This is a genomic window from Bacillus sp. 220_BSPC (genome assembly GCF_001054655.1).
In the GTDB taxonomy this organism is placed as follows: Bacteria; Bacillota; Bacilli; order Bacillales; family DSM-1321; genus Peribacillus; species Peribacillus frigoritolerans.
Map to the genome: position 1 here is coordinate 1 of NZ_JVPL01000179.1, position 55,923 is coordinate 55,923.

Sequence of the window (55,923 nt, forward strand, 5' to 3'; positions counted from 1 at the left end):
GTAGAATACAACCTTGCCAAGGTTGGGGTCGCGGGTTCGAATCCCGTCTTTCGCTCCAAAAAACGTTGGCGGCATAGCCAAGCGGTAAGGCAGAGGTCTGCAAAACCTTTACCACCGGTTCGATTCCGGTTGCCGCCTCCAACATACATGCCGGTGTGGCGGAATTGGCAGACGCGCACGACTCAAAATCGTGTTCCTCTGGAGTGCCGGTTCGACCCCGGCCACCGGTATCAATTATTTCGTTAGGTATATCATCAATTAACCGTGAATATACCGTCAAATCAACGTTTCTCACATTGTGGGAAACGTTTTTTTGTGTTTAAAATACGTTAGTTTTTAGTGTTTTCCTATTGTCTCTAATCGTGTGAATTAATCGTGCGAATAGGTTCGAAGGGAGGTTACATATGGCAAGACGTAAAAACAATCTTAATGACCGTGAATTATCAATCGTCCGAAAAAGTGAGAAGTCGTATGCAGAAACATTTAAAGAAGCGTTACAATTCTTTCTTGATGATTGCGATTTACGAAATTTAAGGCCGTTTACGATTAAGTATTATCAGAATGAGATACAAGCGTTTCTTAATCAGTTAGAAGAACAAGGGATAGATACGAGAGAGTTAAAGCCGTATAACGTTACGGAAGAACATATCCAAGAAAATGTAATCCGTTATATGCGTACTTACAAAGGGATTAAGATTGTTTCAATCAATACCCGATTACGCGGGCTACGTTCATTCTTCAACTTCCTATACAAGAAGAAACACATACCAAAGAATCCAATGGAGAACATCACTTTATTAAAGGATAGGAAACATGTTATTCCTACGTTCTCAAAAGAACAATTAAATACTTTGTTCAATCAACCAGATTTAACGACTTTTACGGGGGTACGTGACTATACGATAATGATGGTTTTCCTTGAAACTGGAATACGTGTAAATGAACTTGTAGGGCTTTCACTAGCTGATATTCAATGGGAAGATAGCTTGTTGAGGATAAGAAACGCTAAGACATATAGAGAACGCCTAGTGCCCATTCAAAATGAAATGAAGAAGCAATTAAGAAAGTATATCTCCATACGGGGACTTGTTGAATGTGATGATTTATTTGTAACGATTGACGGGACACCTTTGTTAAGAAGGTCAGTACAACAACGAATCGACATATACGGGGTGAAAGCCAAAATAAAAGACGTTCGTTGTAGTCCTCATACATTCCGCCATACGTTCGCAAAACTAAGCGTTCAACAAGGGGCTAATATATTCGAACTCCAGACCATTCTAGGACATACAAGTATGGAAATAGTTAAGACCTATGTAAACCTATTCGGAAATGACGTTAGAGAAAGACATAAGGATTTTTCACCTTTGAAGGTGTTAAAGAAAAGAAGATAAAAGAAAAAGCCACGCGGTGCAACGCGTGACCTTAAAAAAACCATATTAACTAAATACGGATAAACCGTTTAGCTACTTTACATATTATCGAAAAAAATTCGTGTATGCAAGGCTTATTAAGTAGTGCCTTTTTTAGCAGCTATGCAGGTTATCCCGTCGTGGATTGCCGACTAATACGACGTTAATCTAACCTTGAAAGGTCTAGGTAGAAGCCGTTGCAGATAAATTCTACTGTAGCCACATTAAAAGCTTTCCTTGTTTGCTTGTGGTTACTAGGTGAGAACGACCATTAACGGTTCGGTTGGTTGCTTGGTGTGTTACGGCACAGGTAGCAACAGACAAACGATAACATTCGGCACGTTGGACAAGCATAACGTGTAAAAAGTCTGTTGTGTATGAAAGTACAACGTTCAAACAAGGTGATACTGCGGAACCCTCAACAACTCGGTTCAATTCAGGACAATGAACGACTACTTGTTGTACTCATTAATTTTTTGAGTGCTTAACAAGGTAGTCATTCTTCTGACCAACGTTTCCTAATCAATCTGATTAATTCAGATTTAGGAAAAACATAGAGTCAACCATTTACTAAAAATTTCTAGTATAATAAGCAATATATCAGTTCAGTTGAATTAATAGGGGTAGGTGCTTATTATATGAGTGTTGACGTTTATAGTGAAATAGAATCTAAAATTAATTCTTTAAAGGAAATACTTAGAGATATTAATACAGAAGATTTAATAGGGTTTGTTGCTAATGATTTTGGTATTACAGTTAATATAAATGAAAATATTTCCGAAAGAACTCAATTGAATTCCCCTTTTAAACAGTACTTATATTTAATTGGGTTATTATTGTCTACACAAGATAATAGTATTTTGACAAAAAAGGAACCTCCATTAGAAATTATTAAAACAATTCTTAATGAAATTACTGATTGTTATGCTGAAATATTTCTTCCAAGGGACGGAGAAGGAATAGACAATGTAGATGACCATTGGTTAGAAGCTAGAAAAATAAGCATGCCAGTTTTTTTAAATTATTTTAATACCAATTCACTTACGTTTGAAGAACAAGCAGAGGATAGAATTAGAGTATGGTTTACTCCCTTCAATGAATATATTCAAGAACAAATAGGAATGAGTGTTGATGAACTTCTAAGAATATATACTTTCATTAGAGATAATTTGAAAAATAGATTTGATAACATACAAAAATTACAATATAAAGCAAAGGTAGAACGAGAACAGTTTTTTAAATATATGGAAAAGAAGAAAGTTTCTTTTGAACAAGCAAAGAAAGAACTTTACCTTCCAAATACTATTAAGTTAGGTGAGGAGATTCAACTAATCCACCAGGTTAAAGTAGAAGATTTAAGTTATGAGTTTGGAGAAGAAATAACCAAGAATTTTGTTAGCCTATTTTCAATGATACGACAAGATAGTAGTTTCTTTTATTATACTGAAAAAAATCCTTTTGAAACTTCCCCAATGTGGAGGAAGTCTGATAAATTATTATTTGTTCCTATGTGTGTACAAATTTTACACGCTATACAAATTCAACTTACTTCTTTACTAGAGAGTAGTGAATATAAAGAAAGATTCTATAAAAATAGAGATAAGAAGTCTGAAGAAAAAACATTAGAGATTTTCCAAGGTGTATTTAAGGATTCAGCTAATTACTATACTTCAGTTTTTGAAAACAACAAATCACAGAATGAACATGATTTGCTAATTGAATATGGAGATACAGTTTTTATAGTGGAAGTTAAGGCTTCTAAAGTGAAGGAACCCTTTAGAGACCCAGATAAAGCTTATAAAAGAATCAAAAGAGACTTTAGAAGTGATGGTGGTATCCAAAAAGGATATAATCAGGGATTAAATTTAAAGAATCTCATTCTATCAAAAAAAGAGACAATCTTATTCGATTCAAATGGTAATGAATTACTAAGGATAGAAAAAGACAAAATAAAAAAAGTGTTTATACTTGTAGTTACGGCAGAAGATTTTGGGATACTTTCCACGAATTTATCATACTTACTTGAAAAGCCAGAAGAAGAACCTTATCCGTGGGCTTGTAACTTATATGATTTAGAAACTGCTTTGGATGGAATCATATATAAAAAAGGTAGCATAAATTCATTTATTCAATACTTGCATGAAAGAGAAGAATTGCATAAGTATTTAGTTGCTTCAGATGAATTAGAGATACTTGGCTACTTCTTAGAAAATGGAAGTTTGCAATCTTTAAACGCTAGTGAAGAAAAGTTCTTTGGTTTTGACCCGGATTTTGCAACAGTATTTGATGAGATTTATTTTGAAAAGAAAGGTATAACTAGAAAGCACTATAATCCAGAATTAAGACAAAATGGGATTAATAAGAGTACTAGTAAAGCGAAAAGTAAAGGGGCAAAAAAGAAGAAGCGGAATCAATCTAGAGATAGTAAAAAGAAAAACAGAAAAAAATAAAATGGCATTACATAGGGCATCTGAAAAGGTGTCTTATTTTTATTGTCTCTTAACGCAAGGTCTCTAATTGGAGGAGTATGTAAAGAGATAATATTTAATAACGAAGGAAAAGAAAATGAAGATAAACCGCCTTTACCAGAACTATTAAAAGATGTACGTAATCACTTGAACCTTGCCCCGAGTAACCAAGAACCTCAAAAACCATTGAAAGAGGTAGTAAATTCAGCTAAAATAGTTGCGGATTTTTTGTTTCACACATACGAATATCAAAGAAAAATGGACAAGATAAAGAAAAGCAAATGAATTAGTGTAATACCGTAATTCGTAATTTGGTATATATTGACAATAGTCTTCAATCCCCTATTATAAAGAAGTGATTATTTTTTATTGAGGGGGATTTTATTATGGCTAATAAACATGAAATCAAAGTAACATTAGTAGATGTAAACAAAATAGCTAAAATGTTCGGTCATGAAAAAAATGAAATACACGAAACAATAAACGATATGGTTAAGAAAGGTCTATTTAAGCAAGTAGATAAAGACACCTATGATATATCTCCGTTATTAAAACTTCAATTACGAGTACAAGAAGCTATTAAACATGGAAATGGAAATATAGATATTAAAAAGATGTATTACGAAATTACTGGCATTCACGTTTTTTAATTTATTAATAAAAAGTCATAGAAAGTGTATTGTTAATCTTGTGGTTGATTAGGTTAACAAAAGTTGATTTATTAGGCTTTTTAGAACTAACCAATCACAAGACACTTTGCTAAGATAAAGGATAATTACAAATGGTATTAATTTCCTACAAGTGTTACTAAGGCTTGTCACAAAAACTTAACAATTGCTAGAACCGTTGGGGGACAAGGGATTCAGCCGTTTTTTAGAAATTGGATTAAAAAAACTTTCATGTCGCACTTGTATTTTGCCCTCTTACAATGCCTTATATATAGAGATATACGATAAACAAACTGTTTGAGTTATAATGGCGTTAGCCTCGGCGAAGCCGATAAGGTTTTAATGAATAAGTCTATTCTTTGTTTAAAGAATCAAAAAGAAGTATTACGCCTACGGCGTGTTACTCACTTCGTTCGTAACTAATTATTTACAAAGAGAATTAATCATTCTTTGTTTACAAATATTAAATACATGATACTAAGAATTCGGCGGGGATATGATTCCCGTCGTTTTCTTATATTTCCAATGAATATATTCCCCTATCCAAGTCCCTGCCCTGGGTTTGAGTAGGGGAGTTTATTTGTATATGGATTTATCAGTTAACAAAATTAAGCAGTTGCTTTCTTTTTTATTGCTTTTTGGTGTGTTTGTATATTTCGTCTTTTAAAATCTACTTTCTGACGCAAAGTAAACCCACGTTTCCTTAATTGGATTCGTGGTTTTTTTTGTTTATAAATGTCACAAATTGAGGTGGAAAACTCCAGCTAAAGAGTAGCAGCGGTTAATCATATTTTTGAACAAATTGTGAACTTTGATAATCGCACTTGTAAAAAGGGCTTCTACAATGCTAATAGGTAGGAACTTTTAATCCGATTAGTTCCTATTCTGCGACGTGTTTAATAATCTCTTTTCATGTTATATAGGCGGGGCGTTCGTTTGTCCCTCCTTCTTATTTTTAATCTAAAAGGTAACAAAATACCTTAACAAATACAAACAACTATAAAGGAGTTGAGGACATGCAGGAAGTTGAATTCAAATTGCGGGGCAAGGTTATTCGTATGGCTAGACAAATGAAAGACGTACGACCTAGAGATTTCGCAAAGACGGTAGACATTGAACCCGATTATCTTTGCAAGATTGAACGGGAACGACGAAGCCTATCAAGATGGAATGAAATTAGAATCCTACGAGGATTAAGACAATTAGGAGTAACCGACCAACAACTAGCAAGCATTCAGTTAATTGTAGAACACGACGAAGGGAAGTTTGATGAATGAGAAAAGACGCAAGATTAGACAAAAGACAAATTGCGATTCTAAAAGATTACTTCGGGCGTTCCTATGACGGCGAGACAATGGAGGACATCGCAAAGTCTCACGGTATCAGCCGAAAGACACTATACACATGGAAAGAAACAGACCACGGCAAGCACTTACATGATAAGTATTTATTAGACTTGTCTGCTAATAGTAAACCGAAGTATTTTCAAGTGTTAGATAGAGAAGCGTTAAAGGGTTCATATAAACATATGGAACTATATGCAAAGATTCACGGACTACTAGCACCGCAGAAACAAGAGATAACAACTAAGGACGAAAGCGAACTAAAAACGACAATCTCACAAGAAATGTTAGACGACATTAAAGAGAGACTAGGAAAGTCTACGACACATATCACGCGGGTTAAGTAATTGTTGGAAAAAAGGAGAGGTTCACACATGGGACTATTTAAAGGGGACGCAGTAAAACACGTTAACAAGGTATTGGACAAGGTAGAGAAACGACGCGAGAAGCTAACGGAACGGGTAGCAACCCTTCACGAAGAAGCAAGGCTAATGTATCAAGCCGTACAAGATGACTTTAACCAAGCTATCTTAGAGGACAAAGAACCTACTAAAAAACTATCTACCGACTTAGAGAAGGTTAGGGCAGAACTTAAACAAGCAGAGTTCCAACTAAGCCAACTAGACGGAGTTTTAAAAAGCGAACTAGAGAAGCAAAGGGATGCAATTGACCAAGAACGTAACGACTTCACTAAGGATAAGCGAGAGGACTTTAATAAGTTATTCGACGAAATGAACGAATTAAAAATAGCCTATCTTAACAAGATTATCGAGTACAAAGAGAAGAAAGCTAAGTACGATTCCGAGTATTGGAAAACGTTCCGAGAGGTAGAAAAACGCGTAGGGCTTAAAAATAAAGACCCTAGATACGACTTCCAGTTACATCTTAACCAACGTTATCAAATGGACGGGCATCATTATTCTCCACTAGTTTACATGGACGAAATAAGAGAAGCATTTGTAGACCGTAAAGTATCATCCGTAACAATGAAGAACAAGGATAAATTTAAGAAATAATTCACTCACCCACAATTAAAAAAAGACACTTCACGGCGGGGAACGGACGACAAACTTCCCCGTCTTTTTATTGTAAAAGATTATTCAAAAAGGAGATTGAAAACATGAACGTTGTAGAAGCATATGAACGCGGTAAAGAGATACGAAAGAAGCAGGACGACATTATAGCCTTATTCATTAAAAACATTCGAAGTGTAGAGGACATGGAAGCATTAGAAGAAGCAGAAAGAGAGTTTGAAGGGAATGCGTAAGGTAGTTATTTTTGTTCATGAAGAAACTAATAAAATCGTATCTAAATTATGTCATGGTTGTTCACAAATCAAATTGACCGAGGACTTCGACAAGGTAAGAACCACGCTAGAATATTCTTCTCTTTGTAAGGATTGTCGAGTAAATAAAGGCGTAGAAAAAGAATTAGTAGGGGGAAATAAATAATGGAACGAGTAATTTCAGATAACGTTAAGAAGGACAATTGTAGAGGACATATTAAACAAAATATTGATAGCATTAAAGATTTAAAGCGTTTGGAACTAGCTAAAGAACTAGTCGCTAGATTGTTCGAAGAAGAAATGCAGGAAATTATGATTGAAGATTTATTGAAAATGACTAAGGACAATGGAGGAATTAAATAATGGATAACAAATTACACATTAGCGAACTTCAAGAAAAGGCATTTAACGGGGATAAGGAAGCACTAGAAATGTATAACACGTATGTAAGTAGAGGACAAGCACCTGCTATTTCTATTAGCACTAAAAACACGTCACAACATAGTCAAGCGTTAATGGCGGAAGGGTATCGAGTAGAAGCAGAAAAAAGAGGTGATAGCTTGTTTGAATCTTCTTTTTCTAAGGAACTTACAGAAGAACAATTAATGAAGGCAGACCCAGTTACAAAAATGTCTTATGGGTATGTCCAACGAAATAAAGCTAAAGCAGAACATCAAGAAAAGGCAAAGAATAAGCAATCTTCATTTGATAAAGCAGAAGGAAACCATCAAGAAGCTACACAATCCAAATCATGGGCGGACTTGTTAGCACTATCGAAGAAATAAGGGGGATAAGGAATAATGAATGAACAATACTTAAAAGAATTACACGAAAGAGTTATACAAGGTGACTTTAAAGCAATGGAAGAATACGCGAAAATTATGGGACTATTAAAGCCGATTGAAAAGGAGGATAAGGAATGATTAAGAAAGCGAAAAGCCCAAAGGCTACAAGCAGGAGACAAAAGAAGGTAACGGGTAAAGCAGATAGCCTTCAAAAGCAACAAGAAGCAAGGAACAATCAATTCAAAAGGGCGACAAAATAAGTCGTCTTTTCTTTTGTAAAGGAGGGGCTAAACATGAAAGACTTTTATGTATTTATGAAAAAATTCCCCGTTCCCCCACATATTGAACTACTTGAACTTATGGAGGAAAACGGGGTAGATGTAGGACACCAAATGTATGATGAGTTAATGGGGCAAGTTCAATCGGCGGTAGTTACTTTGTTAGAAGAAAAGAAGAATCGCGGTTGGACACACCCTAACTATCATGTTCCGTTATCACGGGAAGAATACGCAGTAGATTTTTATATGGTTTTTCAAAGGGACGAGATACCCGAAGAATTTAACCACATTGTAGAGAAACTTAGATACAACCACTAAAGAGGACGGTGGTTAATTCCGCCTTTTCGTTTACATATGCCGTTACGCATTACGGCTAGGGGATATTTGTAATAGGGAATTGAATGATTTTTTTCATTTTTAGGGTGTGAACTTTTTATGTTCACGCCTTTTTTTATTTATCAAAACAAAAAGGGGATAGATTAAAATGAACAGAAAGCAGAAAGTAAAGAATGATTGTGCAAACTATAAAGATGGTATGTGCTTGATAAGGGACACGGAATGTCCTTTAGTATCTGGATTCACTTATAGAGGTTATGTAGTTCCAGAAGAAGATATACAATGTGACTATTTCAATACTTACGTAGACCCAAAGCAGGAGGCAGAAAAGAAGGAGGTTGTTAACTTCTCATATAAGCCGTGTAAACGCTGCGGGCAAATATTTAAGCCAGCTACGAGAGGTACAAGATATTGCAGGGATTTTTGTCGAGAACAAGCAAGGAAAGAATCATATAGAAAAGTGAATAGTAAAAGAGGTAAATAACCACAGTTTTAGAGGGTTAGAACCCTTGGTATATAAGGGCGGAAATCATTAAAAATGAAGAATGAATACTAAACTCTTCGGAGTAATTTAAAAGTGTGGTAAGACTAATTTAATACACGAACAAGTGACGGCTATTCCTTCGGGGATAGTCTTATTTTTTGTGTCTGAGAAACGCACTACAAGGCAATTAACTTAAAGCTGACGGGTAACCTATCGTAAAAGTGTCCTAGAATTGCCGTGTAGCGAACGTAAACAAACTGAGTTAATGACAATATACAAAGTACCTAAAACCCACCCAAGACGTAACACTATCAGAATATCCGTTTTGTTACATGTAAAGGTTAAACACTTGACACTAAAGGGGTTAAGCTATATTTGAGGGAGGAAACGACAAGTAACGTGGGACAAAATAAGTGCTTATTATTGTTTTGTTAATCCTTTACAAGGACATAAATAAAAACACCGACTTTATTTAAGCCCGTGTTTTCAATGTGTGCTAATATCTTTCTATTTAGAACCTGCCTTTTCATACTCCTTTACTTTCTTATAGAAAGTAGCCTTTTTCATTCCTAGTGTGTCCATGAAAGCAACGGCAGTTATTTTACCTTCTTTCCATTCCTTGTATAGTTTACTCCACTCTTTAGGGAGTTCTAAGGCAGGTCTTCCTAAATGTCTACCTTGTGCCTTGGCAACCGCGATACCTTCTTGTTGTCGTTGTCTAATTGTTAATCTTTCTTGTTCTGCTATAGAAGTGTAGACTTCGATAATGATGTTGTTAATCATGTCTATAACCCATTCTTGCCCTTCTGGAACGTCCTGCATAGTAGTAGGTAGGTCAATAATTTTAACTCTAATACCCTCGTTCTTGAAGTATTCTAAATACTTTTTAATCAGTTCTTTATTACGCCCTAATCGGTCAATAGACTTGATGTAAAGAGTGTCGCCATTCCTCATAGCTTTTAAGAGGTTTTGAAATCCTTCACGTTCCATGTCCTTACCACTTGCTTTATCACTGTATATGTATTTCTCATTAGTTACATAAGACTTCAACGCTTCTAATTGTCTAGCGAGATTCTGATGTTTATCACTTACACGAATATATCCAAAATCAATTCCCATTGCATATACCTACCATTTCGTTAATTGATAAGATAAATATATACCAAACGTACAATAAGGTCAATTGTTTTGTAGACGTTTATAAAGGTTGATTAATTTTAAAAATAGACGTTGTTTTGGGCGTTGTTATCCCCGTCTGTAATGGTGTACCTTTATGGACTTCACATACAAGTTGTAAATAAAGATAATACCCACAACGATAGGGCTTTATAAGGCTTTATATGAGTGATAAGTAAGAAAGTGATAGGAATACGGTTTTGATATTTTGTATGTAAAATCAGAATTGACGAGGGTACACCATGGGGGACGGGGGTAGTCCTGCCCTCCACCTAGCCTATCGAATATACGTACACCATTTTTAAAGTCGGGGGTGTTACATAAAAAGGAATCCCATATGTTTAAAATGAGAATTCCTTTACAAAAATTTTTTCTATTAATTTTAACCTTCGAATGTAACCCTTTTGTTATCGGTATTTTGGAGGGACACACTCGTTAATAAAATCAGTTTCATTGTATTCACTATGTGCTAGACGATTAGGACGAAAAGGGTTATACGTCCAAACTCTTATTTTATTATAAGGAATCCCACCAAAGTTTTCTTGGAAGTAGTTCCAGACGGCAAACCTTGAAGCGTTTGTACCTCTCTTAGAAGCCATAAAGTCAAAGGGACTTTTAAACGGATGAATGGCTTTCCCTTTATGTTTAATAGAGGTTAAATAGCACCCTCCTCCTTTTTTAACGGTAAATTCCCATATCTCTAATAAATATTGTTGGTTCTTTTGATTGAATTCATTTTTATAGTTCTCGAATTCCTTACAAATAAAATCTCTATTGTTTTTATCAAGTTTATTAAGTGGAAGAGATGGAAAATCCCCAATGTGTTCACTATGGTTAATTGGTTCTAAATATATCCCTTCATTATTCTCATTGTAATCCGTATTGATAATTGTTTGGATGGAACCTTCGTTATATTCGAGTGCTTCAATTCCGCTATACTTTAAGGCAGATAGTATTCCATCTTGAAAATGCTTCGCTAATAAACAAACCTTAGTAATGTTATACCCTTTATCCAACAGTAAAGAGTAATACTCCATAACTTGCCCAATATCCGAATAGTTAGCATTATTCTTTTTCATTTCTATAAGTATAAATTCGTTTTTATTTTTGATTTTAAATATAGCGTCACAACGTAATTTTTCGATTCTTTTTTCCTTTTCGAATGGTTCTAGTTGTTCGTCGATATTTAAAAGGCTAGGAAAACTAAAAATAACGTTTTGTATTACCTTTTCAGTAAATAAACTCATAGGAGAACACCCCATACCCTTATTTTTTAATTACTTCCATTGTATAATAGTGGAAGGAATAACAACTAGGGGGATTGTAATTGGATGTTGCTGAATTAAGGGAAAAGTACGATATCATTAATTGGTTAGATTATAATCCGTGGATTGTTCAATATTCAAAGTATTTACCGAATGTAATTGCAGCTAGTGTGAAAATTGTTGATGTGTACTATCAAATTTCTAATGCTAGAGTATCTCTTGATTACATGGATGTAGATAATTATGGACAACTTATTTCAAAAGATGATTACTTACATACACAATTCATTAAGTCAAAGTTTCTTTTTGATTCACTAGCATACTACAATTATAGTATTGACCTTTCATGGCAGGTTCTTTATTTCTTTTTTGGTGATAATGACTACGGAGTTCTACAAGATAAAAAGAAATATGAACAACTATCTAAAGAATGTAATGAATCAAATTTAAGATTACAATTATGGTTTCATAAGCAACATAAGCTATCAAAATACGTTTTTGAATTTTTCAACGACAAACAGACTAAAGAAATTAGAGAAGAATACAACTACCTAAAACATAGAGGTACTTTTTTTATTGATGGATTAGGTGAAAATGATGAATACCTACCGATAGGGCTAGATGGTTCAAGGTTAAGAATGATTAACCGTAAAGAAGTAAATTTAACTGACTGGAAAGAAAAGTTGATTGGCTTTGATAGAATGTTTCATGATTACTTTAACAACCTGATTAGATGGATTATGCCTAGAGATTATACTGAAAAAAATATGGGATTAGCTGAACAAATAGGGTTAATGTATAGATTGAAGGCATGGGAAAAAGAACAAGAATTATTAAGTTCGAGAAAAAATACCTAAGGGGGAAAAATTATGAGTAAACAATACGAAGTAACATTCCATTTAATTAACGGAGAAGTAGGGCATATAATAGAAGAAACTTCACTAATTCGGGCTAGAAACTCTATTAAAAACCAATTCGAAGATGATGGAGATAGCCCCGTATTAGCGTTAACAGACGATTTAGTTCTTGTTAAGGCAAACGTACAATACTTTATGGTAAAAGAATACGAAGGTTAATATTGATGAAAGGACGCTATCCAAAAAGGGTAACGTCCTCCTCCTCAGATTTATAATTAAGTAGTAAGAAGGGGAAGAAATATGAAAAACTTTCCAAATAAAAGAGATTTCTTTTATATAGTTGGGTTTCTTGTAATAGCTATCATATTTATTATTTCGGGACGTTTATCGGATAATACAAATGTTGTAGATTATGTTGGGTTTGCAGGAACAATTGTTTCGATACTCCTAGCGGTTATTGCCATTATTTATTCCTTTTATCAAAGCAGTACATATGAGAACTCAACACAAAAATTGGACATTACCGCAAGTAAGATTGAACAGATTACAAATGAATTATCAGAAGTAGCACATATTAGTGGGAACATCAAATCACTTAAAGAAACTGTTGATACCATCAATAATATTGTTAAGAACATTGAAGAAAATTTGTATGATGATATCAATAAAAAGCCTGAAGAAACTACATTTAATAAACATAACTTATCAAATGAAGATAAAAACATTGAAGGATTTCACCATAATAAACAGTTCTTTGAAAGTGTAGCAAATAATTTAACAGTTTTAGCTTCAATAGTAGTTGTTTGGATTCAAAAATCACATAAATTAGAAGTTAACTTCAATATTAAAGAATGTACCAGTTACTTTTTAGAAAGCGTTATGTTAGAAAAAGAAAAAAACAATACTCGATATATTGGGATGGAAAATGCCATAAATGGACTTTTAATAGCATATGAACATCTGGATTTCTTTGAATTGGATAAGGTAATTGATGGTGAGTTTGAAGTTCTACGTTTTAACGAAATTTTTTCAGAAGTGATTGATGAGGAAAAAACTGATATGAGTTTGCTTGAATTACATTTCATGGATATAGAAGAAATATTGGCAAGAAGGAAGAAGTAATCAATATTAATTTATTGATTACTTTTTTTAAGGCTGTTTTCGTAAGGTAGTTGTTATTTATCATACTTTTTCCTGTTTACAAAAATCTGCTAAAATATGTAATATAAAAAGAATAACTAATTAATTGGGGGAGAAATATGAATGTAGAACTAACAAGATTTAGGGTTAAGGAAGGTAAATCGGAACGAGTAGACGAATGGTTAAAGTTTCTAAACGAAAATATGAATGATGTGCTGATAACCCTTGAAGGCGAAAAAATGTATGTTGAAACTATATTTAGAGAACATCTAAATGGTGATGAGTATCTATATTGGTACTCTGTTCAAGGTCAAGGCGGACAAGGTGTGCAGGAATCAGACCACTGGATAGATAAAAAGCATTTAGAGTATTGGAAAGAGTGCATTGATGAAACATTCAAACCTGTTGATTTAAAAACGGAAGTAGTTATGATTCCTGAAAATATAAGACAAAATATGAAATGACCTCTTTTATTTGAGGTCTTTTTTTGTTCATTTTGTCATTTCAACAGTCGTTAAATATTTTGACAGCTGGAATAGGAATAAGCATTTGCTACACTCGTTTTTCAAGAAAGCGACAATCTATACGAAAACAGCCTTTTTTATATACAGAAACTTGCAAACAATTGGAAAAACTACTATAATGTAAATTGTTAGATTATCGTATGAATAGTGACGAATAGAAAAACCACAATTAACGTTCGAATAGACGGAGAAATCACGGTTTCTCAATGATATATATACTAATGAAATTTTTAGCACGACTCAAAATCGTGTTCCTCTGGAGTGCCGGTTCGACCCCGGCCACCGGTATCATGAAAGCTTATAGAAAAAAGGTCTCAACTTAATTGTTGAGGCCTTTTTCTTTGTCTTTTACACGACAAAAATAACTAAGAATCGTGTGCGTAGGAGGTCTTTAACGGGAAGATGAACTAAGAATTATTAAGAAGAAGATTTCAGATGATGAAGCATATGAAGCCTTTTTAAGGACTGCTATTTAAGAAACTTAAGACCAGCGGCGATTGAATACTACAAAAATGAATTTCATGGATCAAAGAAGATAATTAATAAGCAGCTCGTTGAATGGGTACAAAAGGAAGTAGAAAGCTTAATTCTCCAGAGTAAGGAACTAATGAAAGTTACTACTATTAATACCCTGTTGAGAGCTCTAAAGAGATTCTTTGTTCTTCTAATAATGATAATGTTCCCCCTAACATCATCTACTTCAATGCCTACAAGTTCAGACAATCTGACTCCAGTATCTAGGAAAACAAGTATGATTACTTCATCTCTAAAGGATATAAACGTTTTTTCTTTTCTAATTGTCCTTATAAGTTTCTCAATTTCTTCTTTATTGTTTTTCAATTGTCTTTTGTCTATCCCTTAATAATTTGATGTTCCTCATTGTGTTCTTTACGATAAGTTTGCTCTTACATAAAAAGTTATAGATGAAAGAACGGTTTACTTATTTGAAACGACAAAAGGGCAGCTAAGCAGATATATAAAGATAAGAGGAGACGTTGAGACGACCAAACTGTCCATAAGCCAGGATAATAAAGAATTAAATCGACAAAGCATTCAAACTAGGCTTACTAAGTATGGGAAGGAAGCAATGATAAATAAGCGAGTTAGTCCTCATACATTTAGACATACGATGGCTAAGAGGATGATTGTTTCAGGTGTGGATGCATTCTCTTTAATGCATTTACTTGGTCATATAGATATCACTGTTACTAAAAGATATGTGAATATATGGGGACAAGATCTGGAGCAAAAGCATAAGTTGCACGGAGCATTAAGAGGATTAAAAATATAGTAATATATCCCAACCTTTACTTTACAAACGAATGTTCGGTGTCTTTTAATAATAAAAGAGATGGCAAATGAGTTTGGCGGCTCTACCATCTCTACACAAAAAACAGAAGAATTAACTTCTAATTAAATTTTAGCAAGTTTCTTTTTCTGTATCAAAAGGGGAAAAAGAACATGAATTTATTATCCATACTTGGAGGCAATGCGTTTGTTATGTTCAATAAAGAACTAGCTCATGAAGTATCAGTCAACGGAGCAATTATTTTTGGACAGTTATGTTCAAGCTATGAAAGTTTTGGAAGTAAGAAAATGCTAACTGTACGAGATGGTAAAGAGTACTTCTATTTAACTAAGTGGAGTTTTGGAAGAAGAAACAGCTTTATCATACAGGCAGCAATTGAAAGCAATTAAGGATTTAGAAGATGCAGGATATATCGAATCGGTAATCATGGGTTCGCCATCTAAGAAGTACTTTCATATCACAGATAAAATAGTGCAGCATTTACTTCCAAAAGTTGTTGTCAGCTCTGACAAAAGAGCAGACCTAAACGAGGAAAATGAACAAGGAACTTCAGCACAGAAACAGTCTGAAGATTTTTTGAGCTATGACAAATGTGTAACCCTAGCAATAACAAAAGAGCAATCCAAGCCTGTACAAAAGTTACCAGCTTATAAAAGGAAAAATAAAAAAGAACAATATAAAAATATTAATAATTATTTTGTTAATAAGAAATCGGTTAACAACGATGAAATAATAAATAAATTAATTTTGAATATCGATTAAAAGGATTGAGTAAAGAAGTTTGTTATAGGGTCTTAAAAGAGGTAGAAGCAAATCGTGAAATAGATAACTTTGGAGTTTACTTTAGAACTTGCTTAGAAAACACCTTATATAATAGCCAATTGAAGCATGGACAAATTGATCTTTATGAGATATTTGAAGGAAGATTAAATGATTCCAATGTTCAATTAATGAACTGGTAAGATTTATATAATCCTTAGAAGTCTCAGGATACTCTGTATTGGTTTCCAATAAATTTTATATAGAATTATAGGGAGTAGTTTAATGGCCAATACAGAGTGTTTATTAATCCCATCTAATCAATTTAGATTTAGATGATTTTGAGGATTAATAACTTATGCTCAATTTTTTTATTATAAGATAAAAATTTTATATCTATCTATATGGTTACTTAATAGTTTAAGATTATTTGTTAATAGTTTATGTTAATATAATAATGGTTAGCTTATCCATAAAAGGATGTAACTGAAATGAGTGATAATCGAACTATGACTCGGAGGAACTTATCATGAATAAATTTAGATGGTCAATGTTTGGACTTATAGCTGCAGCAGCAATTATTTCAGTGGTAATAACAATTTATCAGAATGCTAAAGAGTATGAAGCAAAGTATAATAAACCAAATTCAGGTGATATTGCCGTCATGGACGTTACGGGGCATATTAAGAAAGATGAAGATATGGAAGAACAAACTTCAGAAATTGGTGGAGTTCAAGATGAAACTGGTCTTACCCAAAATTCAACTCAAGAAGAAGTTATGGATGTTATGCACCATATGACTCATCAAAAAGTTATTGCAGAAGAGAAATGGGGAGCAGTTGAGATGAATTCCGAAAACATCAATGCAGTTTACGATATTGTGGTTGATAGCGATTTCATGCTTAAAGGTGATTTGTTAAATATCGTATCTGGTTGGAAAGAAGGAAACTTTGACAACGTCGCTCAAGATCATAACTACTTTTGGGAGTATCAAAATGGAACTGTTGGAAAAGCCACCGGAATCCTTAACACAGATGAAGAAGCAGAATTTATCGATAATAACTTTTAACAAACTTAATGATGTCAGGAGCAGGGGGATTAATAATGAAAGTACTGTCGATGATCCAGCCTTGGGCAAGCTTATTTGTCCTTAGGGAAGCCGAATATGAAACAAGGACTTGGAGAACGCATTATCGGGGTCCTCTTGCTATTCATACGAGCAAAAAAGTAGATAAGCCCACCTGTAGACTGGATGGAGTTGCCGAGCTGCTGGCTAAGCATGGGTATACAGAAGATAATCTGCCGACCGGAATGATAATTGGAGTCTGTAAGCTGAAAAACTGTTAGAAAATATAAGAAAACAATGGAAACTGGGCGGTCTTAGAAGATAGTCGGGTTATTTCAGGGAACGACTTGTTTTTAGGGGATTACAGAGTTGGCGGCTATGCCTGGGAAATTGAGGACATGCGGATGCTCGATCAATATATTCCTGCAAAAGGGCCGCTTGGGCTGTGGGAGTTTAGCGGAAAGATATAAGTATCAAACCATAGTGGCACTGAATCTGGAAATTCTATGCTTGTGGTTCTCTTTGGGGTTGGCATTTGATTAGGAATTTACTGTTTTTTGGTGGTTTTTCATAGTTCTGAGACTAATTTTTGCTTGTTTCCCCATTGCGCGGTTCAAAAAGAGGGAGAAATATGATGGTTTTTAAGGGATATCGGTTTCCACAAATGGGGAATTTAACATTTTTTAGCCCGACTCAAAATCGTGTTCCTCTGGAGTGCCGGTTCGACCCCGGCCACCGGTATCACCAATAGCGAAGAATCGCTATTACATCAAGCTTCACACTTAATTGTCTGAAGCTTTTTTGTGTTCATGACGCACTACAGAACATGTACAAATAATGTGCGGGGGCATTATGCAATGGTTTTTAATCACTCCAGAATGAAGGGAATTGAAACCAAGGAGCAAACAAAACCGAATCAAACAATTGGCAGCTTATCGGAGTTTAAAAGATGATAGAATCTTATGCACTGATATCGTTTATTTTATCAACGTTTGTTCTTACAATTAAAAAGAAAAAACGAATGGGTCAAAGAATATTAACTCTGCCATTCGTTTCGTTAACTTTGATAAATGATTTAGAATTCAATATTCATAGCATTCAAGTCTGCTTCCGTATAGCCAGAAGCGGAAAGTGCGATTTCAATTTTTTCAGCAGCCTTATAATCAAATAATTTGAATTTAGACATTAATGCGAAAGCATTTTGATTTTCGATCGCCAAGGCAACAGCCTCCACGTCTTGCAGTAACTTCAGGTCTTCAATGTAGAATTGAGCGGTTCTCATAGCTAAATACTCATTCGTTGTAGTCGAACTGTAGAAAAGCCTTGTTAAAGTGGCGATTGCGTTAGGAACGAAAATCTTATTCATAATTACCCCTCCACTATTCATAATATTCTGTCACCTGAGTCATTACTAGTATGAGTCACTCTAAAAATGTTGTCAATCTTTATCTTTTGAGCATTTTTACTCACCAGTTGAAAGTAGGTATATATTGAAATTGAGTAATAAAATATCTGAGACTTTTCCAAAGGCAAAAATCATTGCACAGGGCGCACGAAGTAGGCGAAAGAATGAAGTTTGTTTACGAAACGGACCAAATTATATGTACCATGTTGATTCAAGCTCGATCATAACCAATTGGATTATATACTTCATCCATTTACTTTATTCAACAAATGGGCCATTTTTTTCAGAAATTCTTTCAATGATGAATTCGTTTCTGTGTTCGAAACTTTTAAACGGTTTATGAAACAGCAGATCCTTATAAACTGTACAGAAGGCGGGCTTCCACATTCCGCAGCTCTCCAGATGAAACACTATCAGCCACAATTATTTGCATGGTTCTCGTAGCTGTCATTCGTTTGTCTGGATGCTTCAGTTGTAGCTGCTGTTGTATCGCCCGGAAAAGTTCATTATTTTCTGGACGGTTGGCGTTATAGATTTCTTGTAAACTTTTTGATTTTCCCATGACCTTTCCTACTTTCCATCAAGTGTGAAATACATATGAAAGCTTCTTATGCGATAATATTCGTATGTTTTATATTTCCGTCTTATCGCTTCTAATTCCTTCTTTTTTCAATTAAATCTTTAAAGAACAGAGAAGTTCCCCCTGTTTTTTTACAAGGCGTTAGCGCACCTGTCTTACAGCTTGACCTTTGTTATATATGTTGTTGTTCAAGATCAAAGTAATTCTGAAACACGATCTGCGTAGGAGTACATTATTGTGAGGATAGAAAATTCATATGAGGCATGATGCATTACTCCCGTTATCATCAATAATAAAAATGATTGCAAAATCTCTTTTTCAGTGGGAAATGCCTAATTTGCCTGAGGATTTGTCTTTTTTTAAACAAGGAAAGGTCTGGCTGGCTACTTCTTCGGATGAAAACAATGCTTCATTTTCCCTGAGAATGAAACCGAAGCTTCAAAAATTATGGGTATTGAAGGTTTAAGAGTTGAGGAATTGGATGTTTAACCAATGATATGTCTTAGAATATAAACACATAACAAAAAAAGATGAACCCTTTGATTCCACCGAAGCATTAAAATCAAGATCTCAACGATAGTGTGAGGTCTTTTTTCTTTTCTTAAAACTAGACGAAAATAATTCAGAACCAGATTAGGGAAGTATGGTTGTACCTTACAAAGGGCTAATTAGTATCAATAAGAAGCATTTGAAAATTTCTATAAAGAATTATTGTTTAAGAAAACCAAGACCAGGAAAGTAGCCGCTTCGCAGTTATATAAATAATATCGATGAAATATGGCAATAAATAAAAAAACACTATCTAGGAACACTTCACAAAACATATTTTCTAAGGGGCGGAAAATTGTGAACAATATGGGATGTCAATGCAGGTCCAATGACGAATTACAGCAACTGGTTGATGAGGCAAAAAAATATACGAGTAACGGAACAGTGGCAGACTATATACCGGCTCTTGAAAAGGCGAATCCTGGGGATTTGTCTGTTGCTATTTACTATCCTGACGGGAAAGGATATTGTGCGGGTGATGTAAGCGGTAAAATGACCCTGCAAAGCATATCAAAAGTTTTGACACTTGCTCTTGTATTAATGGAAAAAGGGGAGGATTATGTTTTTTCCTATGTAGGAAAAGAACCCACTGGCGATCCTTTTAATTCGATTGCCAAGCTAGAGACAAACAAGCCATCCAAACCGTTAAACCCCATGATCAATGCAGGAGCATTGACTGTGACCCACATGATTGAGGGTGCCAGTGTAACCGAGCGATTTGAACGTATTTTACATTTTATCCGGGAGTTGACGCAAAATCCGAATATCGGCTTTAATGAAGATGTTGCCCGGTCAGAATATAATACAGCAGACTTGAATAGGTCGTTAAGCTATTTTTTAAAGCAGCATCATGTAATAAATGAGGATGTGGAGGAGTTAATCGAATTGTATTCAAAGCAGTGTGCCATTGAAATGGACAGTCAGGATTTAGCGAGGATAGGCTGTGTGCTGGCCATGAATGGGAAAGATTTGCTGACGGGAAGGCAAATCATCCCCGGGGACATTGCCCGTATTTGCAAGACATTCATGGTTACCTGCGGCATGTATAACGCATCAGGTGAATTTGCCATTAATGTTGGCATACCGGCTAAAAGCGGTGTGTCAGGGGGAATCATGGGGGCCGTCCCCGGAAAATGCGGGATTGGAATTTATGGTGCAGCGCTGGATGAGAAGGGGAACAGCGTTGCCGGGATAAAAATCTTGGAAATGATGGCGAAAAAGTATTCCTTAAGTATGTTTAATTTGTAAACATTGAAACCAGTACCGAGTCAGTCGGATGTTAAATGAGTTCAGTGTAAAGCCTTAAGGAAACAAATCATTTACTTTCAAGGCAAAAAAAAAGACCTCTGCATAAGGGCAAGGTCTTAGGACTATTTCATAACAAGTTGGAGAAAAGAGATACTTTTTTATATAAAGCATTTACCTCTTTATTTCGATGTTCCCCGATTTCATTTTTTAGCTGGCCTTCAATATCGGTCATTAGATCAGCTAACTTCAATGCCTTTTGTCTGTCGGAAATATTGCTGCGAATGATAGATTCATATTTTGCATTGTATTCAGTCAATGACATTTCTTCCGTCCTCCCATAGTGTAAAGTCATTTAAGCTGTCCTCTGTCCCTTCATCAGCAATCCCAATGTACTTAAGTGTAATTACAGGATGTGAATGGTTAAGGATCATTTGTAGCTCAGCAAGATTCTTACTTCGTTTATAGTGCCAGTAACCGAATGTTTTCCGCATGGTATGTGTACCGACGCCCTCGATGTCCACCATGTCCGCTGCTTTATTAAGCTGCCTGTATGCTTGTATCTTACTTATTGGCTTATCGCCCTTGCGTGAGGGGAATAGCCATTCACCATCAATGGTGGCTATATAGGAGGCCAATTCATTACAGACATTGTTAAGCTGTATCATTCTTGGCCTTTTTGTTTTCCCTTCCTTGATGATGACCTCAAACTTTCCTTTAATGTCCGTTATCTTCAGTGATAATAGATCAGTCACCCGTAATCCGGTATTGATGCCTAACAAGAACAATATGTAGTCTCTCTCGCTGCAATGTCTTTTCAATGACCATTTCATATCATCTAATTTTTCCGATGATCTGATTGGTTGCACGTCTATTAAATGTTCTTTTGGCAAAAGTGATCACCCTTAATTCACGCCAATGAAATCAGTATTTTGAATGTATACTTTTAAGAGTAACACTGAAAAAGGAGGGAAGTCAATTTGAGGGGGATATTGATATTTTTTGGACTGTCCATTTTATAAAGGGTTCGGTGTATTTTTAGTTGTTTATTGGATAAAAGCAATAAAAAACTTCTGGAACTTGATATAATGAAAATAGTAATATTTTTCTAAACTAGTGTTATTGATGGATATTTAATAGATGAATTAATTCATTCTGAATTTATATGCTTTAGCAGGATTGGGGAAACCACCATGAAGAGAGTTTTGGCTATATTGAAAAAATTACTGCCTATAATGTCAAGGTTGATTACCATTGCAATTATGGTTTTGGTTTTTTACTGCATGTTCATGTTCGCAGACCTGGATAATGAAAAGTCAGACAGCGAGCGTCATAACGAGCGGTCGGTGAATTTTGAAGAGATGAGCGATCAAGAGTCTGAAGAAATTCCAGCAGGTTCTATGGTGAACTATTGTAAAGATAGCGCTAATGAGAGTCGCTCCTCCAGTTGGTTTGGTATGGAAGTAAACGAAATGGAACCTAGCGAATATACGGTCGAATGCATTGAACACTTGGAATAGCAGCAGAGTTCCTACGGATCGAATTCAGGATTCACACCAAGGACATCAGGTACGTCACATCCAAGCGTCTGGCTTATTGGAATGGAGCGGAATGCACGGGAATAATAATTGTTTTCGAAAATAAGGTCTACACTGAAATGATTGGTGACGAACCGGGTACACAGCGGGGGAGGCCATATATTAGCCTGTTTGGATCCTAACCAAACAGGTTTTTAGTATGAAAGGAAATCCAATGGAAAAAATGGAATAGAATATAATGAAGCATGAAGGAAAATTTTTCACCCCCATATCTTTTTCTCTTTCTGAAACGTTTAGAGGATAGAGGGTGTTGAAGGAGTGAGAAAAATGATAAATAAGTTGAGGGAAGATATTGCTGAAGAAAAGGATAACGGTGCAATTTTGCGTGAAGTTTATCCTGAATTGATTCGGTTTTGCCGATTCCTGACCCAAAATAATTGGGATGGGGATGATTTGGCTCAGGAAACGATATTGAAGGCAATGCAGGGCTATGGGAAGAAAACGGTGATAACAACAGCTTTATTGAAGACGATAGCCCGACATTCCTGGATTGATACGATACGAAAAAGGAAAAAAGAATCTTTAGACGATCTGTTGGATACCGAACAACTGGGGGCAGTTGGGGGAAATGTCTTTGAAACGGTTGAATATATAATAAAATCCCTTACCCCGAAACAAGCTGTAGTGTTCATATTAAAGGAAGGATTCCTCTACCGGTCAAAAGAAATCTCAGATTACTTGAACACCACGGAAACGGCTGTAAAGGCAATCTTGAACCGTGTGAAGAAGCGTTTTGAGAATGACGTTGAAGATCGTAGGTTGTCTTGCGTGGAAGATTGGCAGGATGAGGAGGAGCAGCGGCTCATCTCCCTGATGACACAGGCTTTAAAAGCCCAAAATCCGGATATCCTCATTAGAAGCATCCCATCTTTCAAATCCCTGAACAGTGAGTCGATGATTCCTAAACTGATGAATCGTTCGAATCTTTCCAAATCAAGCTTCACTCCTTCAAACACACTCTCAATGGCTGCATAGCCAATATTATTGTTAGGAGGAAGAAGAGATATGACCACCATTCCATATGTAATTGAGCAATCCAGCAAAGGTGAGCGCTCGTACGATATTTATTCCAGACTTCTAAAAGACCGTATCATCATGATTGGGGAAGAAATCACCGATCATTTAGCCAATAGTGTGGTAGCCCAATTGTTATTCTTGGCAGCAGATGCACCTGATAAAGAAATTACCATCTTCATAAACAGTCCGGGGGGATCGACCAGTGCCGGTTTCGCCATTTATGATACGATGCAATATATTAAGCCTGATATCCGGACTGTATGTACGGGGATGGCCGCATCATTCGGTGCCATGCTTTTATTGGCGGGTACGAAAGGGAAAAGGTGCGCTTTGCCAAATAGTGAAATCATGCTTCATCAACCGCTTGGTGGGGCGAGGGGGCAAGCAACGGAAATCGAAATTTCTGCCCGAAGGATTTTGAAGCTAAAGGATCATATCAATCAAATCATCTCCGAAAGGACCGGTCAGCCTATCGAAAAGGTGGCGAAGGACACAGATCGCGATTACTTCTTAAGTGCAAATGAGGCGAAGGATTACGGTATAATCGATGAAATAATCGTTCAGGATAATTAATTCTGATAAAGACGCCGGCTGTACGAAAACGAAAAGAAACTGCCGATATTAGATTGGCAGTTTCTTTTTTTACCTTTTACACCATACCTTGTTCCAAATACTATTCCAATCCACTACCTCAGCTTAACAATGCCCGGCACTCGGTATTATCAATTTTTCTTGTCTACTGTTGCTGCATTATATGTGACATCCAGTATGCAATAAGTGACGAATGAAACTTCTTGAAAAAATAGAATGGGATGTTGGGTAATTATCGATACCTGAAACTATGTAATTTTTATTGAAGGGATGAGGGGGGATGTGTTCCTTTTCTGGATAGTCCATCCATTCAATATGTTAAAATAAATAGTATCTGACATTATCAATCTTGGAGGAAGTTTTTATGAAGAAAACGCAAAAGGTTTTACTTATTAGTGGAATCTCTGCTGTTGCATTATTCGGGGTGGGGGTTGCTTCCTTTAAAATCATGGAGAACTCCAATGAGTACGAAAAAGCTCAACTGGTAATGGAAGCCAGGGAAGCCAAAGAACAAATTGAAAGAGAAAGAGAAGATGAAAAAATCGAAGCCCAAAGGGAAGCGAAAGCTAAAGCTGCGGAACTTGAAGCGAAAACAGCGATATATGATGGGATTGAATTTGAAGCAGGACTTGATGAAGGCTCAACCGAAATGGAAGTCATGGACGTCATGCATAAAATGACTCATCAAAAGGTTCGCTCGCAAGATAAATGGGGAGCTATACCGATGTCCCCTAAGATTATAGAAGAAGTTTATAAAATAGTGGATTCAAGTGATTTTCAGCATAGAGATCGATTGCTGTCCATTGCTGCCCGGTGGCGAGACTTTGATTTTAGCACGATCGTTCAGGACCATAACTTCTTTTGGGAAGACAAAGAAGGCACCGTTGGAAAAGCCCATGGAACATTAAGTCGGGCAGAAGAGGTTGAATTCATTGAAGTTAATTTTAAGTGAGGGGAAGGTACTGAAAAGACCAAAGGGCGAGTTGGCTAGTCCTGCTCAATAAAGAAAACACTCAAACTTCCTGCAATAAGGCCGTTTGAATGTTTTCATTCGCTTATGGGGCAGTCAAGTAATGGAAGCTTACCTTCGATACAGGAGTTTTATTTCTTAATAATTAGTCTGCTGGACTCGTTCTCCTTGTTTACGGGAACGTCTTTTCCTACTGTGACCCTGCGAACGACGCGGTGCTGGTCCCCGTAATCGGCAATAGCGTAATGCTGCGTGGCTAGGTTATCCCAAATGGCCACGTCGCCTTCACTCCATTGCCAACGCACGGTATTTTCTAAGCGCGTGACGTATGAATCGAAGATGCTTAATAATCTTTCGGATTCACTTGTTGTATAGCCTTCCACTCTACCAGCAAAGCCACCTAATAACAAATGCCTTTTTCCGGTTTCGGCGTGTACGTGAACGACTGGGTGCCTTGTTTTATAAATGGTCGATTCGAATATATCACGATACTTCTTTTTAACCTCATCATCAATGTTTTCGGCTGGTTTGAATTGAGCATAATCATATTCATTTGTATGGATTGCCCATAGTCCGTCCGCTAATTTCTTCAATCCATCCGGCAGGTCCTCATATGCTTCATTCGTATTGGCCCAAACTGTATCTCCGCCGACATCAGGGATGGTTACCCCTCTTAAAACAGAGTATTTAGGAACCTCTGGAACGAAAGTGACATCAGTGTGCCAATGGTTTGCTTTAGCACCGCGTTCGGAGTCAAGCTCGAAAATATAGTTAGTATTGTCTTTGACCGGTACTGTAGGATGTGCATAAGGCTCACCCAATAGTTTGGCAAATGCTTCTTGGCTGGCATCGTCCAAATGATTTTGACCTTTGAAGAATATGACTTTATGATCGTTTAACGCTTGTTTGATTTCATTGAAAATAGTTAAATCCAAGTCCCCGCTTAATTGCACTCCTTGAATTTCCGCTCCAATCCTTCCTGCTACCGGTACCACTTTCAATTGTTGTGTTTTAGTTTCCGTCATAATCAATCTCCTCCTGTAAGGTTAGTTTTTTATTTTTTAAAGGCATCATCAATGTATTCATTGTTGATGTGATTTTTAAAATTAAATGATTTCTTGATATAGCCCACACCAGCTAAAGTATCGATGGATTCTTGTTGTGCTTTGATGGCATCTTCGGTAAAGAAGATATTTGGTTCTTCGGCCGTTATTATTGTCTTTACCGTGCTCACAGGCAATTTAGTTTCTTTGGAATAAATTTCAGATACTTCATCTGGATTCTCAATTTGCCAATCGGCAGCTTTTTTATAAACCTTTAAATAGGCCTCGACAATTTCAGGATGCTCTTCGGCAAAGCCGTTACGTGCAATGATTGCACCAGGAGCTAATATTTTTCCTTTTACTTTAAGTGCGACAGCATTCCCTTTTTCAATATTATTAAGGTAATAGGGGTTCCATATTGCCCAGGCGTCCAATTTTTTGGTTTCAAAAGCCGCTTGAGCATCATCTGGTTGCAAATTGATGAGTTTAATGTCATCAGTCGTTAAACCATGGGCTTTCAACGCCTTGATTAAATACACATGCCCCGTTGTCCCCGAAGCAACACCGACCGTTTTCCCCTTTAAGTCTTCAATCTGCTTTATGTTACCTTTCGCTTGAGCCAGAATCCGAACAGATGACTCACCCCGGCCTGTTTGGGCAATCACTTCGAATGGCAGATTCTTATCAATGCCGGCAATCAGTGCACCATCCCCTAAAAAAGACAGATCAACCCGATTGGAAGCAAGGGATTCCAAAAGCGGGGGACCACTCTGGAATTCACTCCACTCTATTTGGGTATCCAGTTTAGAAAACTCTTCGTTGAACAATCCCTTTTCCTTTGCAATGACCAATGGTCCCATTTTGCCATTTAAGGCAATATGAACTTTCAGTGAATCACTTTTCCCGGAAGCTTTGCCGGCATCGGAATTACAGCCTGCCAATACAGCGATGCTAATGATGGCAAGTAGTACTGCGGTTAGATGTTTACGATATTCCTTCATGAATTCCCTCCTTTTTTACAGCTATACACATCTGGATAGTCAGATTAATGACAAAAAAGAGATTCAACGAAGAGTTTGCTTGGTTACTCTTCATTGAATCTCCGGTAGTCCAGTTGATTCACATGACCTTTATTTAATTGGCTCCAGTGTGAAGCGGATTTGTGTATGAATGCATCTTAACAGCTGTTAGAATTATCTGTCAATTATTTTTTTACGATTAATCCGATAAAATAAATTGGTATTAGGTGTTGATTATAAATAATCGATAAGTTAATATAAAATGAAATATTGAATCGACTAGTTAACTAGAGATTCAGCAAAGGGACAATATGTGCCTTTTTGCTGGATCTCTATTTTTTTTATTTGAGAAAGGGTGAGGGGATTGGTTGCAACATTAGAAATTAATCAAGTAAGCAAAACATTTAAGAATGAGAATGAAAGTGTCCATGTTTTGGATCATTTAAATCTGACCGTCAACAATGGTGAGTTCGTAACCATCATTGGTCCGAGCGGCTGCGGGAAAAGCACTTTATTAAAGTTGATCGCAGGACTTGATTCAGACTTTGATGGCACGATCATGGCAGGGGATCTTACGGTTAGCGGACCTTCTAAAGACCGTGGTTTCATTTTTCAGGAGCATCGCTTATTTCCATGGCTAAACGTGGAGAAGAATATTGCAGGTAACCTTCCATTAAAGAAACCGGACATTCGAAAAAGGGTGGATGATTTGATTTCACTTGTTAAACTAAAAGGTTTTGAGAAGGCGTATCCACGCCAATTATCCGGAGGAATGTCGCAGCGTGTTGCCATTGCCAGGGCCTTATTGCGTAATCCTGAAGTTTTATTGCTGGATGAGCCATTCGGTGCATTGGATGCATTCACGCGAACGCATCTTCAAGAGGCTTTACTGGAAATATGGGAGAGGAATAAGACAACGATGGTGCTTGTCACCCATGATATTGATGAATCCATCTTTTTATCGAGGAAGGTGGTCGTCATGGATGCAAAGCCTGGACGGATTAAAGCTATCGTTCCGATTGATTTGCCATACCCAAGAACCCGAACAAGCAAAGCGTTCCAGGAATTCAGATCCGTCATATTAACCCAACTTGAACATCATCCAGTAGAGGTGGAAGATTGGAGCATTTAATTGGATTTTTGAAAAAGGAAGGATGAAAATTATGTCTACACAGACCGTTGCACAAAACAAGCACCTTGTCATAAGGGAAACGACAAAACAATCCAAACTTGCCAAATCGGCATTGCGGGGTTCGGTCCTTCCCGTTGTCGTGTTGATTGCATGGCAAGCATTAGGTTCGGTTGGCATCCTGCCTGCCCAATTGTTCTCATCCCCTTTATTGATCGTCATGACGTTCATTGATCTCGTCCAGTCGGGGGAAATGGGCATGCATTTACAAATCAGTTTAACGCGGGCTTTTCTTGGCTTTGCCTTAGGTGGATTTTTAGGCTTATTGCTAGGGGTCATCGTTGGGATGCAAAAAAAATCCGAAGAGTATCTTAACCCAAGCATTCAAATGTTACGAACGGTTCCTTTACTCGCGATTACGCCTTTATTCATTATGTGGTTCGGGTTTGGTGAACTATCCAAAGTGCTGCTTATTGCTTTAGGTGCTTTTTTTCCTCTATATCTACAAACTTTTTTGGGTCTTCGGAATGTGGATAAAAAACTCTACGATGTTGCCCTAATCTTGGAGTTTAGCCGTCGGGAACAAATAACGAAGCTCATGATTCCGGCAGCATTGCCTAACATATTACTTGGTATCCGTTTAGCCTTAAGTGCGGCTTGGATGTGCCTGGTCGTCGCTGAATTGCTCGGTGCGGATAGAGGGGTGGGCTTCATGATCCAGGATGCCCGTTCATTCATGCAAACGGACGTCGTATTCGTAGGCATCATCATTTTTGCCCTCGCTGGTAAAATCTCCGACTCATTTGTCCGCTTTTTAGAAAATCATTTGTTGAAATGGCAAGATAGTTTTAAAGCCTAATTGAAAAAGGATGACCGCCCGGTGATGGGTGATCATCCTTTTTCTTATTAGGTATGTATGTTTAATCTATTTCTTTATATAAGGGCAAATAAATGGTGAACGATGTTCCTTTGTTCACTTCGCTCTGTACCACGATTTTCCCTTTGTATTTTTGAACGATGGAATAACAAACGGTCAGACCGATACCGGTTCCCCTATCTTTAAGCGAGTAAAATGGGGTGCCGAGTATTTCAAGCTGTTCTTTTGATAGGCCTATTCCTGTATCCGTTATTCGTATTTTTGCCATAGTGCGTTCCTGCTCTGTTTCCACCTTGATGAATCCGGGTTTGTTCATTGACTCAATACCATTTTTCATGATATTGACCAGTATCTGTTTAAGCTCGATGGGATTCATGTTAATGTGCAGGTCGTCACGGAAATCGAGAAGAAAGCCGATGTTGCGGTTATTGGCAAAACTGGTTAATAGGTCGGAAATCTTTTGGATTTCATCATTTAAAGGAATGACCTGTACATTATCCGTTTGCGGTTTTGCTAAAGACAAATAGTCATTGATAATCACTTGTGTATATTCAAGTTCCGTAAGCATGGTCTGTACATAAAATTTTTCCGTTTCATTCAGTTCCTTCTCTTGATCTAATAGCTGGGCAAACCCTTTAACGACTGTAATCGGATTACGTATTTCATGTGCAATGGTGGCAGCTAGCTGTCCGACTGAGTTCAATTGCTTGGCCTGCTGTATTTCCTTATGAAATGCATTATTGGATTCCATCCTATTATTGGTTCCTATGAATACGAATACCAATATGATTTGTATAGCGAAGAAATTAAGCGTGTTGCCGAAACTATCCAAAGCGACATATTCATAAGTGTGTTGAAGATCCGTTTTTGAAATGATCAAGATGGAAGCGGGACCTAATATGATATTTAAAGTGGCCACAATATAAAAACCGATTTTATCAAAGAGAAAAATGGGAAACAAGGGTGCTATAGCAAATAAGGCCAGCATGATGGCAGTATCCGGGAATATCCAAAATTTGCTATAAAAATAAACAGTAATTAAGAAAATGAAAAGGGTTTTATAAAAATTGACTTCTGTTTTTAAGAAAAATAACAGAGAAATTATCATCCCCGATATTAAAATGACCTGCAATGTCATCTCGTAGGGATTATCTTTCCAACTTATAGGTGATACAGAAATCCCAACTAATAGTAAAAAGGATATCATTGCCATGAAAGCCTTCAGTATAAATCGGTGTTTGTTTTGATAATATTGATAATTTTTTAACATAATTCCCCTTAGTATTAATATTCTGTTTGCTTAATAGTAATATGATACTAGTTTTTTGTAAATCAGAAAAAGATAGATTTTGTCATCGATAACCTTTCTATCTATATTATGGAAAGTTAATTCAACTTTTTGGTTGGGTAGAACGAACTGCATGAATGCCCTGTTTTTGATAGGTTATTTTAACCATTTTAACTACTATATTATTTCTTTACATTATATTCGCTGTAGATTCACATTCCCCTTTTAAAATAATGGTAATAATAGGAGGGAGAGAGGGAAATGAAAACGAATCTAAAGAAATTCGGTTTTTGTATGATGAGTGCGGCCTTTATATTGCAGGCTACTTCAATGGGGGCCTCAGCTGCAAATGGAAATCATTCCAATTCATCTATTTATGAGAAGAAAATTGTGAATGTCGCACATAGGGGAGCTTCTGGTTATGCACCTGAACATACCATTCCCGCTTATCAAATGGGAGAACAAATGAAAGGCGACTACATAGAAATCGATCTTCAAATGACCAAGGATGGTAGATTGGTAGCAATGCATGATGAAAAAGTGGATCGTACAACGAATGGTACTGGCCTTGTGAAGGATTTAACGCTGGCAGAAATCAAGAAACTGGACGCAGGTACTTGGTTCAATGAAAAATATCCACAATTGGCAAAAGAGGGATATGAAGGGTTAAAGGTTCCTACTCTTGAAGAAGTCTTTAAGAAGTTTGGAAAGAAGGCCAATTACTATATCGAAACAAAGTCCCCTGATGTGTATCCAGGAATGGAAGAAGAACTTCTGCAGGTTCTGGAAGAATATAAAATGGTGGATTCGAAGGGCCGTACAAAGAATGTATTAATACAATCGTTCAGTAAAGAAAGCCTTATGAAGGTTCATGACTTGAATCCAAAGTTACCTCTTGTGCAACTTTTTTCTTACAAGACCCAAGCAACCATTTCCGATGAAGAATTGGAATCCATAAAGGAATATGCAGTTGGCGTAGGCCCGAACTTCAGTAAAGTTGACGGACAATATGTGAAGATGGTTCGAAACCATGACCTCCAATTCCATCCATATACAGTAAATGAAAGAGCCGATATGAAAAAGGCGCTTGAATGGGGTGCAACGGGGCTGTTTACGAATTATCCCGATGTGTTCAACGAGGTACTAAGTGAGTATAAGCACAAAGATAATGGAAATAAAGTTACTAAATAAATGGTTTCAAATGTGAGTTCCGGTTTCCGGGGCTTTTTTTTGTCATCCAGGTGCAGCATAATGGGCGATTAATTCTTGGGGAAATTAGATGTCCATAGGCTTAGTAGTCTTTCGGACGGGTATATAAAATAAAACAAGAAAATTTTAGGAGGTTGATTATGAAGGCTGTAACTTTTCAAGGAGCAAAAGATATACAAGTAAAACAAGTTGAAGATCCGAAACTTCAGCAAAAGGATGATATCATCGTCCGAGTGACTTCAACAGCTATATGCGGGTCCGACCTCCATATATACCAGGGTGCTTTGCCGACGCATAAAGATTATGTCATTGGCCATGAACCGATGGGCATCATCGAAGAAGTGGGTCCGGAAGTGACAAAGGTGAAAAAAGGGGACAGGGTTGTCCTGCCTTTCAACATTTCTTGCGGGCACTGTTATTATTGTGAACATGATATGGAGAGTCAATGTGATAATTCCAACCCTAATGAAGCGGTGGATACAGGCGGGTACTTTGGTTTTACTGAACGATATGGGAACTATCCAGGCGGGCAGGCAGAATATTTAAGGGTGCCATATGGAAACTTCATGCCGTTTGTCATCCCGGAGTCATGCGAACTAGAAGATGAGTCACTTTTGTTCATGTCCGATGTGCTGCCAACCGCATATTGGAGTGTAGAGAACGCTGGCATCAATAAAGATGATACGGTAGCGGTATTGGGCTGTGGGCCGATTGGCTTGATGGCTCAGAAGTTCGCTTGGATGAAAGGAGCAAAAAGGGTCATTGCCATCGACAATCTACCTTATAGACTCAAAAAGGCTAAACAGATGAATAAGGTAGAGGCGTATAACTTCGATGAATATAACGATATGGGCAGCTACATTAAGGAAATCACTTCAGGCGGGGCCGATGTGGTCATAGATTGTGTGGGAATGGATGGGAAGAAATCGACGATAGAGGCGATTGAGCAAAAGCTGAAACTTCAGGGTGGAACGTTAAGGGCAATCGAGATTGCCCTTAACGCCGTACGTAAATTCGGCACGATCCAATTGACTGGCGTATACGGATCGAAATATAATATGTTCCCATTAGGCAATTTATTTGAGCGGAACATTAACCTGAAAATGGGACAAGCACCGGTCATTCACTACATGCCCAAACTTTTTGATAAAATCACGGCTGGAGAGATCGACCCTACGGAAATCATATCCCATAAAGTCCCTCTCGAAAAAGCGAGTGAGGCTTATCAAATCTTTAACGATCATGAAGATGAATGTATTAAAGTGGTGCTAAAGCCATAATGTGTAGCTATAAAAATCCAATGCCCCTGAGCTGCATTGGATTTTTTAGTTGAGTTCGTAAATAGATAAAAGTGTATGGTGCATGATCGATAAACGTATAAATGACGCGGGATAAATGCTCATCCTACCCGTGAACTGAGGAAATCGGGGGTACACTGTTTTTTTTACTATGATGCTTTTAAAGGGGATTCCGGGAATGTGACGATTGACCCTTCCGATGATGAAGGAGAGATGCATTGCCGAGTGATCTTGATTAAGGGTTTTTGGTAAGGGAATGGAGTATTTATATTATATAATGATAGTGACAAAAGGAGGATGTTCAGATGGTATATAACTCGGCAGCAGAACTTTGTGAAGGGTTTGGTTATCCGCCCGTTCACGTTAAATTGACGATAGAGATCATCGATAAGAGATTGGGACCTGTAAAGGCAGAAGCGGAGATTGCCATCAAGCCTGTTAAGTCAAAGGGTTATCTGGAAGTATTGGTGGAAGAATTGGAATCGGAGCATATCTTTGCCGATGAAAATGGCAGTATCTATGGCAGCTTCGGCATCGATCAAAGCATCCAGATATATGATGAAGTCCTGACTACCATTCCGTTCGAAGAGATAATGGGAAATGAAAATTGGAAAGAGACAGTTGAGGAATCCATCACGGCGGATAAACTAAAGGAACAACTGGGTAAATCCCTAAATGATTATCAATTCAGTGATTTGAGCGGGAAATATAAATTCAGGAAAAGATGTACGGTAACAGAACTCCAATTCATAGATTAAACGAAAGGAGAAGGCGATATGCTTTCTCTTTTTTACATATGGCCATGATATTTTTCCTTATGATAATTAAATGCTTGCAGTGACACAATCTGTGAGAACCTTTAACCATGCACAAGGGGAGCTCAGTAGGCTTTTAATGGTTTCAACTTGCATTTATTATATAGCTTTACATAGGTTAATATATTGTTAAGGGCTTTTATAAGAAATAGAAACGAATATTTTAAAAGATAAAAAGGAGAATATATGAAAATTGGTTTGGTACGGCATTTTAAGGTGGCACATGAATTTCCTACTGGGAAATCTGTGACGGCGGATGATATGAAGCAATGGTTTGTGGACTATGATGCAGCGGATATTATTTATGGAACGACTTTATTTGGCGTGGAGGAATGGCAGGAATGTTATTGCAGTGATATGTCGAGAGCCGTCAAGACAGCGGAACACATCTTTCCAGGCACGGTTCATCGGATGGAGGAGCTGCGGGAAATACCTTCTCCCCCTTTGAGAGGAAGGGTTAAGCTGCCGTTCATCCTTTGGGCCATCTGGATTCGCTGCTGCTCGGTGATCAACAAGCAGACAAGGGCGGAAATTAAGATTGCAGAGCAAAGGATCAATAATGTATTGGATGAAGTCTTTGCAAAGGGGGAAAGGAATGTTCTGATCGTGAGTCATGCCGCCCTCATGGTATATATGAGGAAAGAGCTGATCCGACGGGGGTTCACCGGTCCAAAGTTCAAGATTGCCAGTAATGGAAAATTGTATGTATTTGAAAGCGGAAAAGGGAAATGAATATATGGTTCCCCACCGGAAAAGGTAAGCCATTTTGCGAAGAAAGAGGCATGTATTTTCCGAATAGTTATTCTTTTTTTATTGGTTGTGGTTTATTATTGTAATAGTGTAATTTTTACGAATTCAATATTGGGGAAAGAGGGGTGGACATTTTGCTGAAGGCAGTTTTTTTTGATTTAGATGATACATTACTATGGGATCAGAAAAGTGTAAAAGAGGCTTTTGTGGCCACATGCGAAGTTGCCAAGGAGAAATATGGTCTGAATGTCGACGAGTTTGAAGAAGCGGTGCGGAAGGAAGCGCGTGATCTTTATTCTTCTTACGATACATATGCATTCACTCAAATGATCGGAATCAACCCATTTGAGGGACTATGGGGGAATTTTCAGGATGATCATGATGAATTCCGGAAGATGGCCGGGATCGCACCGGCTTATCGGAAAGAAGCGTGGACGAGGGGCTTGAAGGCATTAGGGATCGATGACCCGGAATTTGGGCTTGAACTGGCAGAACGTTTCCCGGCCGAAAGACGCAAAAAGCCATTTATCTATGAAGAAACATTCCGTGTTCTGGATGAATTAAAAGGGAAGTACAACTTGCTATTGCTAACGAACGGATCTCCTGAACTGCAAAATACCAAACTTGAAATAACGCCTGAACTGGTTCCTTATTTCGACCAAATCGTGATTTCAGGCGCATTTGGTCGAGGTAAACCGGATGCCTCCATTTTTGAGCATGCTTTGCAAATCATGGAGCTGGATAAGGATGAAGTATTGATGGTCGGCGATAATTTAATGACCGATATCCTTGGAGCATCACGGGTAGGTATAAAGTCGGTTTGGATAAATCGCCATGATAAGAAACGGAATGAAGTGCTTCCAACCTATGAAATCAAGCATTTAGAGGAGCTTTTCCCTATCCTTGAGAGCCTGGGGAATTAATTGGCGGTCCTCCTCCAAATAACAAATTTTGGAGAGTTGCAATGAAAATATTAGGTCTTTCAAATTATTTACAGAATGAAAAGGGTGAGATATAGTTACCCTGTAATCAATTAAATTATTCAGACTAGGGGTGTCCAATAAAAGTTGGGCTGAGAGAGAAGCGCTTAAGCTTCTTAACCCTCAGGACCTGATCTGGTTCATACCAGCGTGGGGAAGTTAGAATCTACTAAACGATGACCTTTCAATTGGTCATTTCTGTAGTCATACTAACGTTAGCCGGGTCTTAAATATGAGACCTGGCTTTTTCGTGCGAAGTGGATTGGATTTTGTCCTTTTTAAATGAACTTAAAAAGGAGAAATGAAATCATGAAGAGTAATTCAGTAAATGACATGAACGTTTCAATTATGTCCAGTTTTGCCGGGAGTAAAAAAGTGTATGTTGAGGGATCTAGACCCGATATTAAAGTACCTATGCGTGAAATTGAGCTAAGTCCGACGACAGGGGCATTCGGTGAAGAGGAGAATCCGCCTTTACGTGTATATGATACAAGCGGCTTCTATACGGATTCAGAATATCCGATTGATATTCATAAAGGCCTTGCCCCGATCAGACGCAGCTGGGTTCTGGAACGGGAAGATGTTGAAGAGTATGAAGGGCGTGAAATAAAGCCCGAAGATAACGGATATAGAAAAGTGGAGTCACAATCCAATGCCGAAGTTTTTCCGGGATTGAAAAGAAAACCATTGCGTGCGGTGAAAGGAAAAAACGTAACCCAGCTCCATTATGCCCGCAAAGGGATCATTACTCCAGAAATGGAGTTCATTTCGATCAGGGAAAATGTAGCCCCTGAGTTTGTAAGGGAAGAGGTAGCTAGCGGGCGGGCAATCATTCCGGCAAATATTAACCATCCTGAAAGTGAGCCCATGATCATCGGACGTAATTTTCACGTGAAGATAAATGCGAATATAGGAAATTCAGCTGTCAGTTCATCGATCGAAGCTGAAGTGGAGAAAATGACTTGGGCCACACGATGGGGTGCAGACAACATAATGGATCTTTCCACAGGAAAGAATATTCACACGACGCGGGAATGGATTATCAGGAATTCACCTGTGCCGGTTGGGACGGTTCCGATATATCAAGCATTGGAAAAAGTGAATGGGGTCGCGGAAGATTTAAATTGGGAAGTTTTCCGGGATACATTAATCGAGCAGGCTGAGCAAGGTGTCGATTACTTCACCATACACGCTGGTGTACTTTTGCGATACATCCCCATGACAGCAAAGCGAGTTACGGGTATTGTTTCCCGGGGAGGCTCCATCATGGCACAATGGTGCTTGGCCCACCACCAGGAAAGTTTTCTCTATACACACTTTGAAGAGATTTGTGAAATCATGAAGACGTATGATGTTTCTTTCTCATTAGGTGACGGTCTCCGTCCGGGATCCATTGCAGATGCAAACGATGAGGCACAATTTGCGGAATTGGAAACACTTGGGGAATTGACGAAGATTGCTTGGAAGCACGACGTTCAAGTCATGGTGGAGGGACCCGGTCACGTACCGATGCATTTGATTAAAGAAAATATGGATAAGCAGCTGGAAGTCTGTCAAGAAGCACCATTCTATACCCTGGGACCATTGACGACGGATATAGCTCCTGGATACGACCATATCACTTCTGCGATTGGTGCTGCCATGATTGGATGGTTTGGAACGGCCATGCTTTGCTATGTGACACCGAAAGAGCATTTGGGACTGCCGAATAAAGAGGATGTTCGGGTAGGGGTCATTACTTATAAAATTGCAGCACACGCAGCTGATCTTGCAAAAGGCCATCCGCAGGCAAGAAAACGGGATGATGCCCTTTCGAAGGCTAGATTCGAATTCCGTTGGAGAGATCAATTCAATCTTTCCCTTGATCCTGAAAGGGCGGTTGAATATCACGATGAAACTCTTCCGGCAGAAGGGGCCAAAACAGCCCATTTCTGTTCAATGTGCGGACCGAAATTCTGCAGCATGAGAATCTCTCAGGACATCCGTGATTTGGCGAAGGAAAAGGGTCTGGGTTTTGAGTCGGTAATCGATGAAGGGCTTAAAGAAAAAGCGAATGAATTTAGGAAAACGGATGGGGAAATCTATCAATGATTCCAACGAGAGGGAGAATTCGATGAATCGGGTAATCCAGATAAAAGTTGAAATGAAACAGTTGGAAACTCAATTGGAGCAGCTGAAAAGGGAGCTGAACATTTTTCGGGAGAATTGTAACCATGAATTTGTGAAAAATGATTATAGTCAACAATGTACAAAGTGCCACTTGATCGAAAGTCTGCAATGGTAATGATTCCATAATCGTCCTTATGGAATGACTCCCTTAATCATGTTGGACATTCAGTCACAAAACATGATTAAGGGGCTCTTTCATTACTATTTACATACTTGTTTTATTAATATGAAGAGGAGGAGGGACAAGCCATCCTTTTTCCTTATTCAATCTAAGGAAGTCAGCACCCAATGCAGCTTTGTTGGTATGGAATTGCGCAAACATCTGTGCAATATCCTCGCGGATGCATTGACCCATCATTTGGCTGCAAGCAACTAATCCTGCATTAATATCGATTGATACTGAAGCGGAGATTTCAGGATCTTGAAGACGTGCCCCGACGGGAATATCCTCCAAATTAGCTTTAGGCCTTTCAGGTGGTGAGGGAGGCAGTCCTACGTTATTTTCTTTTAATAACGATTCAAGTTGGTCATGTTCCTGTTTTCCTTGATTGATCACTTCAACAAGCAATTTATGCAGGTCCTTGTCGCCAGTATGATTAAGCATGGTTTGATGACAGGCAATCAACCCTTTTGTAGTGGTTAGAAATGCCCATGTTCCAAATACCTCTCCGTAATGCATAGGCTCATCTTTCGGATTTCCGCTTAAAATTCCCATAACCATCCTCCTTGAAATTCATTAACGCATTTAAGTTACCCTGAATTCATCCAAGCATGCATCGTTGATGTTTGGGAAAGGTTAGAGGGCTTTTAATGCTTACCCTTTTATTCCTTGCAGCCATTCTTGATAACATTCATCACAGAGCATTTCATTTCTATCCGTGTCAGTAACTTGAAATGTTACGACATGTATTTTTTTTTCTTCCGTGACATCACTACAATAGAAGCATTGATGTGTCATTAGAAATCCTCCCATGTATATAAAGTGTTTATAGTTTAAAGCGCCACGGTTTTTTTTATACAGAAAAAATGGTGCAGCAGCTTATTGGTCTTCTTGGAAGAGTTTAGACTGAATAATCCGGTTGGGGTTTAACATACTAAACGTGTTCGCTTGATTGATAAAATGAGGAGGGAAATACAATGCAAAACCAAAATCAACAAGGTCAAGTACACCAGAACATGCAAACGGGTGCCATTCCCCCACAATTGAATCACGGTGGTCACGAAGTATTCGATGTACATGAAGTGCTGTCGGGAGCGATTGGTACTTTAAACACGTATACTCTTTTGCGTCAGCATGTCCAAGATCAGGAATTACTCGACATTCTGGATCGTCAATATCAGTTCATCCAAGATGAATATAATATTTCATTGGAGTGCTTCCAAACGGGCCAGGATCCTTCTAAACCGACTCAGAGCTACAAAATGAATCAAGGTAACGATTTTATATATGGATTGACACCGACTCAGCCAAAGAAACCTTTGCAATCCGTATCGGAAATTACGGATGAATGCATTTCAGGCTTGATGCTTGCAGCTGTTAAGTCTGCAGCATCCATGAAGGCGATGGCAGCGCTTGAAATAACGAATCCGGTGGTTCGCCGCGTATTTGCAGATTCCGTTCCGAACTGCATTGAAATGGCTTATGAGATTTCGATATATCAAAACAAACATCATTATTACCAAGTTCCTCAGCTTGCACAGCAGGATATGCAGCAAATGATGAATTCGTATGCCCCCGCACAAGGAAATAACAACAACATGAGTCATTAAAAGCATTTTTAAGAACATAAAGAAGGGATAGGACTGATTCTCCTATCCCTTCTTTATCATTGTTTCATCTGATTTATTTCCTGAATGCATTCCTGGACGAGGGTAACAGCCTGGCTCATGGTTGCTCCTCCGCCAAATGCCGCGGTCACACCAATTGCTTCAAGAATTTCTTGTTCGGAACAGCCTTGATCAAGACATCCTTTTGTGTGATAGATAATACAGTATTCATCTTGTGAATATAAGCTTATTCCTAGTGCGATAAGCTGTTTTTCTTTCTTGGACAATTGACCTTCTTTAAAGCACTCTTCCGTAAACGAATTGAATTTCTCAGCAAGATCTGGCATTTTATGCGTAAAGACACCGATTCCAGCTTTATAATCACGAAGAGCATTTTCAGTAGAATTATTCGCTTCATATTCCATTTTTCATTCAGCTCCATCCAAAAATTTTTCATCAAAAATTAGTATGAGCTAAATGTTGGACGATTAAACAGAAACGCAGGAGTTTACCGAAGTAATCATGGAACCGCCTTCCTACAAGGCTAGTGACCCCTTGGGCCGGGTGGCTTTGAACCATTGATAGCAAAGGATGCATATAAGTGCAACGTCAATCGCATCACCGGCATAGTACATTAACATTCCGCCATTTTCCGCTTGTACCTTGGTGACTCCGCTTGGCGGGTGGGCAAAAATATATTTAGAAAGGATATCATGGCCGGCCAGTGAAACTGTAAATACGATAGCTAGAAACAAGAAGCTGAACCTGTGGGGGGCAGGGTCCATATAAATCATAGACGCAGTGAATAGATAGCCAGCTATGAACACGTGAAAATGCACTAATGCATGCAGAAGGGCATTCTGATGCATCAACCCGTACAGACCAGTCGTATAAAGGATCCAAAGCCCTCCAATATTAAGCGCAGAGGCAGTGATTGGATTGCTTAAAAACCGCAGCGGCCAACTTTTCAACACCTTTGAAAGGCGTCTTGCTGATTGTACATCAAGTGTTCGCAGTGCAAGCGTAATGGGTGCAGCAAGCACGAGCAGGATGGGTGCAATCATTCCAAGCAGTAAATGACCAACCATATGCGCCGTGAAGTCCATATGCGCGCGATTGGCTATTGGGCCTATGATTGCAGAGGCTGCACAGAGAGTGCCAAGAATCCAAAAGAAGGTACGGTATAAAGGCCATTTTTTATAGCGGCGGTTCGAAATGATGACAGCTGCGATATAAATCACTATAACCAGCATGAGTAGCATCAATAAAATCGGTTCAAAACCAGTTCCATTATCATGAATATGTCCATTACTGTGCATTGCTGGCGTCTTCTTTCATTTTAAGTAAGCTGCGCCTTGTTTGAATGACGAGGGTAATGCCGATCAAGATCATGATTGTGGCAGCAATGTTCCAAGTCAAGTCGTATGGGAAAATATCGACATTGTAACGGATTTGATGGAGGCGCATGAGCTTGTGCTGGATGATTCCGTCATATAACTGGAAAGAACCTGCCCCGAGCAAAACTCCCCCTATCCACCTTTTCAGCCATAATCCCTTTCGACGGCGAAGGTCAGCGAACATGAATAACGACCCGACCGTTGCGAACCAGCTTAGAGCATGAAATAAACCATCCGAGACAAGCCCGATACTGGTTGTGGACTTGTCATAGAAATGGTGCCAATGTAATAGTTGATGAAAGATGGCTTCATCGATGAATGCAACCAATCCGATCCCGAATAGAAAACCGGACCATAGGTTACGAGCGGAATAAGTATAACGTAATTCTGAAATGGATTGATGTCTTTGATTTCGAGGCTTGAAATCCATTTTCCATCCTCCTTTTTCCTATATATGGTTCTTTCTACTTTACCCTGTATTTTAAAGTTATAGACAGGTAAATGGACCTTTTATATATCTTATTTATTGAGGGATTCATAGCACAAAGAAATCCTTGGCTTTTTAGTTCAGTCATCAATGTTAACGGTATGTAAATTTCTTCTAATTATTGTTCATTATAACTGAATTATGGTTTTAAGCATGTACAGGCGGGTAATAAAAAACCGTACATCATATAAAAAAAGGAGGAGTTAATATGTTTCGCCATCAAAAAGAATTGCAATTTGAAGTTAAGGTAGATCGACCAGATCCGATGCTTGCCCGTCAAATTCAGGAAGTGTTAGGTGGACAGTTTGGGGAAATGACTGTCATGATGCAATATCTTTTTCAGGGATTTAACTGTCGTGGTGAAGAAAAATACAAAGATATGCTGATGGATATCGGTACAGAGGAAATTGGACATGTAGAGATGCTTTGTTCACTCATTAGTCAATTGCTTGATGGCGCTTCTCCGGAAGATCAAGCAGAAGCCGCAAAAGATCCTGCTACAGCAGCGATCATGGGTGGTATCAATCCCCAGCATTTGCTCGTAAGCGGTCTTGGCGGACTGCCAACCAACTCGAATGGGGTGCCTTGGAACGGATCTTATATCGTAGCCAGCGGAAATTTATTAGCGGACATGCGATCCAATCTGCATGCTGAAAGCCAAGGACGCCTTCAAGTGGCCCGTTTATATCATATGACCAAAGATGAAGGGGTACGTGCTACCTTCCGTAAAATGTTAGCCCGTGATCGTTACCACCAATATCAATGGATGGCGGCCATTGCAGAACTTGAAGAAAAAAATGGCGTGGTTGTTCCCGCATCATTCCCACCGGAAGCGGAAATGGAATCTCAACCGGAAGCGTACGAATTCTGGAACTTGTCGGAAGGTAATGAATCGGCAGACGGCCTGTGGGCAACAGGAAGCGCCCCAGATGGTACGGGAGATTTTGTTTATGTAGCTGAACCAGTTGCAAAAGGACAGATTCCTAACCCTAAGGTTCCGGCAGCACAATTGCATCATGACCTGGATAGAAGTCAATCGTTTAATAAAAGGTAATATAAACTTTTCAAAAAAAGCTCGATGGCCCTGAAGGGGACATCGGCTTTTTTTATTCTATCTTGTTTCCAAAACCTAATTATTTGCTTGTGGATATTTTTTGGAGTAGGATAGTTTCCATCTTCAAAACAAACCATTTTAAAAGGATGGTCACTAATTTAATGGTAAGGAGTGGGGCAAATGAAAGCAGTAGTGGTTAAAGAACCGGGTGGTGCAGAACAATTACTATTAAAAGATTTTTCAAAGCCCGTGCCCGGTAAAGGGGAAATATTAATAAAGGTTAAAGCCTCTGCGATAAATAGAACGGATATTGTTTCCCGGGAAGGAAAATCCGGTTATATGGCCAATCCAATATTGGGGATTGAAGTTTCTGGGGAAGTGGTGGAAACAGGGGAAGGTGCAAATATACAAACGGGGACGAGGGTGATGGGCCTAGTAAACGGCGGCGGTTATGCTCAATATGCCTTGATGCCGGCTGATCGTGCAATGAAGATTCCGGATAACCTGTCATTTGAAGAAGCGGCAGCGATACCTGAGGTATTCTTGACTGCGTACCAAACCTTGTTTTGGTTAGGTGAATTGACGGATCAAGAAACGGTATTGATTCATGCTGGCGGAAGCGGTGTAGGCACTGCAGCTATCCAACTGGCAAAAAAACTGACAAAAGCGAAAATCATCACTACAGCCGGCTCAAAGGAAAAATTGGATTTCTGTCACTCACTAGGAGCGGATATCTGTATCAACTATAAAGAACAATCTTTTGATGAGGAAATCCTGAAAGCTACAAATAATCAAGGAGTGGATGTTATCCTGGATTTCATCGGTGCTTCTTACTGGGAGAAAAACCTTAAAAGCATAAAAACTGATGGACGATGGGTATTGATAGGCATTCTAGGCGGAACTGTAGTCGAGAAGGTGAACCTGATGGAACTTCTCTTAAAAAGAGTTCAATTAAAAGGCACTCTACTAACTCCTCGGAGTGATGAATATAAAAAAGAGTTAACGGAAGAATTCGTTAAAAAGGCAATGCCGTTGTTCCGCAAAAATGAAATCAAGGCAATCGTGGACCATGTCTTCCCTTTTGAAGAGGTACAAAGAGCGCATGAACATATGGAAGCCAATAAGAATGTAGGTAAAATCATCTTACAGATTAATGAATGATTAAAGAAAAACTGCCTCGGTGCATGAATGGGGGAGGTTGCCCAGGATTAAGACTTGATTGGGCGACCTCTTTTCAGGTGATGAGGAAAAGGTGGAGCTGATGGCAGATTGATTGAAGGAAGAAATATGGACAAAGTATAATGAATATATACAAAGTCAAGATACGCTTCGCCGGTATCTGTCTAAGGGGGAATCTTAATGAATGAACTGAATGCATTATTCAGGAAAAGAATAGGGCTCCAGGAAGATGTGAAACTGACATTTGAGAAATTAGACGAAATTCTGGATAAGACAGCGAAAACCATTCCTTTTGAAAACTTATCAATCATGGCATCCCATCTGAGTGATATCGATAAAGCGAATATCGTGAACAAAGTCCTCGTGAGGAATGAGGGGGGATTATGCTATGAATTGAATTCAGCCCTTTATTTTTTCCTTATGGAAAATGACTTTGATGTATCTTTGGTTCGTGGTGTCATCTATAATCAGGGGTGGATGACCATAGGAAGGACACATGTCACCATTCTATTGAAGCATGAGGGCCAAACCTATTTGATCGATACGGGTTTTGGCGGGAATCTGCCATTAAAACCAGTTCCGTTGAACGGAGAAACGGTCGTTTCCCGAAATGGCGAATTCAGGATAAAAAAAGAAAGTACCGACCATGGAGATCATATCCTTGAATTAAAACTGAAACATAAAGATCGCGATTGGAGAATAGGCTATGCTTTCGATTCTTCACAACCCGTGGGAAATGTAGAGGAACTTAATGAGGTCCAAACGATCATCAGGGAAAATCCCCAATCACCATTCAATAAGCATCCATTAATCACCCGTTTGACAAACAGCGGGAACATCACTTTAACCGATACTTCCTTTACACAGTGGGAAAATGGAAAAGTGACGAAAGAAGAAATAGATGGAGCACGATTTAAAGAGTTACTGAAACAGCACTTCGATAGATAGTGGAAAAAGATCTGAATATCAAAGGCATCCTTATCGAAAGATTGTCCATTCTTGACAGTTTATTTATGAATTGTATGATCATTCCATGGGATGTCATTGATATGCAAGACATAGAAAACTATTACTATAATGAAGAAATTTGCGAAAATCCTGCCGAATAGCTGGCAAATCGAGAACCCGCTGAATGCTTTTTGGCGGAAAGAGAGCGAATTTCTGAGAACACATGAAAACTGTAGGCAAACCGGCTTTCTACGAATTTGCTACAATCTGAAACATCCATTATGGATGTTTTACTATTTATTCAATAGATTCGAATTCAGTGGGGTGAGAAGGATATGGAGAAGAAGAACCGATTGGTTTTTACTAGGTCGAATGCAGCTGCTAAACGAAAATTCGATGAAGCCATCACCATTTTGGAATATAGTGTAATGTTTGTTGAATTCTTTGGATTACTAGAATTCAACAATATAATTGCCGGACAGTTAAGGCTGATTCTATGTGAAACGAAAAATACGCGAATAAAACGGGAAAAGGTCACAATTGATCAATCCTTAATAAAGAAAATCAATCCTAACCCGAAATTGTATCCCATTAAAGACTCCAATCAAATGAGCAATGATCATGATCATATATCGGAAGAACTCTTCGATTATACTAAACAAAGGATTGAGCTAAAGCTTTGGAGAAATCAAATTATCTATAAAATCGATATCGAAGGAAAAACCCAGGAAATTAAAGTCATTGATTTTATTAAGGAAACAGCTAATAAGATTGGCGGTGCACATGCTGAATCAAGTTTCCCTAATAAGTCCATTATTTCGGATGGACATACGAAAATCATGTTAATAGATATAGCAAAAGGGTTATTCAAATCCATAGGCAGGGATTATAAAAAACATGCCTCCATGAACCTTTCACATATCATGCAAAAAATCGAACAATCAACTTTGGAAGACTAGACAGAGGAAGGACTTTTGACCAAGTCCTTCTTGCTTGATTTCCAAGTACCCGGCAGGATTGAATACCTCAAATAACCACTATCAATAAACCATTCTTTTTCCTCGTTAAACCATGCTCGATGGCTTTTCACTTTTATCCAGAACGCCATCAGGTTAAATTCAGTCACGAGTGTACTCCATATTTTCTGCATATTTAATTGGTAAGATGGGTGTAATCATAAAGGAGGTTTTATTCAATATGAAAAAAAGAACAAAATTGCCTACCATCTTATCCCTATTTGCAGCCCTGTTTTTAGTCCTTGGAGCATGTTCCAACAGCGATGATAAAAGCAACGAAGAGAAGGAAGAAAATGAACATAAGGAACATAGTGAAATGGACATGAACCATTCTAGCTCGGGTGATGTTCCGGAGGGATTAAAAGCGGCAGAAAATCCAAATTATGAAGTTGGAAGTCAAGCGATTATCGAATCAGGTCATATGGAAAGCATGAAAGGGGCGGAAGCAACAATAGTGGGTGCCTTTGATACGACTGCTTATGCAATTTCGTATACGCCTGCAACCGGCGGAGAAAAAGTGGAAAATCATAAATGGATCATTCACGAAGAAATCAAAGATGCAGGTGAAGTGACGTATGAACCCGGAGCGGAGGTCACAGTAAATGCTTCTCATATGGAAGGGATGAACGGGGCAGTCGCTGAAGTTGAATCTGCCGAAAAAACGACTGTTTATATGGTCGATTTCACACCGACTACGGGTAGAGAAAAAGTGAAGAACCATAAATGGGTAACCGAAAGCGAATTATCAGCGTCTAAATGATTTAACATCATGAGTTCAAAAACAGAAGAAAATAGGATTGGAAACTCCTTCAGTTTGTGACAAAAGTGGATTTGGAATAGCTCATCCAGAACCATAATATTCAAACAAGACTAGATGATCATTGATGTTTTTTACTGTAAGCCTCATTGGATTGAAGAGATTTGCGACACTCCTGCCAAATAACTGGCTAGCCGAGACCCCGCAGGCGCTTGTGTGCCGAGGAGGCTTGGCAGTCAGTCGGCGGAAAGGGAGTGAATCTCTGAAATCAACTGAACCATTCAAATAAAAAATGCAGGCAAACTTGATTTTTACATTGAGTCTGTTTACAGTCTGAAGGAATGGTAAACAAAACCATTCCTTTTTTGTGAATGAATTTTCTTGAAAATTACTTTACAGTGGAGTGTAAAACCTTAGTTTCTGTTAATATGGCTTTATCAGAAATGTGAAAATGGGGTGCAAGTATGATGGCTGGATTAATTATTAGACCTTTTATGGAAACTGACCATGAGGCGCTGAGCAATTATTGTTTACCTATAGAACAAGCAATCTATACTTCTTTACCTTTAAAAGTTATCGAAGACTTCAGGAAGGATAAATATAACCTCCCCATGGTCATTTATTTAGATAAGGATTGGATTGGTTGTTTTGCCTTATATGCGGATAAAGCGGGAAATCAATATACAAGTAATGAGAATGCAATTCTTCTTAAATCATTCTCCTTGGATTTGCAGCATCAAAAAAAAGGGCTAGCTTTTAAGACGTTAAAAGTGTTGCCTGATATGATCAAACTAAGTCATCCAGATAAAGATGAGATTATTCTAACGGTGCATCATTCGAATGTCCCAGCGATAAATTTATATAAAAAAGCTGGATTCATTGACAAAGGATACAGATTTAATGGGGAAGAAGGGGAGGAATACATTTTCCACTTTGCTCTGGATTAAGGGGAATATAGATAACTTCCGGAATGCTTCGACCCGAAAGGAAAAAGCGTGTAATTAAACGACAGTATACAGTCAGCTTAAATATGATGAAGTGGTTAAACGCAAAATAAGCATCAAAACGATGCTTATTTTTTTGGAAGGTATTCCTTACGATATGATTAAGAATTCATGGAATCCATCCTACAATTTCCAGAATAGTCAGAATGATCTCAAAGACAATGAGAATTACAATGATCCATTCAACGAATAGTCCCCTGATCGAATGGCTGATGTTAGAAAACCCATCCATAATGTTATATAAAATTTCGGTTTTACTTTTCAGGATTTTATACCGATCATTCAATTCAAAAAATTCAAGCATTCTGTCATAAAATTCGCCGGCAATGCTGCTTGTCCATGTAATATCAGGTTTATCCAGAATCATGATATATGCCAGGGTATTGTACTCGTGACGTACGATTTTTGCCGTCGTCCTCGCTAGTTCCTTGTTACCGATTCTGAGCTTGCCTTTTTCCAGTCGGTCAATCATGGCTTCAAGCTTGTCGTGGATTTTTCCTAGTTGTTCCTCAGTCTTTTCAAGAGCCACCGATTTTGCGAGAATGGTGGATATTAATTCAGGGTAGAAAAATTCATATTTAGGAACAACTACATATTCGTCTGTCAAATTGATGTTTTCAGTTTCACAGAAGTGAAGGCTGTAATCATCCGTATATCTATCTACATTGACGAGATCAATGTCCGGCTCGAATGATTGGATAAAGGAGGAAAATGCCTTGATCTCATCCTCATGTGAGTAATTGATGAAGACGATGCTGCCAAAGGAAAAAACCAGCACCTGCTGCGATTCGTCCACATTTTTATAAAGGATGGAACGTAGAATATCGCCTTTAAGAATTAAAGGCTCTTCCCAGGTGAATTTTTTGGGGATGCCGCAATGAATGGCGATTTTGTTCAAATCGATTTCATTAGTGATTGCACATGCTTTAAAGGTAATTTCTTCCATCTATATCACTCTCTTCAGCAAATTGGTCTTTTTTCGATTCTATTCTATTCTTACAAAAACATGCTTGAATAATTCTGGAAGGTAGAAAAAAGTCAACTGACTGGTAACTAAACCAATAACCCCATTATGGATATAAAAATAATCAATTCTAAGCTTTGGGGAAATATATAAGAGGGCGCTTCCGGAAACCGGATCGCCCTTCTTTATTTTGCTTGTTTATACATACTGAAACTTTACAAAAACATATAAAAGTTCATGAAAACTTTACTTTTATTTACAGAATTCTCACATTGATGTCAATATTCAGTAATACATGTTTGTTATAATCGATTGACGGTTTTAAAAGTGGTTGGAAAAGGGTCTTTTAAAAATCCTTCATTTACAGATAAGTAGCAGGCTGATTGAAGATGACTGAATAGTAGGAGTGAACAAAAATGGAGGAATCTATAAATCTATATGAGCTTACATTTAGTGAAAAAGATAGATATGTGATCATTACGAATGCTTATCCACATGAAGATCAGCTATATCGGAATGGGTTTATCCACCGAAGAGTCAAGGCTTATCTGGATGAGGGTTTGAAGGTGGATGTCTTTGTTTTGCATCCTGCCTATAAAAAAGCGGAAAAGTATACGTATGAAGATGTGCCTGTTTATCGAGGAACTGAACAGCATTTGCGCATTTTCTTAAATCATAAAATACATAAAAAAGCGCTCATTCATTTTGTTAATCCAAAAATGGTACAAGCGATAAAAGAAACGAACACGGATTTACCGATTATCACCTGGATACATGGATTTGAAACGGAGGCATGGCATAGAAGATGGTTTAATTTTCTTGAAAGCCCTGAAAGCTTGAGGAAGATACTTGAAATGTCGGACGACTATTATGTATCACAGCTTTCTTTTATGAATTGGTTTTATCAAACGAATGAATTGGATACAACCTTTGTTCATATTTCCAAATGGTTCAAAGAGCATATAGCGGAATGTGATGCAAGAGCAGAATCGAAAAATTCAGTAATCATACCTAATGTCATAGATGATAATCTGTTTACCTTTATTGAAAAGCCAGCTGAAATGCGGACAAAAGTCCTTTCAATCAGGCCATACGCTTCACGAAAATACGCCAATGACCTATCGGTGAAAGCAGTACTGGAACTATCGAAGAGACCATACTTCGATAAGTTGGAATTTGCATTTTATGGCGATGGAAAATTGTTCGATCAAACCGTTGAGCCAATCCGGGATTTTGAGAATATAACGATTCATAAAGGTTTCCTATCTCAGGAGAAAATCGCTGCATTACATAAGGAGTATGGAATCTTCCTTTGCCCGACCCGTTTGGATTCTCAAGGGGTTTCCATGTGTGAGGCAATGTCGAGCGGACTAGTGCCGATTTCAACAGATATTACGGCAATTCCGGAATTCGTTAAACATGACGTTTCTGGCCTTCTAACAAAACCTGAGTCTCCTACCGATATTGCCGATGCAATAGAGCGCTTATATTACAACTCGGACGTATTTTTAAGAGTGTCAAAACAAGCTTCTCAGTCGATTCGGGAAAAATGCGCTGTAGATGTTGTTATAAAAAGAGAATTGGAGATCATCCAAGGTTAATGGAGGGGAGTTTTTTCAATATGGACGAACGAAACGAATATTGGAAAACGATGTATGAGGAACTCGAATTACAAATGAAAGACATGATGTCCATGACATTGGAGCTCATAGAGAGCAATGGCATGGAAAAACAAAAAACCATTGAGAACGTTACAAAAGAAAATAATAGGCTGCGAGAAGAAGTAGAAAAAAGTAAGATGGCCCAAATCGAAAATATTAAGCTTAACAAAGAAATACGAAGACTTAAGTTGTTAGAACATAAATTCAACGTTACATATGCAGGGAAATTCACATTAAAATATCTTGCGCTTAAATCATCTATTAAAGAACAAATAAAGAAATAAAAATTCATATCAGATTTCAGTCATTGGAGTGAAAACTTTGAATTCACATGAACTAGTTGAAAACAGAAAAATGAAGATACTTCTATTTGGCTTTATTGACATGAATTCAATGGATGGATCTGCAGTATTTTTATCTTCCTTAGCATCGACCATTGCGTTAGATTCCAACATCGAAGTTGATTTACTTTTAGCTAGCCCGGTCAAACGTGATATCTTACTTCAGCCACTTGAGAAATTTGATAATATAACCATTCTCAATCCTTTTGTCGATCCTTTTTTTAATGCCGCCGGTGATGAATGGGTAAAAAAAGGAGTCATTGATTTCGATGTAGCAGAAATGCTCATTTCTCATTATTGGAGTCAAAATGACTATGATTGGCTATTTGTTAGAAGCATTGAGACTGTTGAAAAAATCGCAAAGCATAAGCAGATCATAAAGAATACATTAGTTTATGCTACAGGATTGACTCACATAGGTCAGGATGTTAATGAAGAAAAATTCGAGAGCATCAAAAATATATATGATCAGTGTGCGTATTTCTTATGTCAAACAGAAGAGATGTGCGAATTTGTCATTGAGATCCTTAATTTGAATAAAGAAAAAAACAAAGTTTCCCTGCTTACCCCGATGATACCAAACGTTGAATCAGCGGAAGGGCAGACCCGGTTAAAAAACAAACTTGTATATACAGGGAAATTCGACCCGGATTGGAAGACCATTCCCATTATTACTGCTTTTAAAGAATTAAAACGTGAGATCCCGAATCTATCACTTGATGTGGCGGGGGATAAATTCAAATGGGTTAAAGATGATTCTCAGTTTAAGGAAGAAGCGGCATACCTCCTTAAAAATACGGATGGGCTTACATGGTACGGTGCTTTGACAAGGGAGAATGCCCAACAATTAATCGTGAACAGTGATATTGGGATAACCTGGAGAAGTGAGGAAATGGACAGCAGTCTGGAACTGTCTACAAAGCTATTGGAGTATGGGATTTTAAGAAAGGCTGTAATAATGAATCCAACCAAAATGCATATGAAGCTTTTTGGCGAAGATTACCCGTTATATGCTGTTACAGAGAAGGATTTCCGTGACGCTGTCAAATTAGCATTATGTAATAAGGATATATATGAGTTTGCGGCACAACGAATGTATCAAGTTAGCAGGCAGTTTTTATTTTCAGAAGCAATAAAAAAACTGCAAGGACCATTATGGAGCAAGCGCATTACCGATTATGTGAATGAAAGTGCGAATATGTTTTATATTGATGAAGCTGACTTTGATGAACTGATTAGGCATACATCATTAAATAAAGTGAAAATATTGCCTGCGGAGTTTAATGTTGACGAAGTTTTCACCTATATTGTCAAAAACATACCTGAAGAAATAAAACGAGTCGAAAAACTGTTTAAACTGTCTGGGTATGGTCAAATCATTTCAGCAGAAAAAGCTGGATGTTATACATTTCTCCACATCCATAAAAGGTATGGAACCTTTGAACAAAATTTTCAAAATAACATCCCCTATTTAAAAACGATAGGATTTGAAACCTTTGGCAATCCTAAACTAAAACCAAAAGATGTGGAGATTTCAATCAAAGAACGGGCAATTGTTGATAAAGAAAAATATGATATGAAAGGGAAAAATAAAGAATTAGCTAAAGAAGTAAAGCAATTAAAAAAACTGAACAAAGTTCAACTTAAACAAATTACTAAGCTAGAAAAACAAAATCAAGCACTTGGACGGAAATATGATTCACTTTCGAAGTCGAAAATGGGTAAAATGACATTCAAGTATTGGGATTTAAGAAAAAGGCTTAACTTTTAATAAGAAGGTAAACCTGCAATAGGATCGTAGACACTTCTTAACTCTATATCAGTCAAAGGAAAGCTCCTGAATGCTTCTGGCTTACAGGGGCCTTTGTCAATTATATGGAGTAAAGGAGCAGGGATTCTTGCAAACTTGTTTTCGATTAAAGCTGCCTCAGGTTACTATTCTATGAAAATAAAACTTGGTAGTACCCTCAATAAAGATTCATGGAATTTCAAAAAACTAACCTTTCAGCATGTATCCAAATAGACCCCTTATTCATTAATGGTGTTATAATATTCTGAAAAAGAGGGAGAGATGATGGAGGAGAATGTGCTAAATGCGATTCAAGATGATTATCCAGATGCATTTGCCTGGTGTTATGGATGCGGTCGCTTGAACAAAGATGGTCATCATTTTCGAACGGGGTGGCAAAACGAGCAAACAAGGACTATCTATACACCACGCCCAGAGCATATTGCAATTCCAGGATTTGTTTATGGCGGCTTGATTGCCTCTTTAATTGATTGTCACGGAACAGGTTCCGCTGCATTGGCTTTACACCGCAAAAACGGTCATGAAGTTGGAGATGGAGTGGAACCACCCAGGTTCGTGACTGCGTCACTGAATGTGGAGTTCGTAAAGCCAACCCCAAATGATGTGCCATTAATGGCCGTTGGGACGATTCATGAAATTCATCCTAAGAAATGGAGAATCGAAACAGAGGTATTTGCACTCGATAAACTTTGCGCCCGTGGAGAGGTAATCGCTGTGGTGATGCCAAGTACTTTTACTAGCAAAGAGTAAACTTAATTAATGTAAACGCATCGAATTCGGAATTAGATGTACTATCAAGGGCCGTCCAATTATTTGGACGGTTATTTAGTGTATCTGAGTATCCATTTCAAGCATGTTATCGTAATAAAGTGGCATGTAGCTGGAAATTACAAGCCAAATATTAAGATATTAATATACTTACATTATAAGCAAAGGGAGGTCGCATAGATGAAAATAAACGTAGAGATAGATGAGGAGATCAAGGCGATAGAGGTGCTTATCCGCAATCATGAATGGAATGAGGAAGTGCAGGAATTGATGGAACGCTTGAAGGAGAGGAAAAGACCGTATTTTGTCGGCAGAAAAGGAGAAATGCAGCATGTTTTCCGGGCAGAAGAAATCATCTGTTTGTTCACAGAGCAAGATTCCATAATGGTGCGGACGAAACAGGGGGTTTTCGAAATGAAAGAAAGGTTATATGAACTGGAAAGGGACCTTCCAGGTAATCAATTCGTGCGATTGTCTAAGTCAGTGATTGCCAACTTAGATGAGTTAAGCAGATTCGAGGCATCTTTCAACGGGACCTTATGTGTGTACTTCCGATCAGGGGAAAAAGAATATGTTTCCCGGCATTATGTTCAAGGGATCAAGAAAGCATTTCAATGGAAAAGGAAGGGATTATGATGAAAACACTATTATTCCGTAGCTTTGTTGGAATTTGTTTTGGAGCACTCGTGATGGTGCTGACATGTTTAGGAGTGATCGCTTTTGGAGGTTCATTAGACAGTGGAATATTTGTAAAAAACGCGATAGGCTGCATATTATGTGGCTGGTTCTTCAGCACGGCAACAATCTTCTTTGAAAATGAAAAATGGAGTTTGTTATCTCAAACCATTCTGCACTTCCTTACTGTCAGCATTCTTTACTTCCTATTATCTTTCTTTGTTGGTTGGATTCCGTTCAGCTTAAAAGGATTAGCTATAGGAATTGGGATTTTCATACCATTCTATATGATCATCTGGACCGCATTCTATCTCTACTTTCGCTTCCAAGTGAAAATATTGAATGAAGGAATTGATAAAAGAAGGGATTGAGAAGGATCGACACAGAGGATTGATCAATCAGATTAAATTGGAAGGGGCATTCGGCTTTTACTGGCGAGTTTGGAGTGAATACCCGTGAGTTTGGAGCGAATACACGTGAGTTTGGAGCGAATACCCGTGAGTTTGGAGCGAATACTCGTGAATTTGGAGCGAATACTCGTGAATTTGGGGCGAATACTCGTGAATTTGGTGCTTTTACTCGTGAATTTGGCGCTTACTCGTGAGTTTGGTGCAATTACTCGTGAGTTTGGAGCGAATACTCGTGAGTTTGGTGCTTTTACTCGTGAATTTGGTGTAATTACTCGTGAATTTGGTGTAATTATTCGTGAATTTGGTGTAATTACTCGTGAATTTGGTGTAATTACTCGTGAGTTTGGAGCGAATACTCGTGAGTTTGGAGCGAATACTCGTGAGTTTGGAGCGAATACTCGTGAGTTTGGAGCGAATACTCGTGAGTTTGGAGCAAATACTCGTGAATTTGGCGCTTACTCGTGAGTTTGGAGCAAATACTCGTGAGTTTGGAGCGAATACTCGCGAGTTTGGAGCGAATACTCGTGAGTTTGGAGCGAATACTCGTGAGTTCGGCGCTTTTACTCGTGAATTTGGAGCGAATACTCGTGAGACACAGAAACGAACATGCCTTTTACCTTTGTTATGTGTAGGATGTATCTTGAATTCAAGGAAGAGTTCGTTGTATTGACCAGCCAGCATCATGACACTTGTATTAACTGAGTTAGGTTCAATTGTAAAAGCTGCAAAACGGTGATTTAACTCCATTGTGAGGGCAATAAAGAATAATGGGAACAGATGCCGTGAATCCTCTGGAATTTCGACGAAAGCCCTTATACCTGCTCGATCTACGGTCTTTTCATTTCATTTTTCCTGAGGTATTCATCCCTGCTTTGGAATATAAATAAAGAGACACCGTTTCCTGTTGCATCGGAGTCTCTTAATATTTTATCAATTTTGTATCATTATCATTTCATCGTAGATTAAGTTTTGTCTAAGCTCGGTTGCTGTTTGTATGGATATTTGCTCATCCTCAACCATTTGCGCAATGATATCACGTTCGATTTGCATCGCATTCAACTGAAATTGACTCACCATCTCTTCAAAACGTTTTGCTTCTTTTTCACTTAATGTTCCGAACGGATTCAAATAACGATTATATCTTTGGATGACAAGCATGACTTCATGGCGGTTTTCAGGTGCAGTTTGTTGTTTGATCAATAAAATGGCTTCCTTGGAAGCTTCTTTTTGTGCTTTACGGAACTCCCTGATCAGGTCCGCATTTTTAACGATGGAGTTCTCTAATTTCGCTTTCCATTTCTTATCCCATTTGACATTGATTTTTTTCTTGAAAAGAATGGCCTGCAAATTGATCCAAGCCCTTTTCAGGGAGGATTTTTGCATATAATTCGAGGTTCTTGAAAGATACACTTTATATAGTTCAAAGGCTGTTTCAGATATAATCCCTTTTTCGACTAATCCAGAAACGACTTCCAGTTCCTTATTGGCTCCCAGCTCCACTAAATCGCGTATTGTCCGATTATCCGGCCGATTCGTTATTCCCCGTTCCAAATCTATCAGTTGTTCATTCAAATCTTCCATTACTTGATGGACCGCTTTCTGATTTTCGATGGTTGCTTCTTTGCTCAGCTGGTTGATCGTTTTATTTAAAACAATTTTATAAGCCTCCTCAGAGGTTAGCCGCTCATCTTTGAATTCAGTCGGTGTCTTTACCAGTAGTGGCAAGAGAACCGTAGCCAAGGTGACGCTTAACAATATTACGCAAGCTGCGATGAACAAGACAGTATTACGCATCGGGAATAAAGTGTCATCCCGCATGAAATATGGTATGGATAAAGCTGTAGCTAATGTAATGGTTCCATGAATGCCGCAAACGGATGTCAAAAATGCAAATCGGGATCTTGAAACATTCTCCTCATCGGTGTCATTGCTATCTTCTGGATGAACCCTGGACATAATGAATTGCTCTAATGGATTCACTCTGTTTTTCGTAAAAGT

70 protein-coding genes, 2 tRNA genes and 1 riboswitch (1 of these 73 only partly in view) are annotated in these 55,923 nt (G+C 38.0%); of the genes, 54 read left to right on the top strand and 18 right to left on the bottom strand.

The window, feature by feature from the left end:
* Positions 1–67 precede the first annotated feature (67 nt).
* From ADA55_RS12265 to ADA55_RS12330, 16 genes are all read left to right on the top strand, one after another.
* Positions 68–141, top strand: a tRNA-Cys gene (locus ADA55_RS12265).
* 8 nt (positions 142–149) lie between these two features.
* Positions 150–230: transfer RNA gene (locus ADA55_RS12270), tRNA-Leu, on the top strand.
* A gap of 174 nt (positions 231–404) precedes the next feature.
* Positions 405–1,394 (top strand): tyrosine-type recombinase/integrase, encoded by a 990-nt coding sequence (locus tag ADA55_RS12275; RefSeq protein WP_048684179.1) that lies wholly within the window; start codon positions 405–407, stop codon positions 1,392–1,394.
* Positions 1,395–2,050: 656 nt separating this feature from the next.
* On the top strand, positions 2,051–3,862 hold the full coding sequence (locus ADA55_RS12280; protein ID WP_048684181.1) for a hypothetical protein: 1,812 nt from the start codon (positions 2,051–2,053) through the stop codon (positions 3,860–3,862).
* A gap of 42 nt (positions 3,863–3,904) precedes the next feature.
* A complete protein-coding gene (locus ADA55_RS12285) occupies positions 3,905–4,165 on the top strand; it encodes a hypothetical protein (protein ID WP_048684184.1) in 261 nt (86 codons plus the stop codon).
* A gap of 101 nt (positions 4,166–4,266) precedes the next feature.
* On the top strand, positions 4,267–4,530 hold the full coding sequence (locus ADA55_RS12290) for a hypothetical protein (protein ID WP_048684186.1): 264 nt from the start codon (positions 4,267–4,269) through the stop codon (positions 4,528–4,530).
* A 1,034-nt stretch (positions 4,531–5,564) separates the two neighbouring features.
* Positions 5,565–5,825, top strand: coding sequence for a hypothetical protein (locus ADA55_RS12295; RefSeq protein ID WP_048684188.1), 261 nt, complete (start codon positions 5,565–5,567; stop codon positions 5,823–5,825).
* Positions 5,822–6,238: a phBC6A51 family helix-turn-helix protein gene (locus ADA55_RS12300; RefSeq protein WP_048684191.1), complete on the top strand. Its 417-nt coding sequence runs from the start codon at positions 5,822–5,824 to the stop codon at positions 6,236–6,238. The genes ADA55_RS12295 and ADA55_RS12300 overlap by 4 nt, the downstream gene beginning before the upstream one ends.
* Positions 6,239–6,265: 27 nt before the next feature.
* Complete coding sequence (locus ADA55_RS12305; RefSeq protein ID WP_048684192.1) at positions 6,266–6,907, top strand: hypothetical protein; 642 nt, start codon at positions 6,266–6,268, stop codon at positions 6,905–6,907.
* 104 nt (positions 6,908–7,011) lie between these two features.
* Positions 7,012–7,158, top strand: a complete 147-nt coding sequence (locus tag ADA55_RS29360) for a hypothetical protein (RefSeq protein WP_153246123.1) — start codon at positions 7,012–7,014, stop codon at positions 7,156–7,158.
* A 183-nt stretch (positions 7,159–7,341) separates the two neighbouring features.
* Complete coding sequence (locus tag ADA55_RS12315) at positions 7,342–7,539, top strand: hypothetical protein (RefSeq protein ID WP_048684197.1); 198 nt, start codon at positions 7,342–7,344, stop codon at positions 7,537–7,539.
* Positions 7,539–7,961, top strand: coding sequence for a hypothetical protein (locus ADA55_RS12320; protein ID WP_048684200.1), 423 nt, complete (start codon positions 7,539–7,541; stop codon positions 7,959–7,961). Before ADA55_RS12315 ends, ADA55_RS12320 begins: the two co-directional genes overlap by 1 nt.
* Before the next feature lie 15 nt (positions 7,962–7,976).
* Positions 7,977–8,099 carry a hypothetical protein gene (locus ADA55_RS31005; protein ID WP_264371005.1) on the top strand — a complete coding sequence of 41 codons (123 nt, stop codon included), beginning with the start codon at positions 7,977–7,979 and terminating at the stop codon, positions 8,097–8,099.
* Positions 8,096–8,221, top strand: a complete 126-nt coding sequence (locus ADA55_RS31010) for a hypothetical protein (RefSeq protein ID WP_264371006.1) — start codon at positions 8,096–8,098, stop codon at positions 8,219–8,221. Before ADA55_RS31005 ends, ADA55_RS31010 begins: the two co-directional genes overlap by 4 nt.
* Positions 8,222–8,254: 33 nt before the next feature.
* Entirely contained in the window at positions 8,255–8,557 is a 303-nt protein-coding gene (locus ADA55_RS12325) for a hypothetical protein (protein WP_048684202.1), read from the top strand.
* A 166-nt stretch (positions 8,558–8,723) separates the two neighbouring features.
* Complete coding sequence (locus ADA55_RS12330) at positions 8,724–9,059, top strand: hypothetical protein (RefSeq protein ID WP_048684204.1); 336 nt, start codon at positions 8,724–8,726, stop codon at positions 9,057–9,059.
* 507 nt (positions 9,060–9,566) lie between these two features.
* Here ADA55_RS12330 and ADA55_RS12335 read toward each other — a convergent pair.
* Positions 9,567–10,178 (bottom strand): recombinase family protein, encoded by a 612-nt coding sequence (locus tag ADA55_RS12335; RefSeq protein WP_048684206.1) that lies wholly within the window; start codon positions 10,176–10,178, stop codon positions 9,567–9,569.
* Between the two features lie 464 nt (positions 10,179–10,642).
* The gene (locus tag ADA55_RS12340) at positions 10,643–11,482 is read right to left on the bottom strand and encodes a hypothetical protein (RefSeq protein WP_048684209.1); all 840 of its coding nucleotides are present in this window, start codon (positions 11,480–11,482) and stop codon (positions 10,643–10,645) included.
* 80 nt (positions 11,483–11,562) lie between these two features.
* Here ADA55_RS12340 and ADA55_RS12345 point away from each other — a divergent pair, with 80 nt between their 5' ends.
* The 4 genes from ADA55_RS12345 to ADA55_RS12360 all read left to right on the top strand — a co-directional run bounded on the left by ADA55_RS12345 (position 11,563) and on the right by ADA55_RS12360 (position 13,961).
* The gene (locus ADA55_RS12345) at positions 11,563–12,357 is read left to right on the top strand and encodes a hypothetical protein (RefSeq protein WP_048684211.1); all 795 of its coding nucleotides are present in this window, start codon (positions 11,563–11,565) and stop codon (positions 12,355–12,357) included.
* 12 nt (positions 12,358–12,369) lie between these two features.
* Positions 12,370–12,576, top strand: coding sequence for a hypothetical protein (locus ADA55_RS12350; protein ID WP_048684213.1), 207 nt, complete (start codon positions 12,370–12,372; stop codon positions 12,574–12,576).
* Between the two features lie 81 nt (positions 12,577–12,657).
* Positions 12,658–13,479, top strand: coding sequence for a hypothetical protein (locus ADA55_RS12355; RefSeq protein ID WP_048684214.1), 822 nt, complete (start codon positions 12,658–12,660; stop codon positions 13,477–13,479).
* A 137-nt stretch (positions 13,480–13,616) separates the two neighbouring features.
* Entirely contained in the window at positions 13,617–13,961 is a 345-nt protein-coding gene (locus ADA55_RS12360; protein ID WP_048684216.1) for a DUF6176 family protein, read from the top strand.
* Between the two features lie 579 nt (positions 13,962–14,540).
* Here the strand turns inward: ADA55_RS12360 and ADA55_RS28480 are convergent.
* On the bottom strand, positions 14,541–14,861 hold the full coding sequence (locus ADA55_RS28480) for a tyrosine-type recombinase/integrase (protein ID WP_226990460.1): 321 nt from the start codon (positions 14,859–14,861) through the stop codon (positions 14,541–14,543).
* Positions 14,862–15,003: 142 nt separating this feature from the next.
* Between ADA55_RS28480 and ADA55_RS28485 the strand changes: the two genes are divergently transcribed.
* The 5 genes from ADA55_RS28485 (at position 15,004) to ADA55_RS30510 (ending at position 17,436) form a co-directional block, all read left to right on the top strand.
* Positions 15,004–15,312: a tyrosine-type recombinase/integrase gene (locus tag ADA55_RS28485; RefSeq protein ID WP_235443561.1), complete on the top strand. Its 309-nt coding sequence runs from the start codon at positions 15,004–15,006 to the stop codon at positions 15,310–15,312.
* Positions 15,313–15,482: 170 nt separating this feature from the next.
* Complete coding sequence (locus ADA55_RS27760; RefSeq protein WP_053087397.1) at positions 15,483–15,719, top strand: hypothetical protein; 237 nt, start codon at positions 15,483–15,485, stop codon at positions 15,717–15,719.
* The gene (locus ADA55_RS27765; protein WP_142953049.1) at positions 15,670–16,092 is read left to right on the top strand and encodes a hypothetical protein; all 423 of its coding nucleotides are present in this window, start codon (positions 15,670–15,672) and stop codon (positions 16,090–16,092) included. Before ADA55_RS27760 ends, ADA55_RS27765 begins: the two co-directional genes overlap by 50 nt.
* 526 nt (positions 16,093–16,618) lie before the next feature.
* Positions 16,619–17,158, top strand: coding sequence for a DUF6241 domain-containing protein (locus tag ADA55_RS12375; protein WP_053087399.1), 540 nt, complete (start codon positions 16,619–16,621; stop codon positions 17,156–17,158).
* Positions 17,159–17,193: 35 nt separating this feature from the next.
* A complete protein-coding gene (locus ADA55_RS30510; protein WP_226990461.1) occupies positions 17,194–17,436 on the top strand; it encodes a hypothetical protein in 243 nt (80 codons plus the stop codon).
* A 794-nt stretch (positions 17,437–18,230) separates the two neighbouring features.
* Here the strand turns inward: ADA55_RS30510 and ADA55_RS12385 are convergent.
* Positions 18,231–18,521 (bottom strand): hypothetical protein, encoded by a 291-nt coding sequence (locus ADA55_RS12385; protein ID WP_034305321.1) that lies wholly within the window; start codon positions 18,519–18,521, stop codon positions 18,231–18,233.
* A gap of 394 nt (positions 18,522–18,915) precedes the next feature.
* Positions 18,916–19,122, bottom strand: coding sequence for a hypothetical protein (locus tag ADA55_RS12390; RefSeq protein ID WP_048684218.1), 207 nt, complete (start codon positions 19,120–19,122; stop codon positions 18,916–18,918).
* 873 nt (positions 19,123–19,995) lie between these two features.
* On the opposite strand from ADA55_RS12390, the gene glsA reads away from it, so the two are divergent.
* Positions 19,996–20,937 (top strand): glutaminase A, encoded by a 942-nt coding sequence (gene glsA / locus ADA55_RS12400; protein ID WP_048684349.1) that lies wholly within the window; start codon positions 19,996–19,998, stop codon positions 20,935–20,937.
* Between the two features lie 127 nt (positions 20,938–21,064).
* Here the strand turns inward: glsA and ADA55_RS12405 are convergent, their stop codons facing one another.
* Together ADA55_RS12405 and ADA55_RS12410 are read right to left on the bottom strand one after the other, a co-directional pair.
* The gene (locus ADA55_RS12405; protein WP_048684221.1) at positions 21,065–21,259 is read right to left on the bottom strand and encodes a hypothetical protein; all 195 of its coding nucleotides are present in this window, start codon (positions 21,257–21,259) and stop codon (positions 21,065–21,067) included.
* Positions 21,246–21,767, bottom strand: coding sequence for a tyrosine-type recombinase/integrase (locus ADA55_RS12410; RefSeq protein ID WP_048684352.1), 522 nt, complete (start codon positions 21,765–21,767; stop codon positions 21,246–21,248). The genes ADA55_RS12405 and ADA55_RS12410 overlap by 14 nt, the downstream gene beginning before the upstream one ends.
* Positions 21,768–22,127: 360 nt before the next feature.
* Here ADA55_RS12410 and ADA55_RS12415 point away from each other — a divergent pair, with 360 nt between their 5' ends.
* From ADA55_RS12415 to ADA55_RS12430, 4 genes are all read left to right on the top strand, one after another.
* A complete protein-coding gene (locus ADA55_RS12415) occupies positions 22,128–22,454 on the top strand; it encodes a hypothetical protein (RefSeq protein WP_048684223.1) in 327 nt (108 codons plus the stop codon).
* 345 nt (positions 22,455–22,799) lie between these two features.
* Positions 22,800–23,507 (top strand): sigma factor, encoded by a 708-nt coding sequence (locus ADA55_RS12420; RefSeq protein WP_048684225.1) that lies wholly within the window; start codon positions 22,800–22,802, stop codon positions 23,505–23,507.
* Between the two features lie 30 nt (positions 23,508–23,537).
* Positions 23,538–24,122 carry an ATP-dependent Clp endopeptidase proteolytic subunit ClpP gene (gene clpP, locus ADA55_RS12425; RefSeq protein WP_034305312.1) on the top strand — a complete coding sequence of 195 codons (585 nt, stop codon included), beginning with the start codon at positions 23,538–23,540 and terminating at the stop codon, positions 24,120–24,122.
* Between the two features lie 382 nt (positions 24,123–24,504).
* A complete protein-coding gene (locus ADA55_RS12430; RefSeq protein WP_048684228.1) occupies positions 24,505–25,092 on the top strand; it encodes a DUF6241 domain-containing protein in 588 nt (195 codons plus the stop codon).
* A 149-nt stretch (positions 25,093–25,241) separates the two neighbouring features.
* On the opposite strand, the gene ADA55_RS12435 is transcribed toward ADA55_RS12430, so the two are convergent.
* Entirely contained in the window at positions 25,242–26,135 is an 894-nt protein-coding gene (locus tag ADA55_RS12435; RefSeq protein WP_048684230.1) for a TauD/TfdA dioxygenase family protein, read from the bottom strand.
* A gap of 29 nt (positions 26,136–26,164) precedes the next feature.
* Positions 26,165–27,154, bottom strand: a complete 990-nt coding sequence (locus tag ADA55_RS12440) for an ABC transporter substrate-binding protein (RefSeq protein WP_053087401.1) — start codon at positions 27,152–27,154, stop codon at positions 26,165–26,167.
* A gap of 382 nt (positions 27,155–27,536) precedes the next feature.
* On the opposite strand from ADA55_RS12440, the gene ADA55_RS12445 reads away from it, so the two are divergent.
* Positions 27,537–28,304 (top strand): ABC transporter ATP-binding protein, encoded by a 768-nt coding sequence (locus ADA55_RS12445; protein WP_048684232.1) that lies wholly within the window; start codon positions 27,537–27,539, stop codon positions 28,302–28,304.
* Positions 28,305–28,326: 22 nt separating this feature from the next.
* On the top strand, positions 28,327–29,160 hold the full coding sequence (locus ADA55_RS12450) for an ABC transporter permease (RefSeq protein ID WP_048684234.1): 834 nt from the start codon (positions 28,327–28,329) through the stop codon (positions 29,158–29,160).
* Between the two features lie 61 nt (positions 29,161–29,221).
* Here the strand turns inward: ADA55_RS12450 and ADA55_RS12455 are convergent, their stop codons facing one another.
* Positions 29,222–30,391, bottom strand: coding sequence for a sensor histidine kinase (locus tag ADA55_RS12455; protein ID WP_161798620.1), 1,170 nt, complete (start codon positions 30,389–30,391; stop codon positions 29,222–29,224).
* A gap of 336 nt (positions 30,392–30,727) precedes the next feature.
* Between ADA55_RS12455 and ADA55_RS12460 the strand changes: the two genes are divergently transcribed.
* The 7 genes from ADA55_RS12460 (at position 30,728) to ADA55_RS29365 (ending at position 37,802) form a co-directional block, all read left to right on the top strand.
* Positions 30,728–31,657: a glycerophosphodiester phosphodiesterase gene (locus tag ADA55_RS12460; RefSeq protein WP_053087402.1), complete on the top strand. Its 930-nt coding sequence runs from the start codon at positions 30,728–30,730 to the stop codon at positions 31,655–31,657.
* Positions 31,658–31,815: 158 nt separating this feature from the next.
* On the top strand, positions 31,816–32,955 hold the full coding sequence (locus tag ADA55_RS12465) for a zinc-dependent alcohol dehydrogenase (RefSeq protein ID WP_048684239.1): 1,140 nt from the start codon (positions 31,816–31,818) through the stop codon (positions 32,953–32,955).
* Positions 32,956–33,278: 323 nt separating this feature from the next.
* Positions 33,279–33,731, top strand: a complete 453-nt coding sequence (locus ADA55_RS12470; RefSeq protein ID WP_048684241.1) for a hypothetical protein — start codon at positions 33,279–33,281, stop codon at positions 33,729–33,731.
* A gap of 243 nt (positions 33,732–33,974) precedes the next feature.
* Positions 33,975–34,520, top strand: coding sequence for a histidine phosphatase family protein (locus ADA55_RS12475; RefSeq protein WP_048684245.1), 546 nt, complete (start codon positions 33,975–33,977; stop codon positions 34,518–34,520).
* Positions 34,521–34,672: 152 nt separating this feature from the next.
* Positions 34,673–35,461 carry an HAD family hydrolase gene (locus ADA55_RS12480; protein WP_048684247.1) on the top strand — a complete coding sequence of 263 codons (789 nt, stop codon included), beginning with the start codon at positions 34,673–34,675 and terminating at the stop codon, positions 35,459–35,461.
* Between the two features lie 116 nt (positions 35,462–35,577).
* Positions 35,578–35,692: riboswitch (TPP riboswitch) on the top strand.
* Positions 35,693–35,827: 135 nt separating this feature from the next.
* Positions 35,828–37,609, top strand: coding sequence for a phosphomethylpyrimidine synthase ThiC (thiC, locus tag ADA55_RS12485; protein ID WP_048684249.1), 1,782 nt, complete (start codon positions 35,828–35,830; stop codon positions 37,607–37,609).
* Between the two features lie 22 nt (positions 37,610–37,631).
* Positions 37,632–37,802, top strand: a complete 171-nt coding sequence (locus ADA55_RS29365) for a hypothetical protein (protein WP_153246124.1) — start codon at positions 37,632–37,634, stop codon at positions 37,800–37,802.
* A 90-nt stretch (positions 37,803–37,892) separates the two neighbouring features.
* On the opposite strand, the gene ADA55_RS12490 is transcribed toward ADA55_RS29365, so the two are convergent.
* Together ADA55_RS12490 and ADA55_RS30035 are read right to left on the bottom strand one after the other, a co-directional pair.
* Positions 37,893–38,402 carry a DUF3231 family protein gene (locus ADA55_RS12490; protein ID WP_048684250.1) on the bottom strand — a complete coding sequence of 170 codons (510 nt, stop codon included), beginning with the start codon at positions 38,400–38,402 and terminating at the stop codon, positions 37,893–37,895.
* Between the two features lie 99 nt (positions 38,403–38,501).
* Entirely contained in the window at positions 38,502–38,645 is a 144-nt protein-coding gene (locus ADA55_RS30035; protein WP_174878762.1) for a hypothetical protein, read from the bottom strand.
* Between the two features lie 179 nt (positions 38,646–38,824).
* Here ADA55_RS30035 and ADA55_RS12495 point away from each other — a divergent pair, with 179 nt between their 5' ends.
* A complete protein-coding gene (locus ADA55_RS12495) occupies positions 38,825–39,457 on the top strand; it encodes a spore coat protein (RefSeq protein WP_048684252.1) in 633 nt (210 codons plus the stop codon).
* A gap of 56 nt (positions 39,458–39,513) precedes the next feature.
* On the opposite strand, the gene ADA55_RS12500 is transcribed toward ADA55_RS12495, so the two are convergent.
* The 3 genes from ADA55_RS12500 to ADA55_RS12510 form a co-directional block, all read right to left on the bottom strand.
* Entirely contained in the window at positions 39,514–39,879 is a 366-nt protein-coding gene (locus ADA55_RS12500) for a carboxymuconolactone decarboxylase family protein (RefSeq protein WP_034305272.1), read from the bottom strand.
* A 111-nt stretch (positions 39,880–39,990) separates the two neighbouring features.
* On the bottom strand, positions 39,991–40,716 hold the full coding sequence (locus ADA55_RS12505; RefSeq protein WP_375792907.1) for a cytochrome c oxidase assembly protein: 726 nt from the start codon (positions 40,714–40,716) through the stop codon (positions 39,991–39,993).
* A 46-nt stretch (positions 40,717–40,762) separates the two neighbouring features.
* The gene (locus tag ADA55_RS12510; RefSeq protein ID WP_048684256.1) at positions 40,763–41,281 is read right to left on the bottom strand and encodes a DUF2243 domain-containing protein; all 519 of its coding nucleotides are present in this window, start codon (positions 41,279–41,281) and stop codon (positions 40,763–40,765) included.
* 265 nt (positions 41,282–41,546) lie between these two features.
* On the opposite strand from ADA55_RS12510, the gene ADA55_RS12515 reads away from it, so the two are divergent.
* From ADA55_RS12515 to ADA55_RS12530, 4 genes are all read left to right on the top strand, one after another.
* Complete coding sequence (locus tag ADA55_RS12515) at positions 41,547–42,392, top strand: manganese catalase family protein (RefSeq protein WP_048684258.1); 846 nt, start codon at positions 41,547–41,549, stop codon at positions 42,390–42,392.
* A 180-nt stretch (positions 42,393–42,572) separates the two neighbouring features.
* Complete coding sequence (locus ADA55_RS12520; protein ID WP_048684261.1) at positions 42,573–43,553, top strand: NAD(P)H-quinone oxidoreductase; 981 nt, start codon at positions 42,573–42,575, stop codon at positions 43,551–43,553.
* Positions 43,554–43,751: 198 nt separating this feature from the next.
* On the top strand, positions 43,752–44,519 hold the full coding sequence (locus tag ADA55_RS12525) for an arylamine N-acetyltransferase family protein (RefSeq protein ID WP_048684263.1): 768 nt from the start codon (positions 43,752–43,754) through the stop codon (positions 44,517–44,519).
* Positions 44,520–44,854: 335 nt separating this feature from the next.
* The gene (locus tag ADA55_RS12530; protein ID WP_048684266.1) at positions 44,855–45,478 is read left to right on the top strand and encodes a hypothetical protein; all 624 of its coding nucleotides are present in this window, start codon (positions 44,855–44,857) and stop codon (positions 45,476–45,478) included.
* Here ADA55_RS12530 and ADA55_RS29370 read toward each other — a convergent pair.
* Positions 45,475–45,645 carry a hypothetical protein gene (locus tag ADA55_RS29370; protein ID WP_153246125.1) on the bottom strand — a complete coding sequence of 57 codons (171 nt, stop codon included), beginning with the start codon at positions 45,643–45,645 and terminating at the stop codon, positions 45,475–45,477. The genes ADA55_RS12530 and ADA55_RS29370 overlap by 4 nt on opposite strands.
* Before the next feature lie 71 nt (positions 45,646–45,716).
* On the opposite strand from ADA55_RS29370, the gene ADA55_RS12535 reads away from it, so the two are divergent.
* Together ADA55_RS12535 and ADA55_RS12540 are read left to right on the top strand one after the other, a co-directional pair.
* The gene (locus ADA55_RS12535; RefSeq protein ID WP_048684269.1) at positions 45,717–46,295 is read left to right on the top strand and encodes a YdhK family protein; all 579 of its coding nucleotides are present in this window, start codon (positions 45,717–45,719) and stop codon (positions 46,293–46,295) included.
* 464 nt (positions 46,296–46,759) lie between these two features.
* Complete coding sequence (locus ADA55_RS12540) at positions 46,760–47,239, top strand: GNAT family N-acetyltransferase (protein ID WP_048684358.1); 480 nt, start codon at positions 46,760–46,762, stop codon at positions 47,237–47,239.
* A 166-nt stretch (positions 47,240–47,405) separates the two neighbouring features.
* On the opposite strand, the gene ADA55_RS12545 is transcribed toward ADA55_RS12540, so the two are convergent.
* Positions 47,406–48,242: an RMD1 family protein gene (locus ADA55_RS12545; protein WP_048684271.1), complete on the bottom strand. Its 837-nt coding sequence runs from the start codon at positions 48,240–48,242 to the stop codon at positions 47,406–47,408.
* 434 nt (positions 48,243–48,676) lie between these two features.
* Here ADA55_RS12545 and ADA55_RS12550 point away from each other — a divergent pair, with 434 nt between their 5' ends.
* From ADA55_RS12550 to ADA55_RS29375, 8 genes are all read left to right on the top strand, one after another.
* On the top strand, positions 48,677–49,861 hold the full coding sequence (locus tag ADA55_RS12550; RefSeq protein ID WP_048684274.1) for a glycosyltransferase family 4 protein: 1,185 nt from the start codon (positions 48,677–48,679) through the stop codon (positions 49,859–49,861).
* A gap of 20 nt (positions 49,862–49,881) precedes the next feature.
* Complete coding sequence (locus ADA55_RS12555; protein WP_142398499.1) at positions 49,882–50,205, top strand: hypothetical protein; 324 nt, start codon at positions 49,882–49,884, stop codon at positions 50,203–50,205.
* A 37-nt stretch (positions 50,206–50,242) separates the two neighbouring features.
* Positions 50,243–52,033 (top strand): glycosyltransferase, encoded by a 1,791-nt coding sequence (locus tag ADA55_RS12560; RefSeq protein WP_048684278.1) that lies wholly within the window; start codon positions 50,243–50,245, stop codon positions 52,031–52,033.
* A gap of 303 nt (positions 52,034–52,336) precedes the next feature.
* Complete coding sequence (locus ADA55_RS12565; RefSeq protein WP_048684280.1) at positions 52,337–52,822, top strand: PaaI family thioesterase; 486 nt, start codon at positions 52,337–52,339, stop codon at positions 52,820–52,822.
* Positions 52,823–53,020: 198 nt separating this feature from the next.
* Positions 53,021–53,476 carry a LytTR family DNA-binding domain-containing protein gene (locus ADA55_RS12570; protein WP_048684282.1) on the top strand — a complete coding sequence of 152 codons (456 nt, stop codon included), beginning with the start codon at positions 53,021–53,023 and terminating at the stop codon, positions 53,474–53,476.
* On the top strand, positions 53,476–53,886 hold the full coding sequence (locus tag ADA55_RS12575) for a DUF3021 domain-containing protein (protein ID WP_048684284.1): 411 nt from the start codon (positions 53,476–53,478) through the stop codon (positions 53,884–53,886). Before ADA55_RS12570 ends, ADA55_RS12575 begins: the two co-directional genes overlap by 1 nt.
* 105 nt (positions 53,887–53,991) lie before the next feature.
* On the top strand, positions 53,992–54,390 hold the full coding sequence (locus ADA55_RS12580; protein ID WP_153246126.1) for a hypothetical protein: 399 nt from the start codon (positions 53,992–53,994) through the stop codon (positions 54,388–54,390).
* Positions 54,368–54,595: a hypothetical protein gene (locus tag ADA55_RS29375; RefSeq protein ID WP_152908330.1), complete on the top strand. Its 228-nt coding sequence runs from the start codon at positions 54,368–54,370 to the stop codon at positions 54,593–54,595. Before ADA55_RS12580 ends, ADA55_RS29375 begins: the two co-directional genes overlap by 23 nt.
* A gap of 260 nt (positions 54,596–54,855) precedes the next feature.
* On the opposite strand, the gene ADA55_RS12585 is transcribed toward ADA55_RS29375, so the two are convergent.
* Positions 54,856–55,923 carry the 3' portion of a Na+/H+ antiporter gene (locus tag ADA55_RS12585; protein ID WP_048684288.1) on the bottom strand. Its footprint extends 999 nt past the window's final position, so the window shows 1,068 of its 2,067 coding nt (coding positions 1,000–2,067); its start codon lies off the right edge, out of view; its stop codon occupies positions 54,856–54,858.

Bases quoted from the DNA above. Each gene is read 5' to 3' on its own strand.
- ADA55_RS12565 (WP_048684280.1), top strand. From the start codon at position 52,337: ATGGAGGAGAATGTGCTAAATGCGATTCAAGATGATTATCCAGATGCA.
- ADA55_RS12320 (WP_048684200.1), top strand. From the start codon at position 7,539: ATGGATAACAAATTACACATTAGCGAACTTCAAGAAAAGGCATTTAAC.
- ADA55_RS12540 (WP_048684358.1), top strand. From the start codon at position 46,760: ATGGCTGGATTAATTATTAGACCTTTTATGGAAACTGACCATGAGGCG.
- ADA55_RS12575 (WP_048684284.1), top strand. From the start codon at position 53,476: ATGAAAACACTATTATTCCGTAGCTTTGTTGGAATTTGTTTTGGAGCA.
- ADA55_RS29360 (WP_153246123.1), top strand. From the start codon at position 7,012: ATGAACGTTGTAGAAGCATATGAACGCGGTAAAGAGATACGAAAGAAG.
- ADA55_RS12530 (WP_048684266.1), top strand. From the start codon at position 44,855: ATGGAGAAGAAGAACCGATTGGTTTTTACTAGGTCGAATGCAGCTGCT.
- ADA55_RS12360 (WP_048684216.1), top strand. From the start codon at position 13,617: ATGAATGTAGAACTAACAAGATTTAGGGTTAAGGAAGGTAAATCGGAA.
- ADA55_RS12470 (WP_048684241.1), top strand. From the start codon at position 33,279: ATGGTATATAACTCGGCAGCAGAACTTTGTGAAGGGTTTGGTTATCCG.
- ADA55_RS12385 (WP_034305321.1), bottom strand. From the start codon at position 18,521: ATGAATAAGATTTTCGTTCCTAACGCAATCGCCACTTTAACAAGGCTT.
- ADA55_RS12430 (WP_048684228.1), top strand. From the start codon at position 24,505: ATGAAGAAAACGCAAAAGGTTTTACTTATTAGTGGAATCTCTGCTGTT.
- thiC (WP_048684249.1), top strand. From the start codon at position 35,828: ATGAAGAGTAATTCAGTAAATGACATGAACGTTTCAATTATGTCCAGT.
- ADA55_RS12440 (WP_053087401.1), bottom strand. From the start codon at position 27,154: ATGAAGGAATATCGTAAACATCTAACCGCAGTACTACTTGCCATCATT.
- ADA55_RS12355 (WP_048684214.1), top strand. From the start codon at position 12,658: ATGAAAAACTTTCCAAATAAAAGAGATTTCTTTTATATAGTTGGGTTT.
- ADA55_RS12340 (WP_048684209.1), bottom strand. From the start codon at position 11,482: ATGAGTTTATTTACTGAAAAGGTAATACAAAACGTTATTTTTAGTTTT.
- ADA55_RS12455 (WP_161798620.1), bottom strand. From the start codon at position 30,391: ATGGCAATGATATCCTTTTTACTATTAGTTGGGATTTCTGTATCACCT.
- ADA55_RS12550 (WP_048684274.1), top strand. From the start codon at position 48,677: ATGGAGGAATCTATAAATCTATATGAGCTTACATTTAGTGAAAAAGAT.
- ADA55_RS30035 (WP_174878762.1), bottom strand. From the start codon at position 38,645: ATGACACATCAATGCTTCTATTGTAGTGATGTCACGGAAGAAAAAAAA.
- ADA55_RS12555 (WP_142398499.1), top strand. From the start codon at position 49,882: ATGGACGAACGAAACGAATATTGGAAAACGATGTATGAGGAACTCGAA.
- ADA55_RS12535 (WP_048684269.1), top strand. From the start codon at position 45,717: ATGAAAAAAAGAACAAAATTGCCTACCATCTTATCCCTATTTGCAGCC.
- ADA55_RS12325 (WP_048684202.1), top strand. From the start codon at position 8,255: ATGAAAGACTTTTATGTATTTATGAAAAAATTCCCCGTTCCCCCACAT.
- ADA55_RS12570 (WP_048684282.1), top strand. From the start codon at position 53,021: ATGAAAATAAACGTAGAGATAGATGAGGAGATCAAGGCGATAGAGGTG.
- ADA55_RS12290 (WP_048684186.1), top strand. From the start codon at position 4,267: ATGGCTAATAAACATGAAATCAAAGTAACATTAGTAGATGTAAACAAA.
- ADA55_RS12330 (WP_048684204.1), top strand. From the start codon at position 8,724: ATGAACAGAAAGCAGAAAGTAAAGAATGATTGTGCAAACTATAAAGAT.
- ADA55_RS12300 (WP_048684191.1), top strand. From the start codon at position 5,822: ATGAGAAAAGACGCAAGATTAGACAAAAGACAAATTGCGATTCTAAAA.
- ADA55_RS12390 (WP_048684218.1), bottom strand. From the start codon at position 19,122: ATGGGAAAATCAAAAAGTTTACAAGAAATCTATAACGCCAACCGTCCA.
- ADA55_RS12275 (WP_048684179.1), top strand. From the start codon at position 405: ATGGCAAGACGTAAAAACAATCTTAATGACCGTGAATTATCAATCGTC.
- ADA55_RS12335 (WP_048684206.1), bottom strand. From the start codon at position 10,178: ATGGGAATTGATTTTGGATATATTCGTGTAAGTGATAAACATCAGAAT.
- ADA55_RS12295 (WP_048684188.1), top strand. From the start codon at position 5,565: ATGCAGGAAGTTGAATTCAAATTGCGGGGCAAGGTTATTCGTATGGCT.
- ADA55_RS12495 (WP_048684252.1), top strand. From the start codon at position 38,825: ATGCAAAACCAAAATCAACAAGGTCAAGTACACCAGAACATGCAAACG.
- ADA55_RS12315 (WP_048684197.1), top strand. From the start codon at position 7,342: ATGGAACGAGTAATTTCAGATAACGTTAAGAAGGACAATTGTAGAGGA.
- ADA55_RS30510 (WP_226990461.1), top strand. From the start codon at position 17,194: ATGAAAGTACTGTCGATGATCCAGCCTTGGGCAAGCTTATTTGTCCTT.
- ADA55_RS12515 (WP_048684258.1), top strand. From the start codon at position 41,547: ATGTTTCGCCATCAAAAAGAATTGCAATTTGAAGTTAAGGTAGATCGA.
- ADA55_RS12450 (WP_048684234.1), top strand. From the start codon at position 28,327: ATGAAAATTATGTCTACACAGACCGTTGCACAAAACAAGCACCTTGTC.
- ADA55_RS31005 (WP_264371005.1), top strand. From the start codon at position 7,977: ATGAATGAACAATACTTAAAAGAATTACACGAAAGAGTTATACAAGGT.
- ADA55_RS12280 (WP_048684181.1), top strand. From the start codon at position 2,051: ATGAGTGTTGACGTTTATAGTGAAATAGAATCTAAAATTAATTCTTTA.
- ADA55_RS27760 (WP_053087397.1), top strand. From the start codon at position 15,483: ATGAATTTATTATCCATACTTGGAGGCAATGCGTTTGTTATGTTCAAT.
- ADA55_RS12410 (WP_048684352.1), bottom strand. From the start codon at position 21,767: ATGAAATGGTCATTGAAAAGACATTGCAGCGAGAGAGACTACATATTG.
- ADA55_RS12305 (WP_048684192.1), top strand. From the start codon at position 6,266: ATGGGACTATTTAAAGGGGACGCAGTAAAACACGTTAACAAGGTATTG.
- ADA55_RS12420 (WP_048684225.1), top strand. From the start codon at position 22,800: ATGATAAATAAGTTGAGGGAAGATATTGCTGAAGAAAAGGATAACGGT.
- ADA55_RS12460 (WP_053087402.1), top strand. From the start codon at position 30,728: ATGAAAACGAATCTAAAGAAATTCGGTTTTTGTATGATGAGTGCGGCC.
- ADA55_RS12435 (WP_048684230.1), bottom strand. From the start codon at position 26,135: ATGACGGAAACTAAAACACAACAATTGAAAGTGGTACCGGTAGCAGGA.
- ADA55_RS12405 (WP_048684221.1), bottom strand. From the start codon at position 21,259: ATGTCATTGACTGAATACAATGCAAAATATGAATCTATCATTCGCAGC.
- ADA55_RS12475 (WP_048684245.1), top strand. From the start codon at position 33,975: ATGAAAATTGGTTTGGTACGGCATTTTAAGGTGGCACATGAATTTCCT.
- ADA55_RS12465 (WP_048684239.1), top strand. From the start codon at position 31,816: ATGAAGGCTGTAACTTTTCAAGGAGCAAAAGATATACAAGTAAAACAA.
- glsA (WP_048684349.1), top strand. From the start codon at position 19,996: ATGGGATGTCAATGCAGGTCCAATGACGAATTACAGCAACTGGTTGAT.
- ADA55_RS12350 (WP_048684213.1), top strand. From the start codon at position 12,370: ATGAGTAAACAATACGAAGTAACATTCCATTTAATTAACGGAGAAGTA.
- ADA55_RS12525 (WP_048684263.1), top strand. From the start codon at position 43,752: ATGAATGAACTGAATGCATTATTCAGGAAAAGAATAGGGCTCCAGGAA.
- ADA55_RS31010 (WP_264371006.1), top strand. From the start codon at position 8,096: ATGATTAAGAAAGCGAAAAGCCCAAAGGCTACAAGCAGGAGACAAAAG.
- ADA55_RS29365 (WP_153246124.1), top strand. From the start codon at position 37,632: ATGAATCGGGTAATCCAGATAAAAGTTGAAATGAAACAGTTGGAAACT.
- ADA55_RS12510 (WP_048684256.1), bottom strand. From the start codon at position 41,281: ATGGATTTCAAGCCTCGAAATCAAAGACATCAATCCATTTCAGAATTA.
- ADA55_RS12490 (WP_048684250.1), bottom strand. From the start codon at position 38,402: ATGGGAATTTTAAGCGGAAATCCGAAAGATGAGCCTATGCATTACGGA.
- ADA55_RS12375 (WP_053087399.1), top strand. From the start codon at position 16,619: ATGAATAAATTTAGATGGTCAATGTTTGGACTTATAGCTGCAGCAGCA.
- ADA55_RS12520 (WP_048684261.1), top strand. From the start codon at position 42,573: ATGAAAGCAGTAGTGGTTAAAGAACCGGGTGGTGCAGAACAATTACTA.
- ADA55_RS12505 (WP_375792907.1), bottom strand. From the start codon at position 40,716: ATGCTACTCATGCTGGTTATAGTGATTTATATCGCAGCTGTCATCATT.
- ADA55_RS12415 (WP_048684223.1), top strand. From the start codon at position 22,128: ATGAAGAGAGTTTTGGCTATATTGAAAAAATTACTGCCTATAATGTCA.
- clpP (WP_034305312.1), top strand. From the start codon at position 23,538: ATGACCACCATTCCATATGTAATTGAGCAATCCAGCAAAGGTGAGCGC.
- ADA55_RS12500 (WP_034305272.1), bottom strand. From the start codon at position 39,879: ATGGAATATGAAGCGAATAATTCTACTGAAAATGCTCTTCGTGATTAT.
- ADA55_RS12545 (WP_048684271.1), bottom strand. From the start codon at position 48,242: ATGGAAGAAATTACCTTTAAAGCATGTGCAATCACTAATGAAATCGAT.